The organism is Halobacteriovorax sp. CON-3, from assembly GCF_043196995.1.
GTDB lineage: Bacteria > Bdellovibrionota > Bacteriovoracia > Bacteriovoracales > Bacteriovoracaceae > Halobacteriovorax_A.
On sequence record NZ_JBEBNA010000001.1, the window covers coordinates 149,536 to 207,206 of the forward strand.

A 57,671-nucleotide genomic window follows, 5' to 3' on the forward strand; every position below is an offset into this window, starting at 1 on the left:
TGAGAAAGGTCTTTTACTCATTTTCACTTCGTGAAAATATCGTTTTTTTTTGCGACAACTTTCCCATTCGTCAGCGCTGAGACAACACATCGTGCGGCAAAAGTGCCCCAAAGGGCAGTTTTGAAGTACAGATGAATGTGATTCAAGAATCAAAGAGCGAAGCTCGCGTGATTCGGTTATATGAGAAAGGTCTTTTACTCATTTTCACTTCGTGAAAATATCGTTTTTTTTTGCGACAACTTTCCCATTCGTCAGCGCTTAAGCAACAAAGCCGGGCATGAACCCGGCTTGTTGAAGATATATTTCATTTCAGGCGACGTGCGCTATCGGCGCGTCCAATAGATTGCCTTTGGGCAATCAATGCCGCGCCTATTCATCAATAGCGTCCCAATCAAGATCTTTCGAGATTGTGACACCAGAGATTGTTTTTTGAACTTCTTTTTTAATGAAAGGGAAGTTGATTGCTTCAAAGTTGTATTCGCTTAATAGACCTTCTTCCATGACTTCATCAAAGGCAATTAAGATATTCTTTGGTGCAGCTTCAACAAGGTTAGTGAAATAGAAATCCTCTGGAAGCTCAGGGATATCAATCTTAGCATCTTCGTGACCTTCAAGAATTGCTTCATTCATAGCAGCTTCTGCTTGTAGGGCCATGATTTGCTTAACTGGAGACTCTTCACTTGTATCACGTACAATAAGAGAACCCTTGATATTGGCCGGGTTTAAATCTCTTGTGATATTCCAGCTGGCAATATTAAAGAAGTCTAAATAGAAAGTTGATTTTCCATATTTAATTTTTCTTGGAATTTGCAGTTGTGTAAGGAACTTACGCGTTGATTCATCTTTTGACTTACGAGCAAGCTTTTGAGCAAGTTTTGCGTCTTGGACTCGGATAATATAAGCACCGGCCTCTTTTGTTGATCTAAATAGCATATATTGGAACGCCACACTAAAGAGCGTATATAATTTATGTTGACCAAGGTGGATTCGTGACGCGTCGCTTTCGACAAGGGTTTTAACAGACTCGTATAGGTCTTGTTTACTAAGTTGAGAAGACATTCAGTTTATTCCTTTTAATTTTGTGCGAAAGATTTTTTAAGAATTAGGTCATTTTTTGTCAACACGTTTGTCAAAAATAAATACTTAAATATTCTTTATTTTAAGCTCAAAAAAGCCTTATAACTCGTTGACTTGAATGGCTTTTTTCACTAATATGCAACACTGATTATTATAACTTATGAACGATACTATATAAATTTGGTCACCCATTTTTATTTGGACTCAATTAAATATTAACAACCTCAAAACGGAGTTAAGAATGATTAACAACAAGCTGATGGCGAAAACGAGAAACATCGGTATTTCGGCGCACATCGACTCTGGTAAGACTACTCTTTCAGAGCGTATCCTTTTTTATTGTGACATGATCCACAAGATCGAAGATGTTCGTGGTGGTGGTGCTGGTGCAACTATGGACCACATGGAGCTAGAGAAGGAAAAAGGGATTACAATTACATCTGCTGCAACGACAGCACACTGGAAAGGTATTACAGGTAAAGGGACAACTTTTGCTGACGGTATTGAAAAAGATACTCGTGTAAACCTAATCGATACTCCGGGTCACGTTGACTTCACTGTTGAGGTTGAAAGATCACTACGTGTACTAGATGGTGCAATCCTAGTTCTTTGTTCAGTATCTGGTGTTCAGTCTCAGTCAATCACTGTAGACAGACAGATGAAAAGATATAACGTTCCAAGAATGGCTTTCTTAAACAAGATGGACCGTATGGGAGCAAACCCATTTAATGGACGTGACGCACTTAAAGAAAAACTAAACCACAATGCTGTTCTTATGCAAATCCCTATTGGTGCAGAAGATCAGTTCACAGGTGTTGTTGACTTAGTTACTAAGCAAGCAATGTACTTTGATGGTGATAACGGTGAAAACGTAAGAATCGAAGAATGTCCTGCTGATCTAGTAGAACAAATGGAAGAACTAAGAGCTGAAATGGTTGACGCTGTAGCTGAGTACGATGATGAAGTTATGGAAGCTTACCTAGAAGGTAATGAGCCAACTGAAGAACAACTTCACATGTGTATCAAGAAAGGTGTTCAATCTCTTCAACTTACTCCAGTTTACATGGGGTCTGCATTCAAGAACAAAGGTGTTCAAGCACTTCTTGAAGCTGTTGCAAGATACCTTCCTTCACCACTTACTTGTGCTCTACCAACTGCTGTTGATTCAGATACAGATGAAACTGTTACAATCAATCCAGATCCAGCAGAAGATCTACTTGCGATGGCATTCAAGATCACTGATGAGCAATTTGGTCAGCTGACTTATACAAGAATCTATAGAGGTACACTAAATAAAGGTGATACTGTTTATAATACAAGAACTGGTAAGAAAGTACGTATCGGACGTATGGTTCGTATGAACTCTAACGATAGAGAGAATATCGATACAGCTCACGCTGGTGATATCATTGCTATCGTAGGTATCGACTGTGCATCAGGGGATACATTCGTAGGTAACGACGATAACTTAAACCTTTCTCTTGAAGGTATCCACGTTCCAATCCCAGTTATCGAGCTTTCGATTTCTTGTAAGGATAAGAACGAGCAAGCGAAGATGTCTAAAGGTCTTGCTAAATTCATTAAAGAAGACCCGACATTCCACGTTTACACTGATGAAGAATCAGGTGAAACACGTATCGCTGGTATGGGTGAGCTACACCTTGAAATTTACGTAGAAAGACTAAAGCGTGAATTCGGTGCAGAAGTACAAGTTGGTGCTCCACAGGTTAACTACCGTGAAACAATCAGAACTGAAGCTACTTTTGACTACACTCACAAGAAGCAAACTGGTGGTTCTGGTCAATTTGGTCAGGTTGTTGGTCTACTTAAGCCTCTTGCTGAAGAAGATAAGGATAAAGAAGATCAAGTATTTAAATTCAATAACGAAATTAAAGGTGGTTCGATTCCTAACGAATTCATCGGTGCCTGTGAAAAAGGTTTCCAAGACGTTATGGATAAAGGTCCTCTTGCTGCATTCCCAGTTATTAACTGTGAAGTATTCTTAAGAGACGGTAAGTCACACGACGTTGACTCTTCAGATATGGCATTCCGTATTGCTGCAAGACAAGCGATGAGACAAGCTATCAACAAAGCACAACCAGTTCTTATGGAACCAGTTATGAAAGTTGAAGTTACAACTCCAGATGAATTCCAAGGTTCTGTAATTGGTGACCTTTCTTCAAGAAGAGGGATGATCCAAGGTTCAGAAACTGATCCAGGTGGAGAAGTTATCATCAATGCTGAAGTACCACTTTCAGAAATGTTTGGTTACTCAAATGACCTAAGATCTATGTCTCAAGGTAAAGCATCATACACGATGGAATTTGCAAGATACGTTGACTGTCCTTCAAATATTCAAGAGACAGTTATGAAAGAACGTAAAGAAAAACTTGCTAATGAAGATTAAAAATTAATATGCCCAAAGGCATATTAAATTTTTAATCTGCTCCCAGAGCTTGAAATTCAGATTTACAATAAAGACGGCCGGTTTATACCGGCCGTTCTTTGTTCTGGAGCAATGGGAAAGCTTCTGCAAAGAGCATGGCCCAAAGGCATATTGAATTATTTAAATATTAACGTGCGTGAATAACTTTTAGAACACTACTCGAAAGAGTTTTTGCATCAACCCAGATTTGCCCTTTTTCATCAACCTCCCAGGCCTGATCATATTTACGATAATCACCCCAGCTATTTCTAACTAGGTATTGGCATGAGTTGTCCTTGGCCTTTCTTTGGCCAATCACAAGGACAGAGTGGTTACTACAGCTACCGTTCATGGCAGGTAGTGAGCGCTTAAAGCTCTTTTCTTTTTCTGTTAAGACTTCGGCGCAGATATCGACGATAACCGGTAGGTTATTTCCTGATTCAAGACTTGCGCTTATATTTTGGATAATATGTGGGTTTACTGCATCAACTTGAAAACGTTGTTTGAACTCTTCATCTGTTTCATTATATCCAATATCACTAGGAGAGTAGTCATGGTACTCAAGTTCTGGAAGGTTGAGTTCAATTTTATTATTCTCGCAAACCTTCTCAAAAATGGCCTGCTCTCTTAAATAGAAGCCCTTTTTTGAAACTGCAATGGCCAAAACTTCATCGTCGACAATATTGAAAAAACCTTCTTTTACACCACGAAGTCTTAGTTCTTCTTTTAGCGTTTTTACTTTTTCTTCTAGTGACTTATTTGAATAGAACTCGTAAACGAATGGTTCCCAGAAAGTATTAGGGTCCTTAATTCCAATTGAAGTCAGAAAGTTTTGATCACAACTAAAGCCCTGCTTTAACTGCTTAAAGAGTATATTGATTTGACCTACTCCTAGTCCAGAGCGGCCAGCGCCCCTCGATATATTGGAGAGTAAGTTGACTTTACTGCCATTTGCTCGCGTCGGAGATAGCTTTGTTTGTAGGGCCGTTGTTATTGCAGATGTAATGTGTCCCTTTGCTTTTAAATCATTTTGAATCACAGCATCGATAAATTGTGAGCCTGCAAAGGCATAGCACATTTGAGAATCTTTTTTCTTTCCATACATTTGATCATGAATAGGCAAATTCTTAAATGGCGCATTCTCGCCCTGATCGAGTCGAATATCTTGGCAGTCATTCGCATATATTGTTGTGGATAGAAGTGTCAGTGTAGTGATGAATAGTTTTTGAAGTTTGATCATTTGATAAATATACAATGGATTAGTTCTATTTCTTTATTGGATGTAGAAAATTCTTTGGTGTGTATTTTTAAGACAGCTCTATCTAATTTTCAAAATTTTAAATTGAGCATTCAGTATTTGTTATTGTGAATAAAAAAACTAACGAGAATATTTATATGAAATTAGCATCAGCCCTTATACTTCTTACTTCATTAAACACATTTGCACTTAGTGGAGAAGTTAGGAATATCGAGGCCGTCAATCAATTTGATGACAATGCAAAGAGATCACTCGTTATTGAAGGAAGTCATGCAAATGCTAAGGTTTCTCAAGGAGTTAGTAACTTTGGCGTAAGAGATGATGAATCACTAAGTATACGCGTTATCGATATCACTGGTGTCGATGGGGCAATTCCTGATGATTTCTATGTTCGAGTGGCCGTTGATGCTTATAGTGCTGAACATATTGGGAATGAGAGTATTGTCTATATGTTACCTGACTTTATTACTGAGCGTGGTGAAGTGAGTGAAGAGCTTGTAACAGGTGATGAGATCACTTTAGAAGGACGTGAGCTTAATAATATCGAAATAGATAAGGGATATGGAAATCGTGTTATTCGTCTAGAGCTTGGTAAGGAGCGTTTCACGAAAGATTCTGTCTTTGGAACTTATGCTCTAAATCCAGCACAACTTGAAATGGTTGAGCGTGGAGAAACTCTTCGTCTGACTCTAGAAGATACGAGGAAACTTAAGAGAACGCTTACAACTGCTACGATTGAAATTTCTAAAAAGTAAGAGCATTCTTAATCGGCCGTTTTAAAAGTGACTAGAGTTTAAACTGATTTAATAAATTTGTTCACTTTTTAGACGGCCTAAGTCTTTGAACCCCCTTAAAAAGATTGGCACTATCATTGCATTATATATTCATGTGAAGAAACTTATAATCGCACTATTCTTGATGGCCACAAACGCTCAGGCAATAAACCTTACATATATCTATGGAGGGATTACACCGCATATTCAAAAGCCAACTGGCCCTAATGCAAGGCCACTTTGTAATGAGCTATCAGAGGGAAGCGGAGTTATTTATAATGAATTGCACTCAGTACGATTCAACTATGCTTACGACTGGTCCACTGGACTACTTGTAGGGGAGAATTCGTACTGTGAGCCTATTTGGGGTGTCACCCAAAGTTATAATTTTTATCGTAATAAGTATGTTGAGATTAATGGTACAGCAGGCTTCTATCATTTTGATGAGAATGGTTTTGACTTCAGTGAAGGGGCGTACTTTGCCAATATTGGTGACTTCTACTTTGTTCCAATTATTGGCGCTGAAGTAAATTTTAGCCTTTACAAAGATAAGGACTTTCAAATATCTTTCATGAATCTGCTTACTCCTGTTATTACAAACCATTCCTTTGGAGTAACGTTTTTCTTCTAATTTACAATTATTTGACAGAGTTGTTATTTACAAATGTTTACTTTTGGTATAAGGTATAACTTATACTTAAGATAAGGTTAAAATTATGTTAGAAACAAGCCAATTACAAACACTCGTGGCCGTGGCCCGTGCAGAAAGCTTCTCTCGTGCAGCTGAGGACCTAAATGTAACTCAATCTGCTATCTCTCAATCAGTTAAGAATTTAGAGACTAAAATAGGTGTTAAGGCCTTTAAGAGAACTGGTAAGAAGGTTGTTCTAACTCAAGAAGGTGAAAAGCTCTATGAGCTTGCAACGAACTTTCTTAACGATATGGATGAAACTCTTGTCCAAATTAAAGATAATAAAGATGAAATGAAGGGAAAGATACGCATCGGTACTCTTACTGGTGTTGGAAAGTCTTGGCTTGCTAACGAGCTTTTAACTTTTGCTGAGAATGAAAAAGACTTATCAATTCATATCTCTCTAGGCTTTCAAGAAGATTTAATTAAAAGCTTTGAAGAGAATAAAATCGACTTTCTAGTGCTTCCTGAAGGAGCGCTACCTAAGGCCGGTGAAAAGCTTCTTCTAAGTGAAGAGGCGGTAACTCTTGTTTATCCTAAGGGCAACCCTTTTAATATTACAGAACAAACTTCTTTAGATGAGCTAACTAAGATGCCTACTGTGCTTTTTGAGCAAGGTGATCGTCTTTACTACAACTGGTGTGTGGCAAAGTATGGTAAGAAACCTAAGAAAGTAAATGTTCGCTATTCAATAAACTCTCACGGAAATATGTTACAGGCCGTAAAGAGTGGACTTGGAATCGCAGTTGTTCCAAATCACGTTCTAAAGCGCTGGTACTATAGTGATGAGATCGAAACTCTAGGAAAAGCATTTGAGGTTTCTAATGACCGTTTCTACATTGTCTACCATAAGGAGTCGACAGAGCTAGTGCGTATTAGAAAGACAATTGAAATGCTTACTAAAGAGGCCAATCCATTTCTTTAACTCCCATGATGAAGAAATATGACCTTTCAAATATTCCAAACTCAATACAGCTATTCATTAGAAAGAGTTGGGAAGAAGGTTTTAGGCTTTGTCTTGTTGGAGGCAATGTTAGAGATTGGTATCTAGGAAAAAAATCAACAGACTTTGACTTTGAGATCAGACATCTTCAAGAAATTGAAGGCGAGGCGTGGATTGATTATCTTGCAGAGAATTTCCCCGAGGCCAAGTATATTGGGATGGGAGTGTTTCGTATTAATCTTGGAGAGGCCGAGATTGAGTTTTCTTCAGCACGTCTTGAAGAGTTTAATGATGATATTGGTCATAAGAATTTTACACCCAAATTTTCAAGTAGCCTATCTTACGAGCAATCATTCAAGCGAAGAGATATAAGAATTAATGCTATTGGTGCGCAGTTTAGTGTTGTCGATGATAAGATTAAAGTTGATATTATTGATCCTTTTGGCGGCCTAAAAGATATAGAAAATAAGAAAATTAATTATATTAATGCGGACTTCTTTAACGATCCTGTAAGACTTCTTAGAACGATTCGTTTTAGTATTAATACGGGCTTTGCAATAGTAGAAGACGAAAACTATGCAAAGTTTGATTTACGAAAAATCTCTCTTCATTACCTAAAGTATGAATCTTCAAAATGTAAGGACTGTCAGTTATTTGTAGAAACCCTTGTCTCGCTTATTAAACGCCATCATATTAAGTTACCTCAGGCCTTAAGCGAAATTATACTTCTCGATGAGTATTATCTTATTGGTGATATGAATTCGATTGAAGAAGTTGTTCTCTATAATAATGCTGGTTTCAGTGAAGAACTCTATTCATTTTTTGCAATTAAGAAAAATCAATATAAGAAAATTCTAAATTTTATAAATACTAGAAATGCTCTTCTAAAAAATGATTGTATCGATTTACGAATTGAATTAATCAATGCCATTGTCCGCTTAGAGGATGATAGTCGACTTAAAAACTATGACTTGTTCACAAAGATAAAAAATGAATTAGGTAAGCACCGTTCAAAAGACTCTAGAAATAAGGCGATAAAGGCCTTGGCAGAAAGTGAGCTAGGCAAAAAACTCCTAAATAAATAACGCACTAGATTTCTACCCAAATTCCATGCCATAATGTAAGAAGGAAAATCCTTCTTGGAGGAATTATGGTTGACATACATTCAATAATTGCAACTCATAAAAAGAGAGAAGTTGATTCAAGTAAGATCGATGCGAACTCTTTTCCTGCTCCTACGTTCTCAGATATCCCTGATATATTCTTTGATGAGATTCTTGTTAATTATCGCTTAACAAGAGTTGAGATTGTTATTCTAATGTACCTTTATCGTCGTGTTTGGTCGAAGGCCAATCCATATCGTGAACATGGTATCTCTCAATTAATGTCGATGTCTGAAATTGTTGAAAAGCTTCAAATTTCACTCGAAGAAATTCACCAATCAATTCTTAAACTTGAAAACTTTGGATTCATTTCTACTATCAGAGTTGGTCAATATTTTGTCAGAAGATTCTTTACCAAAGAAAATGACGAATATCATGGTCAATATTATGATGACTTTGATGTTTAGTTTTTGTGTCAAACTTAAAAGCCTTGTAAAACCAATATGTTGTGTATTCCTTTTTTAAATCATGATATTATGTAGATAAGATTAATTGAATGGAGACAAATTGTGTCAAAGAAGATTGCTTATCTCGGTAAGGACCTTGGTTATTGGGATGACCTACAAAAAGTGTATATCAAAACATATCCAGCTGAAGAAAAAAGTTTTCATCAGATTTCTTATCATGCAAATAATATCAATGAATGTATTTTTGACCTCTTTGAATTGGCCCCTTCGATTATCTATATCGACATTAAAGAAGATGAGGCTCATGGCCATAACTTAGGAATGATTTTAAAAAGAATACACTTCTTTAGAAATACTCCAATAGTTGCAATTGTAAATAACCTAGATGATGTAAAGAAACTTATCTCAATTCATTTCGACTTTGTTTTTGTTAAAGGTATTGAGATTCACGATGTCGTTTATCATCCCTATAAACAGCGCTTTCCTGCAGATGCTGTTTCCGCAGAGTTTGCTCTTGCAAAATTAGAGGCCGCTATTAAGCTTAAAGAAATTGCACGTGTAGGCTTCTACGGTTTGAGCACAATGCATATCGAGTGTAATAATAAGCTTGAAGAAGGTAGGCTTGTTGAAGTCGAGCATGCGCTTGATAAGAAGCAAATGGACACAAATTACTTTATCGCTCGTAAGCATGGCCTTGATAATATCTACTATGGCGCTAATGGTTGGTCAGAGTTAGAGTATCTCTTTGTTGATCCAGCAAAGCGCGAGGATGGAAGCTTTAGCCTAAATGTAGAAGACTTAAACGAGAATGAGTTAAATAGAAAGCTTAAGATTGGAAAGACCTTAAAGAGCTGGGTTAATGATAACTCTTCTTATGGATCACAAAAGCTCACTAAGCTATTTATGGTTGATCCTCAAATGCATTATTTTAAAACAAATGAAAAACTCATTGATTCATATGACTTTGTTTTTAGAATTAATGAAAGCTTTGAGGAAGATTACACATATATTTCACGCTTAAATCCAGACATTGTTGTTTACTGCTATCCTGAATTTATTAGTGAGGAAGGCGAGCTTGATGAGGCAAAAGAGAATCAAGATGTTGATCAGATGGCCAATATCGCAAAAAGTATTGAAGAGTTTCATCAGAAACAGGATGAAGTATTAAAGAATGCTATAAGAAATATCAAAAAGCTAGGGGATAATAGTCCCTATTTTATCGTTATTAATTGTGACAGATATACTTCTAAAGAGTTTCAGGAGAGGTTTAATTACCAATTCGCTCTTGTGAATCCGACAATGATAGGGATGAATGTACTTTCTCAAATGGTGCACCAATTACAAGAGAAACGTCTTACAAAAGAAGAACAAGAATTAAATACAAAAATTGCTGCTCTAAGAAAGAAAGATCCGATGAAGTATGCAAAGCTTAATAAGAGCTATTTTAACCCTCCAAAGTACTTTGTCTCTAAGAAGTCGCCACTAAGTCATGCTTTAATTATTAGGGGGGCCAAATTAGTTGAAATTTCTGAATCGACTTGTTTCTTCTCTTTAGATGAAGAACTTGTTTTAGGGAATTACTACTTAACTCATCCTTTTAATTTTGCAGTAAAGATTATTCCTCAAGAAGGCAATATCTATAAAAAAGAAGGCAATACTTATAAGTACCAGGGGCTTATTCATGCCATTGGTGAAAAAGAGAAAATGCGTCTTCGCCAATTTGTGAATGACATTTATACTCAACATAAGAAAGAGATTCGAGATAAAGAAGCCGCGGTAATGAAAGAGGCCAATGAAAGATTCTTAGAAGAGCAAAGAGTTGCTGCTTTATCTGAAGAGGAAGCCGCTGCTGAGGCCGAAGCACAAGCACAGGCCCTTAAAGAAGAAAAGCTTAAAAATACAGCGCCTGAGAATATGGACCTTTTAAATGATCTTGATGCTGCTATCACTAAGAAATCAGGACAGTAGTCTGAGTAGTTTGTTCAACTAAGTTGCTAAACATTCTCTTCTTTTCTTACATCTTGTGATTTATTTTCCAACTGCCATTAAAATAAAAGGATATTTTCATGGAGGAAGATAATGAGAAATCTAATGCTAGCATTGATGCTATTAGTGTCGAGCAATGTTCTTGCTGCAAACCCAGATAGAATAAATGAGAAATTTAATAACAGATTCTCTTTTGAAAGAGATGATTCTGGAAAACTTATTGCTGTAAGAGATCGTACAATCCGTACAAAATTCAAGTTCAAGGACTATGTTGAGTATATTAAAAACTCAATCTTAAATGAACAGGCCTTGATGTCACAAAGTGGACTTACTGGAAATTATGAAGCTGAAGTAGAAGGACTTTTTGAAACAGGTCATAACTTTCTAGGTAATGATTTTCAGACACAAAAGAATGTTAAAAGAGTTGTGACTTCGATGCGTGCATTTGAAGGTGTTGATTTTGACGCTATTTTTGCTGATAAAGAGTTTAATAACTTAATTGAAGAGTTTGGTTCAAAGATTAAGGATACTTTCTATTATATTGACCCAACGATTATTGCAAAGCCAGATAATGCAACATTTTTCTATCGTAAGAATGTTACTTATAAGGTCGTTAACTGGGCCTTAAATCAAGCTCGTAAGCGTCTATCAACAGTTCCTGCTTTAAATACAGCTTTCTATGTTATTACAGAAACAGAGAAGCTTTTTAGAACGAGACGTTTTTATCACCAAAACCTATTACTGCACTATCTTGAGTTTGCAAGTCCTGTCGAACTTGGTCTGACAAAAGAAGAAGTGGATCTTGTTTATTCTTCAATCTATGAGTCAAGAATTGATTGGATTGCATTCTGGGAATCAAATAGTGCTAAGCTAAACTGGCCGAGATACGGTACTGCTAACTTCTACTCAAAATTTAGAACGGCAACAAATCGTTTTAGATCATATAAGTCAAAGTATTCATCGGTTGGTGAGAGAATCAACTATGGTTTTCAAGAGGTAACTCTTGATGGTGAAAGAGTGATTGTTAACCTATTTGATGGAAATCACACTTTTGATAAGTCTCCTGCAATCGCTTACTCTTATGATCGTCCAAATCGCGTGAAAAGACTTAGAAGTGTTCTGACATTAGCAAGTCTAGGTCTAAGCTTTGTTCCACTTCCTGCAATTATTAAGGACAATGTTGATGGCTTTATTAAGTCTTACTACAAGCAACAACAAATTACTGAGGGAGCTCTAATTGGATTCTTTGAAATGAATGATGACGATTATATGCTTCGAGAAATACGATCGCAATATATCAATCCATTTATGTAATAAAAAAGGGCCTCTAAGAGGCCCTTTTTTTTATGCAGCTTTATGATTTGATTTTATAACTGTTAAGATTAGGAAGATCGTTTGAATCGCAAAGAATGTTCCTAGGAAGTATGCTCCACCTTGAGAGAATCCGTATGAGTGAAGTCCAGTTGCAAGGATGTAGTTAACTCCAAACCATGCCATCATAACACTCATAAAGGCCCCTGCTACAAGAACAGAGAAGCTTTTATTTGTGATCCAATTTGTGTACTTTCCGTGAAGGATCGCCATATAGATACATAGAACAATTAGTGACCATGTCTCTTTCGGGTCCCAACCCCAAAATCTTCCCCAAGAGTAATCGGCCCAAACACCACCAAGGATAATCCCTGCCGCAAGCATGATGATTCCGTATTTTAGAGTCGTGTAGATTAGGTCATTGTAGTATGTCTCATCTTCTACTTTGAAGTCTGTAAATGCTCTTTTGAAAAGAATTGTATTTGCTAGAATCCAACTTAGCGCCAGGGCACCGTAAGACATAATGATTGTTGTTACGTGAGTACTTAGCCAGAAGTTATCTCTTAGTACTGGAACAAGAGGACTAATTGATGGCGAAACCATATTAGTCGCAAATGTAATCATCATAAGCGTACATAGGTTGTATGCAAGTCCCATGTAGAGATATGTCTTTTCTTTCTTAAAGTGTCCAATAATCATTGAAAGTAGAAGAGCACCGTATCCTGAGAAGATAACTGTTTCATACATATTTGTAATTGGTGCACGTCCTGAAATATAGACTCTTAAAGTGATATATACTGTTTGAACGATAATCGTTAGCGCTGAAAGACCAAGTGCGATTCCAAACTTCTTAAAAAGAACTAGTGCTGCTAGGCCAATAAGAGTTAGGGCAAAAGCAATTTTAGTCAGCTGTAATTTATCGAATAAGAACTCTGTTAGGTATTTGTCACCACTTACTTCGATATAGTCTTTCTTGGCCTTAGCAAAAACATCCTTAAAAGGTGTTGATGAAACTTGTGCTAGTGCATCGACTTTTTCTTTTGTTAAAAAGTTTGTTACTGGCTCCCACGAGATTTCATTACCCATTCTTACTGGAAGCTGCCAGTTGCTTCCATTGATGATGTCTTGATAAAGAGCAATTTTATTAAGAAGCTTATTAAGCTCTTTCTTATAACCAGATTCAACCTTTTCTTTTTGATAGGCCATTCTAATTGTGACGTTCTCATCAATTAAGTCATCAAGTGCCATTGAGCTTTTTCCGCCAAGAAGAGCTTTCGTATTCTTGTGCTCAATTTTAGTTTCTAATTTAAAAGGTGCTTCTAGGCCAAATGCTTTTGAGCTTAGAAGACAAAAAGTACCTACTGATGAGTGACCTTTGGCCTTGTACTTTCCTGTCAGGTGATGAATAACTTCTTTTGAATGAACTGTAAGTGGCTTAATACGCCCATCTTGAAGAATAGGAAGTTTTCCTAACTCATCATTACAAAAGTTAACGTTAGCAAGTGTACTTGTTGCGATAAGTAGACTTAGTAGAATCTTAATCATTTCTTGTCTCCTAATTGGTCACCATCTGCTACTTCAAGACCTAAAAGGTCCTTCGTCTTTCTCTTAGGGCGATAATTTAGATAATAGTGCCATAGAGAACCTAAGACGAGTAGGAGTGAGCCTAGGTATTTAATCCAGCGTCCTTGATCTAGGTTTACTGATAGGGTTGAGCTATATTGTCCTGTTTCAGGATCTTGTGAGTATGAGGCCTGATAGAATGTGAAGCCATCATACTTTAAAGGGTTGTTCATATAGACATGATATGGAGTTGTGTCACCATCTGTGAATAGATTCACAAAACTCTCATAACTTGCAGGACGATTCGTTCCAGGGTCTTTATCCATTTTAAAACGTGTTAGTGTGAATTCAAATGGTAGAAGAAATGACCTCTTCGTTAAGTAGACATTTGTCTTAACACCATCAATCAGTACTGAGACTGGCTTATCATCTGTTAGCCAATATTCTTTATCTCTTACATGAATTTTTGCTGCTCTTGTTATACCCCTAACAAGTCCACCGTTTTGTTGAATTGGTAGAGTTGACTCAGGGACCATTGTTGGAACTAGGTTCTTTTCATTGCGAACTAATTTAAGTGTGAATCCCATCCAAGGAAGTGACATTAGACCTTGGTTATCAAAATTCTGGCTAACCCACTTGTCGGCATCTTTATCAAAGAAAGAAGCTGAGTCTCCAAAGAGAAATAGGTTTGGTTTTTCTTTAAAAAGATTCTTAGAAAATACTCTGATTGGAGCATTCATTGCAGGCTTTAGATTTTGGTCAAGGGCCCAAGGACTTAGGTCTGGTAGAAATGAGTAAACATTTTCTCCGTCTTTGATAACGAAGAATCGTTTATTCGTTGCTGTCTCTTCAACCTTGATATTCTTCTCTTCCGCAGTGTAACACTGTGACGTTCTCGAGTCCCAAAGGATTAGGCCACTGTCACTTGGTGTTGAAAAACATGGGGCAAGAGTTTTAGGTAGGTAAGTAATACTTAAAAGACCCATGCTTAGAGAAGCTTGAAAATCAAATGCTTCAGGATGGAGACTTAATGTGAAGTCTTGGGCCACGTTATCATTTGAAATGATATAGCTAGATGAGTGCATATTATCAGAATCATTAACACTATCTTTGGCCGGTAACCACTGCATGACCTTGTCTGCAAATGGAATATATTCTTTAATTTCAATTTCTTTGTAAGTAACGCCAATATTGCTATCAAATGCGCTATAAGGAAGAGGTAGAACAGCTCTTGTGTTTTCGTCTGGACGCGTGATCTCAATAACATCTTCGTTAAGGACAACTTGTCTTGTTGGAGTCATTGGCTGAAGGTGGATCGTTCCATCAATTCCTGCAATATATGTGACAAATGAACCAATACCAATAATGATAAGCCCTGCGTGAATTGTATAGAAACCGTAGAGTCTTTTCTTTAGTGGCAACCTTATAAGTGCTGCAAATAGAATACTTAATCCCATAAAGAATTGGATGGCCATGAACCACCACGTTTTATAGATAAGTCTTCCTACGAAGTCTGTTCCGTAATAACTTTCAACGAATGTTCCTACAATCATTGCAAGTGAGAATAGTGAAATAATAAAAACTGCGAATTTCATTGAGCCAATTGAACGCTCAAAGTACTTGTAATTGAACTTGTTACTTACCATTGCTTTTTAGCCTTTTTCCTTTGCTAAATTAAATAGCATAGTTGGTAAAGAGAGGCTATGGATTTCAAAAAGTTTTCAAAAACCTTACAAAAGTGGCGCACCTTTTATGATCTTGTACGCAATATAAACAATTGAGTAGAGAAATAGTTGGTGAGTGACATAGATAAGAAATGAATGCTTTCCTAGGAACTGCGTAAAGCGTATTAGACGCCACTGTGGGTAATCGATTTTATGCCAGCCTAGGTGAAAGAATGTTATTCCCAACATTGAAACAGCGGCCCATGGGAAGACTGCAATAAAGTCTAACGATGCGTGACTCATCTCTGGAAATGGGATGGCGTAAGGGGTCATTTCAAGTGCTAGAATGAGTATGGCCAACGCCGCACTAGGCCATGGTTTCTTTCTTAGGGGAGTAATTAGTAATGTTGTAAAGAAGATACAATGTAGTGTTCCAAAGTAGATCCAATTTTTTGGAAACATAAAATATGTTGAGACACTTATGATAATGGCCGCAATCCCAATTTTTGCCTGGCGAATGAGGTATGGGCGTGGGTGAATCTTTCCAGGGTGGGCCATGCATATTGAAACACCTACTGAGAACATAAAAAGAGTTACAATAAGGCGTGGGAGGTAGTACCAAAAACCAGGCCTAAAGAATTCAACATCCACAAATCCGAAGACATCAAGATCATATGTAAAGTGAAAGATAATCATTAAAATGACTGCTATGCCTCTTGTGAGGTCGATTAGATGATATCTCTTTTTTACTGTCTGCGAATCTTGTGTCATCTCTAAATGATAGCATAATCTCTTAATTTATGGTCAAAAGTATTCAAAGCTGTTAATTTGATTCCTATAAAAAGGTGGATGATGACAATATCAAATAAAGCACAAGAGCTTCTTCGTGATCTCGATACTGCACAATATTCTCAATATATTTCAGCAAGCTTCTTTGATGCAAGTTTTATGGCAAATGAAGAAGATGCGTTAAGAAAGAAGGCCCTTATTTATAGTGCCTTGACGATCGTTAAGAAAGTTGGGCCTAGCGCCTTATTTGTTATGACTTTCAGAGAAGCGGAAAGTTTCTTAAGAGATAGTGCTGCCCAACATAGTTGGCCAGGAGTTTTAGACTTAAAAAAGTGGTTTGAAACGATCTTACAAGAAATTCAGAAAGAGTTTTTTGAAAATGCCCTTATGAATAATAAAATAGAAGTTCTCAATTGGGAAAAATTGGACCTAAAAGAGCGTCTTTTGAAAATGGCCTCACTTATTGAAAATGTGAATGCGACTCTGGAGAGTTATAACTTAGGTCAAATTCAATTATTTAGCATAGAAGAAAATGAGGTCTGTGTTGATAATGGCCTAGTTTTTGGTGGGCTGCGTCAGCTACAGGCCGATAGTTTAAAAGAGATGATCTATGATTGTATTGCTAAGTATATGAACTTTAGCTTTCAATCTCAGCGTATAAAATTAGTTGCGCAGTGATGTATAAGCAGTTAATATTAGATAGCTATACGGTAAAGAAAATTAACAAAAAATAGATTTTATAAAAGAGGAACTAGAATGAAGTTAACGGCCCTTGCACTTATCACACTAGGTATTTTTTCAATGAATACTGCTCACGCTCAAAGCGCGGCCAAAGGTAAGACTCTATACTCACGTTGTATTTCATGTCACGGTGATAATGGAGAAGGAAAGAAGTCGATGAACGCTCCTCGTATTGCGGGACAATACGACTGGTATATTTACTCATCACTTGTTCAGTTTAAAACTGGTGAAAGAAAGAACCCAGATATGTTACCATTTATTAAAGGTCTGAACGATTCAGACTTTAAAGATCTTGCTGCTTATATCTCTACGCTATAATTGTAGAAAGATCTCAGTTTTTTACAATATTATTTACTAGGAAGGAATCATGGTAAAGGCCATTCAATTAGGCGAACTAAGTTTTGAGTCAGTTACATCTCAAAAGAAAGTAAAAGACGTTTACGATTACAACGTTGAGGCATTCTCTGATAGTCCAGATTTTAAGTGGACATTAGATGATATTAAGAAAGAATTGTCAGATGGTTGGCAACTCTATTCAGTAAAGCTATCTGAAGAAATTATCGCAGCGGCCTTCGTAAAGAAGGAAGGTGATAAGCTTCTTTGTAAGAATACATCAATCAAGATGCAACATAGTGGAAGTGGTTTTTCTCACAGAATCATGGACTTCTTTGAGCAAGCAGCTAAAGAGTTTGATGTGAAGGAAATTGTTCACTATTGTTCAATTGATAATTTCAGACAATACTCGCTAAATGAAAGCCATGGTTATGAAAAGACGGCACGTCGTCTTGGAAATAACGGTCACACGACAGAGTGGATCAAGCCGGTTAGTAAGTAGTCGCAGGATAATGTCTTGTACTTAGGGGAGACTCATAGCGAGTCTTTCCCCAGCTTTTTTCAATTCTTCCCGTTTTATTATCGATAATTGCTGTGAATGATTGCGGCATTCCATTCACGTCACGATTAACAATATAAATACTCTTATCAGTAATCTTAAGTCTTTTTACGATTTCAAATTCACTATTTGCTAGAATCGGTAGATTCTTTTTTACTTTTTTAATAACGGCAATATCTTCTTTGGTTAACTCCTTGGCAACATTGGCCATGGAATTATTTGTGCTTGTGTCATCTTTAGGAAGATCTGCTGTTGGTACAGAAGCAATCTTTCGAGAGTGGTGCTTGTGCCCGTGATGATGCTTTCGTGCTTTGTAGCGCTTTTCGTTCTTACCACTTGTGGAAGAGTATTCTTTAGAATTAGATTTTCCTTCATTCTGATATGAAGAAATAATAAAAAGTGCTGCTAAAGAGATACTACAAAATAGTAAAAACTTTTTCATCAAGGCCTTCTTTTGATTAAGATTATTGCTCAACCGTAAAGTTAATATTTAAAATGCTAAAAGGTTCTTCACCTGCAAATTCAAAGTCTTTAAAGTCATCATAATTAGTACTAGTTAGATCATGGTAACAATCTTCACAGTTTGCAAATGTCATACGTAGACGACATGATACTTCTGTTCCTAGTGGGATATTTTTATTAATTTCAAAGAACATAATATTCGAGTCTGTAAATAGAGGAGCTCCTTGCTCTGCTTGCATTGTCTCTTGCCAATTAGATTTCGGTGCCATGAAAGGAATGTTTTGAACATTCGTACTTGGGATAGCCTTTACAAAGCAGTTATTTAAATCGTCTTGTGTGCGATCTTCTCCTTGCCCTAAGCAGTCTTTTTCTAGCAGTCCAATATCAGACTTCATTCTCTTTAGGAACTCATGCTGATTAAGAAGTTTCGTGCTCGTACCGTCATTATATGTAAGCATACAAACAGGCATGATTCTTCCAGTGTCGTTATAATTTGTTTCAGTTAATGGATCACAAGTTTTTCCACCTTGTGATATCGAAGGGTAGCCATCACTTAAATTTGAACATGGTACACCGTCTTGCATATGCGCCCAGTCCGAAGCCAGGACTCTTGTTCCGGCCATGATAGAACTTGAGTTATTGTAGACGCTAACAAATAGACCAACGATCTCTCCTGGTGAAACCTTACCGTTTCCATTGTTATATCTTGCATCGACTGTTGTTACTTCACCTACATCCATTTGGTTTTGAATTGTTTGATATACTGACGAGCGGATATCAAAGACACTTAATGATGAGTATGAAGAGCGTGTGTCTTTAACAAGAAGATTTTTGTTAATTAACTCTGTCTTCTTACGATTAAGTGGATTAACTGTGATATTTGTCGTTGAAATAGAATTCAAGTTATTATTATAAGTTCTAAAAAGTAGTAATCCGTATGAGTCGAATAATTGCTCTAAGTTATCCTTAGAAAAGTTTTGGTATGTACATAGGTTGTACTGGCTATTTGTAATATTGTAGACATTTCTTGCTAGTGATTGAGAAAAGCGTCTGAAGTTAATTGGGTTTACTGATTTTAGCCACTCTTTTGCGAAATCCTGATCAAGGTTGATTTGTCCCGTCAGTCCATCTTTTGCTTGTGCTGATAAGTCTCCTAATTCTCCAAGTGACTCGACAAGAGCGTAGAAAACAAGTTTCTTAGCGCCGTCAATATTACCTGTACAGCGATTGCTAAGTTCTTTTGTTAGGGCAACTAGAAGGTGACTGATGATTTGTCCATCAACGTGGATATCGTCAACACGAGCTTCTGTACTATAAACATCATATCCTAGGTATTCTGGATAACTGAGTCTTGAGTCTTCATCAGTTGAGATTCCTGCAATATGCATTGAATCGTCTTCTGAGATAGGACGTGAAGCATTTGCGAATTTTCCTAATCCCCATTCTCCCATATGTTCTCTGTTGTTAGTGAAGTATGAGAAGTAATCTGCAATCCCTTCATTAATCGAGTATGCCTCATCGTGGCCAAAGTAACCAAGAGCTGACTCTTCAAGACAGACTGGGTTTTGTGTATTTAAACAAAATGCTGCATTAAAGGCCCTGTTTCTGTGGTTCATTAGGCGATCAACAATAGCATGACCAAATTCGTGATAAATAACAGAAGGGTCTTGGGCCATTTTGATATTTTGATAACCAGGAATATAACCTAATTTGATTAGGAAGTTACTTGGATCAAAGCTGGCATTCTTTCTAAGGCTTGCATCAGCATGAACGACGAGCTTTGCCTTATTGGAAGCATTCCAATAGGCCTTATGTAAATCCGTATTTGTTGGCACTGACGTGTCGTAAGAGACCTGATTAAGGCGATCAAAGACATATGTTGTAACATCACCTAGGTATGTATCGATGACTTTTGCTGTATGATAAAAAGCATTGATTTGTAGGAACTCTGTCGTTGTAACAGGAAATGCCCACTTTCTTGATTCATTTTGAAATGCCGAAACTCCGGCATCTTCCGTTACTTCTAAGCAGTCACCAATTAGCGAACAAGATTTTGTTAAGTACTCATTACTTGTAATATAAATAGGTGAGCGAGTGATGAGTGTTGAGAGGTCTGTATTCTCATCTGCTGCGTAATCGCTAAGAACGAGGGGATTGGCCGTTAAGACACGTCCGTAATTTGCTGATACTGTATCTTGAGTGTTACTTAAAGCTGATCCGCCAGAGCCTTCTCGTGATGAAGAGGCCTGATCGACCACACATGAAGTTGCAAGGATACTGATACACCCTAAAGTCCCTAGTGTATGAAGTAATTCTTTTTTATTTTTAACTATACGTACCGCAAATTTCAATTAGGCCTCCCATGCCCTTGAATCAATATATTCTATTCTATCGAGTTACTGAATCATTCCATCTGACGCTAAGTCACGATCGATCTTTTCAATAAGCCCTGGAATAAATCCTTTTTGGCCATATTGAGATCCATTAATGGCCGCACAAGCAGTTCCACTATATTTCTCACCAATACGGTTCCATTCACTTTGAAGTCCTGGAGAGCTAATTTGAGTAATGATTTTCGCCTCGTAAGCAACTCCTAAAGCAACTAGCTTATCTTTTTCAAAGTCTTTTCTTTCTCTAGTAATACACTCTTCTTTTGCTGTATCAGCTTTTCCATCACATAGTTTACCAACATACTGGTCACGTCCTGATGAGAGCATCTTACAAAGTCCTTTACCTTCATAATCTCCACTAATCTCAGAGGCCCTATTTTTTAGAGACTGAATTTGCTGAGCGATGATTAGGTTTTTGTCAGAGATTGCCTTAAGTGCATCATCTCCAATCTGAGTGTCATCGTTAATGAAGTTTTCAATGTCTTCTTTATACTTACTTTCTTCTTCTGAAAGATTGTCCGTAAGTTTCGTCGTTAGAGAAGTGATTAGCTGATCATCATTTTGCCCACTGTTTGAACAAGCGCTTTGTAGTTGAGCAAGAGATTTTCCACTATTTGTTGAATCTTTTGATTCACCATCTGATGGAATACTTCCTTCTGCCGATGCACTTGCACATAGTTTCTTATACTCAGAAATCTGTTCAAAGATTAGAGTACTTGAAGATCCACCATTCATTGCCATTTGAAGAGGTGATTGCCCTCCTGATTGTGCTTGAAGGATAGAAGCAATTTCTGTTGCATCTGAGTATAGGTCACTTGCATTATTGTCACCTGTACAACCAGGTCCTGGGCTTGAGTCTTGTAGACCTTTTAGCTTGTAGCAGAACTCAACTTGTTGTTGTGATGCTTCAGCTGCCTTTTCTGCACCTTCTTTCGCGGCCTTTTGTGCTGCTTGGTTTCTGTCATTAATAGCTGTCGCACAATTTGAAACGAATTCTTGCCATTTTCCTCTTTCTTCTTGAAGACTTTGGTTAATCTTTTCAACTTGTGAGGCTAGGTGAGTGTTCTGATTCTCAAACCACTTGTTAAGATCAGCTCTCATGCTTGCACTATTACCATTCATTCCTGCTAGTAGGTCGCGCATAAAGGCTTCAGGATCTTTCTCTAGTAGGATACCTTTTGTTTCTGCTTCATCCATTGGTTGATCAAGGTCTTGAAGTTTACCAAATGTAAGACCAGAAGAAGCAGGAATACCATATGCTCTTGCCATTTCTGGAGTTAGGTTAGGGAACATATTCTTGTAAGCATGATCCGAAACCTTTTGCATATGAGCTTGCATTTGTGCCATTAGGGCCTTTGCTTTGTCTTCATATTGTTGCATTTGAGCATTGTAAGTATCTGCTTTTTGCTTAAGTTCTGCTGTCTTTGCATTCACAAGTGTCTCTGTAAAAGTAGCACATGTGTTTACATTGTCAGAACAAGCTGCAGCTTGAGTTACACAAAATGATTTGCTTGATGTTTCATATACATCTGGCCCACACTTGCTAAGCTCAACTGCATTACCATTACAATTGTAAATAAGCTCATCAATTTCCGCCATGATACTTCCGTCGCCTTCTGAGGCAAGAGTTCTCTTTGTTAGAGACTGAAGTTTCTTAGCTTCTGCTTTTAGAGCTTTTGCTTCTGCACGGTATGTTTCTAGTTTTGCCACATCACCAGCTGGCTTAAGATCTCCATTGAAGATAGCAACACATTCATTCTTAATATCGCTATAGTATTCCTTAGCTGATTTTGTCACACTATTTCCACTGCTGTTAGAAACAGTAATTCTAATGTCATTATTGTTAAATGAGTTCGCAACACTATCTAGAGAAGAGAGAGATGTTGGATCAGAGAATGCATTAGATGCTGCTCTTTTAAATGATGAAAGCGTGTCACCTTGGTTTCCAAGCTTAACATTATCAAATGAGTTTACTGCCTGATTAATTGGAGTCGAGTAGGCAGCAGCATTCTTTCCAGTCATACAGTCAATAATAAATTTTTCTTTGTATGAATCTTCTGATTTTGAAGCGAGACGATCAACTTTAATTAAGAAACTTGGATCATCAAACTTTGGAAGGTCAGCATCACTAACACCTAGGCTTGAAAGCATTGTTTGTACTTTCTTAAGTTTAGCTGTTGTATTTTGAGCTGCAAAAGTTCTTGCTGATGAAAATAGGTTAGCAAATTGAGTTCCTTTAAAAAGGTCTTCTCTTAGAGCTTCATCGTAACCACCTGTCGCAAGTCTTTGAGCAACCTTTTTCTTATCAGATTCAATTTGATTTCTCATTGTGATAAGAGAGCTTCCTCTAAAACGTTTTGCCTTACGGTCATCACTACTCATTCTATCTTTTAGGCCAACAAGTCCACCTTGCTTCTTAATGATTTTATTTACATCATATGCTTCCACACATGAAGCTGGCATAATTTTATTAAAGTCAGTATTAATGAAGTCCTGACTTACATTATTTCCACCACCATTAAGTAGAGCGTGAACTTCTTTGATCTTAATTCTATTTTTCTTTTGAATTTCTGCTACTTTCTTAAGTTCTGCTTCGAATTGCTCAATCATGCGATCATACTGAGAAGTCATTGAAGCAAAGTTATCTTGAATACTCTTCATTCCATCCTCAATACATTGAGAACCAACATATGGAGGAGTATTTCTTGGTTTTAGAAAGCTTGTGTATTCATTTAAAATATTTTGTCCAAACTCTAGTGCTTGCTCAGGGATCTTAAGATTCCCACCAATACTACAGGCCCCATTTGGTGCCAGAATTGGCTCTGGTGCAAGAGGACAGTTAAAAGCAGGGTGCATTCTTCTTGACTGAAGTTTTTGTTGAGCATCGGCCTTTGATTTGTTGAAGGCCTGAAGTGCTTGGATCTCAGTGTTTGATAGGCGTCCTTGGTTGTACATTTGTTGAGAGATATCCCCAATCATATTTAGTCCACCAATAACAGTCTTCATTCCTGAACCAGATGTGAACTCTGACCAAGACTCACCATTTTTCTTAAAAGCGAATGCGCTCATCGGAATAGATGAGTGAATAAGTGTTAACGCCATTACGCTGACTTTAACTTTTTTGAAAGAGGAACCTGTTCCTTTCTTTCTTAAGTTATTTTGCTCTTTGGCCTTCGTTAATCTTTTCACTTTACTTCCCCTGTCAATTCAATGCTTTATACTTATCGACATTTTAGTAATTTTCTTTATTTTATTAATGAATTGATGCTTGACCTAATGAATTGGTTAAATAAATACTCAAGGGTGCAAATAAGTCGCTGATTTTATGTGATGGAACATGAGATTTCATGGTGTTAAAATACTTCTATAATTGAGAATATTTAAAATTTGAGTGCCAAAAATAGTGGCCGTTGGTTGAATTATCTATGACGTTTTATACAAATCGCTACCTAAGAATTACTGCTACCATTATCGATTTATGCCTTTGCTTATTTATAAGTTATGGGCTTTTGGGTAGTGAGTTTATTTTATCTATTACAAATGCAATCTTTAATATTAAAAACCTTGGTGCTTCAATCCAACATCTTTATGTCTACTTGATTACATACTTTCTCTATGTATTCTATTGCTCATTATTCTTTAGTATCACGCTCGGCCAATATGTTTGTGGTGTTAGACTTGCAGCGGGCTCGGCCATACAAAAAAGATTAGGTGCCATCATGCGCTTGATCTTATTACCAGTGCGACTCATTTTGGATATATTTGCAAGAGGGGTGGAGTCACCAATAAGTGTGAAACTTACGGCCTCGAGAATTACTTATAAATCAAAAGTATTATCTTACTTAGTTGCTACAATAATTTGTGTTGTCTCGATTGGGCTCACACCATTTAGTGCCCTCATGTATAAGCAGCAATTATTTAGTAGTCAATTTGTGGATTTTGGTCTAAAGACTTTTGTGGAAGGAGAGATTACTGATTTTGAATCGTTCACCGAAATTGGTTCCACAAGTCTAGGTTTTTCAAGTTTTACCAATTTAGATAATTCAAGATTTACCATAAGGCCTAGCTTTGAAATTAGAAAGGTCGATTCAAAAACGATCTATCGTCCATTAATATCAATTTGGGATACGAAACTTAAAAATAAGGGTATCTTTAAAATTTCATCACGCTTTGATCTTTATTCACTTGTAAAGATCGCCCGTGATAACTTATTTCTTTTTGATCTATATTATCCTGAGTTGAGTAAGGTGCTAGAATTGTCAAAAAGGGGAGATGATGATCTTTACTACCTAAGTGGTAGAGCAAGTCTTGAGCTTTTTGAACTGATCTCAAATGCATTTCTCGTCAATTATAAGAGTATTCCTAGGCTCATTTTAAAAGGGCATTTTCAATTTCTACCTTATCTACAGCTTAAAATTGAGCTAGAGAAATTACTTGAAATTACCAATGACAACTATATCGACTTTATCAAAAGCGGTGAAAATATTCTCATAAGGAAAAAAGACTATTCAGGTGAAAATATCATTTACCGCGAAACTTTCTTTAGCCTCTCCCTTTTAAAGCCTGTTGTTTACAAGAGCATTTGGGACCGAAACCTTGATAATGATAAGGCCCAAACAGCTTTCGCAAATACACTTTTCTTTAAAGCGAGATGGGGAGAAAAAGTAAATGAACGACTGCAAACTTGGGTAAAGGATGGGATCTTTAATCCACTTGCCGGCTTTGATCTTATTTCAAATAAAACAGATATTAAGTTTACTCGCGACTATACAAGAGGACTGGAAAACTTTCTTGTAGAATACTATAAGATGGATGCTAGGAGGGCATTAGAATCACAAAATGAAGACTATATCGCTAGTGTTCGTTCGGCCTTACAGCGCTTTAGTCTGGTTTTTCAATTGGCCATGGACAAAAATAAGAATTCTTATTCGAAGGCGACAATTAAAGGTTTTAATGACATCCTTCTTGCTCTAAAATTAAAAGATATTAATTTGCTTTCACAAGACAATGAAAAGAAGGCATTAAAGAAGTCTCCACGAAAGGGGACACGTTCTAAAAAGAGTAAGCGCAAACGCAAGCGTTAAAAGTAACAAAGGAAGTTGAGAGATGACATTATGGATGGCAGTCGTCTATGGAATAATTCAAGGGCTAACAGAGTTTTTACCGGTTTCTAGCTCAGGGCATCTCGCACTTCTACCTTTTATCTACGATTTTAAAGATCCAGGTATCTTCTTTGATCTTGCCATGCACGTTGGTACGGCGTTGGCCGTAGGGATTTATTTCTTTAATGATGTGAAAAGAATTGTAAAAAATGCTGTGCTATTTCTGATTCCCGGTAAGAGCTGCGATAACTTCACTAAGAACTTTCTCATTGCAACATTCTTTACAGGATTCTTTGCACTAATTTTAAAATCAACTGCTGAAAACTATGGGCGTAACGAAGTCTTTATTGCTTTTAACTTGGCCTTTTTTGGAATTCTTCTCTTTATTTCAGATCGAATTGGTAAAACAAATAAGAATATGGAAGGTTTTAGGGCCTCTTCTTCAATTGTGATTGGCCTTTCTCAAGTTCTTGCTATTTTTCCAGGAGTTTCACGCTCGGGGATTACGATTACTGCAGCGAGGTTCTTAGGACTATCAAAGGAAGACGCTTCTTCTTTTTCTTTCCTACTATCACTGCCTTTAATTTTTGCGGCCTTTTTACTTAAAACATACAACCTTATAGGCAACCCGCAAGGAGCACAATTTGATATGCTAAGTTGTGTTGTGGGCGTTATCGTTTCATTTGTCGTAGGACTTGCCACAATTCACTTCTTTATGAAGTTAATTAAGCGTATCCAATTTGGCTATTTCTTAATCTACCGACTTGTTCTCAGTGCTTTAGTTTTTTATCTTCTCAATTGATTCTTCAATTGAAATTTTAGGAGAGTAGCCAAAGTCTTTTAGAGCATTGTCGTGCTTAAAGTAATGTGAGGTTCCCATTTGTAAGGCCACAAATCTTGTCATGGCCGGCTGGCCCTCATACTTGCCAATTAACTTGTAAATGAACTCACAAATCGCTCCAATAAGATAAACTAACTTCAATGATACTTTCTTCGTTAATGGTGCAACACCTTTTGCCATTAAGATTTCATTGATAAAGTGCCATAGGTTTACCGGGCGTTCTTGGCCAATGAAATAGGCCTTCCCTTGATTCTTTGCTTCTTGAATTAGTTCTTTAAGGGCCATAACGTGTGCTAGTGAAGCATTTTCAACATAGTTGATGTCCACAAGATTATTACCTTCTCCTATAATTTTTAGACGGCCACTCTTAGCTCTCTCTACTAATGTAGGAATGATATTCTTGTCTCTTTCGCCGTAAATAAGGTGTGGACGAATTGCTGTGGTTAGTAGTTGTCTCGAGTTTGCTTCATTTGCTTCCAAGACAAGCCTTTCTGCCACTGACTTTGTTCTGGCATATTCGTTTAAATAGATCTCTGGGTAGGCAAGGGATTCGTCACCATTTTTTATCTCTTCTTTTCCAAAGACAACACTAGGTGTACTTGTGTAGACCAGGTACTTAACGCCAGCTTCCTTCATTGCTCTTAAAAGGTTTTTTGTCCCGTCGATATTGATTCTTTCAAAATCTTCTTTCTTTCCCCACATACCGACTTTTCCAGCAACGTGAAAAACAGCATCTATACCTGTAAGAGCATCTTTGATATCTTGAAAATTTGTTAAATCACCTTGATGTGTTCTGATTCCAAGTTCCTCGACCTCACTTGTGTGACGTCTTGAGAAATTGATGACCTCATGGCCTTCGCCTAGAAGGTCTTTCGCAATATGATGGCCAAGAAAGCCAGTTACACCAGTGACGAGAATTTTCATATTATTACCTAAGTTTTCCTTGCTGGGCCATTTGCGCTAGGGCCTTTCGATCAATTTTAATATTATGTCTAATATCGACTGGGAATTTAGAGCAAATAAAAATTTCATCGATATCTTTTGTGTGACTATATTTATTGGCCATAATTTTTAGCTCTTGCTTGAGCCTAGACTTGTTCATCACTCTACCTGTTGGCTCTATCGTTAGCGCTGGACGAACACGGTTATTTCTAAGGGTCCAAATAAGAGCAGATTTTTTAACTTGAGGATGCTTGTTAAAAATAGCCTCCGTTGAAATAGGGTAGTATGTCGTTGCATGGGCCTTTACTTGGTGGGCCTTTCGGCCAAAGAACCAAACACGCCCTTGAGCATCCATCTTTCCTAGATCACCCATACGATGCCAAAAAGTATCACCATCATAGATTTTAGCCTCACGAGTTTTGTCAGGAAGCTCATGATAGGCAGCAGTTGCTGTTTTGGTGCGAACGATGATTTCACCAACCATACCCTTTGCAAGTTGCTTTGTGTCTTTAATGTCTTTGATGACACCATCGACATCCTTTATAATTCTAATCTCTACACCTGGGCAAGGTTGACCAATACAAGTACCACCGCCTTGGGCCGTTTCAAATTGAGTGTTCGTTAAGACTTCACGTCCATTAAAGCAACTTACTGGTAAGCACTCTGTTGCCCCATATGGTGTATATGTGTCGGCATCTTCTCTTTCTAGGCGTGCTATTAATTTCTCATGGACTTCATTTCTAACTGGCGCACCAAACATGACAATATGCTTTACGCTTTTAAGAGTTTGATTTGTCTTTTCTAGATAGTCACCAACACGCTCCCAGATCGCTGGTGAGCCAGCAATAAATGTTGCGCCATTATCATTAATATTTTTAACAAGTGCTTCGGGGTTACACTTTGCAGGTTTACTAGGGTTCATGTCAGGGATAACACTAGTCATACCCATGGACATTGTAAAAAATGAAAAGAGTGGAAATCCTGGTACATCGACATCTTCTGGTGTTAAGTTAAATAACTCTTGTAAGACATCTGTTTGACGATTAAAGATTTCATGAGTGTATTCAACGCCCTTTGGTCGCCCAGTTCCTCCTGAAGTAAAGAGGATGGCAGCAAGGTCGCTACTTTCTACTTTTTGCGTCTCAAAACTAAGTTGGTCTCTTTCTTTTAACGATTTGATTGTTGTTAGGTGTGGAAAGATCTTGCCTTCTGTTGTGAAGAACTTCTTAATTGTCTTAAAGCTGTCCTTTTTAAACATTCTAAGAATATGAACAATATTAACAGCAATTAAATAGTCAGGTTTTGCGTCTTTAATCGCTTTAAATAGATTCTTTAGGCCCATCCCCGGATCAATTAAGATCGGTATTGCTCCAATTTTGAATAGGGCAAATGTCAGTGCCGGGAAATCAAATGAAGGCCTAACAAAGAGTAGAACTTTATCTCCTTTTTGAATACCTTCTAGACTTAAAGTAGCACTATAGTGTGAGCTTAGATCATTAAACTCTTTGAAGCTAAGTTCATCATAGTAGTAACCACTACCTGTTTTTCTTGGGAACTTAATACAAACCTTATCAGGTGTTTTCTGGGCCCAGTTCTCAATCCTATGCGCGATATTCATTTAAGAAACCTTTTATTTCCTTGAGGCAATTATCTTTTTCATCTTCAATAACGTAGTGGCCAGCATCTTGATAAACGACATACTTCGTTTCTGCACTTTCTGGTGGGTAGAAATCCTTCCAACGTTTTAGGAATTTCATATTGAAGCAAAAGTCTTGTGCTCCCCAAAGAAACATCTTAGGGCATGTTACATTTTTAAGATTATCCTCAATTTGAGAAAGTCTTGCATATGTAGGATGACTACTTGATAAAGGTATATCCTTAACAAAGCGAGCTGTTGCAATACGATTAGCATAATTATCATATGGGTGAAGGTAGCCTTCCTTAATATGCTTTGCTAATGGTTTTGTCGTTGTCATAAATGTAGCAGGCCATGCAAAGGCATTAAAGGCCCTTACCATTGGCTCTCCAATTACTGGAAGCTTGCAAAGTGCGATACGCTTTGGAATATCAAGAGATTTAAAGGCCGCAGTATTAAGAAGGATGACTCCTGTCACATCTTGTGGCCTTGAAGTCGCTACACCCATTCCAATCGCTCCTCCCCAGTCGTGAACAAGAAGCTTAAATTTCTTAATCTCTAGTTGGTCAATAAGCATTAGGACATTATTGATATGATTTTCTAATGTGTACTCATAGTCCTGAGGTTTGTCAGAAAGTCCACAACCAAAATGATCTGGAACAATACAGCGATAGTCCTCTTGTAATTCTTTTACAATATTACGGTAGTAGAATGACCACGTTGGATTACCATGAAGCATGATAATTACTTCACCTTCAGGATTTCCTTCGTCTAAGTAGTGGTACTTCTTTCCATCAATTTCAAGAAAGTTATTTCTAAAAGGGTATTCATGTTGCCATGTATTTACTGTCATATTCATTACCAAGTTACTCCTAGGACTGAGCATGAAAGCCCCGAGCCTATGCCCACGAGGGCGATTTTCTTACCTTTTTCAATCCCTTGAACATCACTCATTTTTGCCAGAGTGATTGGAAGGGCAGCGGAACCTGTGTTTCCAAGAGTGTCAAATGTATCAAAGGTTTCATGCTTATTAAGACCTAGCTTACCAAGGACAACTTCTTTGTGGGCCTTACCAACTTGGTGGCCAATAACGATATCAATTTCTTTTGGATTAAGTTTTGAATCATCAAAAGTTTTCTTTGCCAGTGCCTTACCATATTTTAATAATTCTTCAGAGTCTGTTTCCATGACAAGTGACTCTGGATTACCGTCACCTTGGCATAGCTTATTTGCTTTTGAATCACTGCGATTAGTGATTGAAGTGATTTGTGGTGCATTTGGTGCTTCGCTTTTGTGAGCAAGACAATAGGCGACTCCAGCAGAGCCGATCGTAAGGTTTGCGAAGAATTTCTTTACCGACTTTCTCGTAATGCTTTGATCTTCATTCAATGTCTTAATTGTGTTCTCTAAAAGAGGTGCACTATTTTCACCTGAAACAATAATGGCACGTTTGATGGCACCCGTTTCAATCATATTTGCCACAATTTCCCATGCACTAACCATTCCAAGACATGCATTAGAAATATCAAAGAGCATACACTCACTTGGCATCTCTAGATTTGCATGAATAACGGATGCCGTTGAAGGTTCTAAGAAATCACGGCATACGCTTGAGCTAATCAGAAGATTTACATCTGACTTTTTAATGCCTTTCTTAGAAAGCTTATCTAAGAGAATATTTCCAGCTTCGCTAGCAATGGAGCTAGGCCTAGTTGAGTTCGGCCAGAATCCGCGCGACTTTATTCCTGTCATAAGCTCAAGCCTTCCGTGAGGCAGTTTAAGTCTTGTATAAATCGGCTCAAGAAGTTCTTCTAATTTATCACTCGTTAGAACCTCTGGAGGCTCTATATAGGCATAGTCTTCGATTACGACATTATTATATTTCATTCGAATCTTTCCTTTTTATTCCATTAGTCCGTGAAGGTTTGCCATGGAGATCCCACTTAACATAGAACCAATAATTCCTAAGAAACCTTGATCTGTTCCGCAAAGATAAAGTCCTTGAACTGGAGTTCTTCCATCTCTTAACTTATCAGTTGAACCGTAAACGCAACCTCGAAGGTGACCGGTATAGCGCTCAATAGTATGAGGTGTGAAGACATCTTTAAATTTCACATTTTCATCCAAAGAAGCATTCGGATAAAGTGTTTTTAATGTTTGAAGCGATTGTTCATAGACTTCGTTCTTCATGGCCAGGTAAGCCTTACGATCAGTGCTTACCAATTCTTTCCACTTTTCATAATTTGCCATATAGGTAAGACGGATAATGCCTTCATCACTATCGTCATTGGCAAAATTATTTGGAAAGCAGATAACGGCACTTTTATTGTCGATAAAGTCACTAGGCCCGCGATACTGATAATCTTCTCTTTCGTTGTAAAAAAGAATTGTATCATTCATATCAAAGTCTTTTGGACGCTCATCAAGACAAAGAATTGTTTCACAAAAAGTCATTGGCCCAACAGCGACTTTCTGCGAAGTCTGTCCCTCTGTAATGGCCATGGTTTCAGGGTGGCCCATACTAGAGATGACCTTGTCACACTCAAGTACTTCTCCATTTTCTAATGTAACACTTGTTACTTTCTCATTATTTGTGTTGATTGAACAAACGCCTGCGCGAAAGCGAAGCTCTCCACCAAGCTTTTCATACTTATCAAGTAAGAGGTTAATGATCTTTCTAACTCCACCATCAGGTCTAGCAAAACCTTCCAGATAGATACTCTTAAACATGATAACAAATTGAGAAAAGTCCATGTCATCTTCCCATGCTGATCCGTAAATTAGAAGGGGAGCGAAGATCATGGAGATAAGCTTTTCATTCTTTATATATTTTCTGGCAACATCCTTTGCCATATAAGTTTCATTATTTAAGGCGACTTCATTGAAGTCTCTAATATAGGCAACAAATTGATTAAACTCATCAATTGATGCAGGAAATTTATCAGCAATTTCTTGTGTTAAAACTGCAAAGTCATTTGTAAAAGTGAGACTTGTTTCTGGAAAGATGATCTTTGATTGCTTCTGTTCAATTAGATCAAGTTCGGCCCACGGTAGTCTTAATTGCTTAAGAAGTTTCGTGAGAGGTTTTCCTCGCTCACCACGAGTTGCAAAATTTGTCAGGGCGTGAAGTCCTACGTCGAAATTTCTCTTTCCACGTCTGTAATAAGAATTAAGGCCACCAGAGATTGAGTGCTTCTCTAAACAGACAACTTTCTTGCCAAACATCGCAAGTCGGATACTTGCGGCAAGTCCACTCATTCCAGCGCCAATTACAATTACGTCATATTTTTGTGTCATATTATTTCTTTTGAAATAAGGCCACGTGACGTGGCCTTTATTAAACTTACTGGAATTTTGGTGTTAGGTAAGCAACACAAGAATTCATAGAAGCAAGCTCAGGGTAATCTTCTTGAGGTACTTCGATTGAGTGTTGTTTCTTAAGTTCCATAACGATATCAAGAAAGTCCATTGAATCTAGGTCTAGTTGATCTCTTAGTGGAGTTGCATCATCAATAGATGTAACATCATCATCAACTGCGATGTCTGCAATAATATCAACTACGATTTGTCTTACTTGTTCTGGTGTCATATTTTTCTCCTGTTTCTAATTTAAGCCTTAGCTTCGTATTTCTTTATGATTAATGTTGAATTAATACCTAACATCCCAAATGAGTTGTTAAGGATATATTTCACGTCTTTCTTTAATGGTGCTTCAAGTACAAGCTGATCCATGGCACACTCTGGATCGATCTCATCAATTTTGTGGCATGGGTGAACAAGGCCATCTTCAAAACTTGGAAGATTTCCTGCAAGTTCAAGTGCTCCGGCCGCTCCCATGGCATGACCGATTAAGCCTTTTGTACAATTGACAGCAACTTCTGGTGAATCTTTGAAAGCTTCTTTAATACCAGCAACTTCTTGGATATCTCCCATCTTTGTACCAGTTGCATGAAGGTTCACAATATCGATATCATTAATTGTAATTCCTGCTTTAGCGATGGCCTTATGGACACATTCCATTTGGCGCTCTGGGTTTGGAAGAACGAAGTCCGTTGCATCACTATTTGTATGGTAGCCAGCGATTTCACCGTAAATCTTTGCACCACGAGCAAGAGCGTCTTCAAGTCTTTCTAGTGTATAAACACATCCGCCTTCTGAGATAACAATTCCGTTTCTGTTATTATCTAGTGGGCGTGAAGCACGAGTTTGATCTTCAGGGTAGTCTGCTAGTGCCCCTTGTGCTTTAAATGAGACGTGGTTCCCAAATGAGTTTGATGATTCTGAAACACCACCGGCAAGAGCAAGATCGACTTCCCCAAGTTGAAGCATTTGAACAGCTTGGATAACCCCCATATTTCCTGCGGCACATGCAGCACCAATTGTATAATGCGGTCCTGTGATTCCAAGATTTAAAGAAACCTCTCCGGCAGGTGCGTTGGCAACTGTTCTAGGGTTATGATGGTGAGTCCAAAGCTCTGGCTTCTCATCATTATTCTTATAAAATTGGAATAACTCTTCTTCTGTTTCAACTGGGCCATGTTCAGTAATTCCTAGATAAATCCCAATACGAGACTTATCCATTGAATTAATATCTAATCCAGCATCTTCTAATGCTTCTTTTGAGCAGTAAACAGAGATACCACCAACACGAGTTCCGCGCTTTCTCATTTTACCTTTTTGATGCTTTCTTTCGTCAAAATCACATTTTCCTACAGGGATTTGCCCCATAAAACGTACTTCTTCATATGTGATTCCTGACTTTTGCTCTAAAAGAGCTGAGCGGAATTCTTTTAAGCTATTTCCATTTGGTGCAGTTAGGCCCACACCTGTGATAACGACTCGTGATAGGTTCATTCATTGACTCCATTATTATGTTTTTCATTTTCAATTTTTGATACGATATTTAAGAAAGAGTTCTTTAACCCTGAAGTAATCCCAGATTTGATTTGATTGATATCTGTGAGGGAGTTTTTTAAGACTTTCGTTACCATCGGAAATTTTTCAATGGCCATATAAGGGTTATCGAGTTCTTTGCTGATTGAAATGATAAATTCGCTAAGCGATCTAGCAAAGCGAGTAGTTGTTAAGATATTTGTTAAACGCTTCTTTCTTTTTTCATCATGGACGAGTTTTAGTGATTCAGCAGTGATATTCTCAAACTCTTCAATAATCTCAAGTTCACGCTTCTTTACAATATTTGAGACAATATTGATGGCATCATCATTGGCCTCGTGAATTTTCATGCGTTTAATTTCAGGATGATCATGAGAGATGACCATCTTATATGTTGCTAGAGTCTTTAAAGCACTAGAAACTGCCGGCTGTGAAAGCCCAAGAATTTTTTCGATTTCATCTGAAGCAAGTGGCCTTGAAGAATAGACGAGTACGCCAAAGACGGCACCTTCGATGCGTTTAAAACCAACTTTAGAAAAGAAGGCCTCATAATGAGGAAGATACTCAAGTAGTCTCTTTTCAACAATTTCAATGTCCATATCCATAGCTTCTTTCATCGTGAAATAACCTTTATATTTTAAAAATAAAATATAAGTAATATTGTCTAAGTGGTCAATCTTAAAAGGATCCTAAAACATTTTTGGAACGCGGAGCATTGATTTGTCACGGTGCAAGGTGCATCTTGAACCCAATTTTTCTAACAGTTTCTTATAGCACCAGTAAAAAATCCACTTTAGGGCCAATATGGTACTAAATGCATCAAGTTTGTGAGAAAAAAGTTGGCATGGATCTTGAACTAGTTTCATTATTCTAATTTTAAAATCACGAAGATTTTATTAATGACTGGCCTTGCTGAATAGCAAAGGTTTCAATTTTTTTGAGGGAGAGTATAAATGAAAAAATTATTAGCGGTTGCAGCACTTGGTACGTTACTTGTTTCTTGCGGTGGAAGCGGAGGCTCTGGATCATCGTCGACTTATGGAAGATACACTTCTCCATACGTAACAGCACAAGGATTTGTATCGGCATTAAATAGTGTTGATCCTTATTACTATGACCTAAACACTCTTGAGAAGGATCAGTATGATTCTCTTAGAGAGGACTTCTTTGTTTACTTCGATGCTAAGTATAATGAATTCGTAGCAGTTGATATTACATACCTTAGAACTCTTGCTTATTGGGACTATTACTCAAATAACCAAGGTCTTGCAGATGAATTCCGTGACGTTCAATCAGATGATGCATGGGACTTAGGAATTATTGGTGACGGTTGGGGTGACGATTATGAAATCGTTGACTACGTTGGATCAGATGTTTTTGGTGATCCAGTATTCCAAGGTTTTGACACTGGTTACTACTATGAAGATGAAGAAGAGACAATGGATACAGGTCTAATGGCCGCCAATGATGATGAGCTTCAAATGTTTAATAAAGCATCTCTTTATTCTCAGGCCTTCAAACTTCCAGCTGATAAGGCACTTTCTCTTGTGACAATGGAAAAAGAAATCAAGAAAATGCTTGAAAACGCAAAAGATGGTGAACTTCTTGAGCAAGATCAGCAGGCAATTGCAAATAATATCAAGCACTTTACTGGAAAATCGATTGAAGAGTTTATGGCAGCTAAGAACGATCTTAGTGCACGTGAGCAAGTTCTTGATGATGTCGCTGGACACCTTGGGACAACAACTCAAAATATCGAGGATGTTATCCTTCCAGAATTACTTTCAATTGAATTATAAGCTATTGAAATTATATCCAAATACCACACATTTAAGAGGGCCTGAATGGGCCCTTTTATTTTGAACTTGTACAGCGATTAAACAGCACTTGTAGATCTTTCAAAAGATCCAATTCTAGCGCCAAATATTGTTACTTTAGAGCGTAATGAAAATTTTAAATTTAAGTATATTGATTTTAGTGATTTCGATCTTAACGGCAAAGGTCTTTGCCGCCGATGGACTTGTTGCCATAAATGGTGAGGCCCTACCGGCATCGGATCTTTATAGTATAGAATATGGCCCAATTGATTCTGAACAGGCCTATGAGCTACAGGCCGAAGGCATTGATCTCTCAACTCTTTCTCCTGTTTTATCAAATCTATGGAATGGGGCCAATAATTTTTCTCGTTTTAAGGACGATGCTCTCTTACCAATTAGAGACGCTGACTCATTAAGCTTCTCTGGAGTTATCAGCTCTCCTGCTGGTGTCCTTAGATTTAATGCCCAAAATAGTGAAGGTAATTTTCAAGTACACCTTTCAAAAACACTTCATACAATTCTTCTTCGTAAGAATATGCTTAGAGGCTTAGGCTATGTTGTTCCAACTTCTAAATACCTTAAGAATATTAAAATCAATTTCAAAGACGAAAAACAAAAAGACTACTTTAAAGATGTAGAGCTCGTTATTAAGTTGGGAGCTTCATATAAGAATTGGCTTGTCGAAGAGGGAAGTGACTACCTTATCTTAAAGGATATTTTCGTAAGACATCCTAAAGAAGATGATTTTTATGACGTTGCCCTAACTTCAATTAATGATACTAAAGATCTTCGTACTCTTAGAAGCTTAATTGTTGTTTATTCACTTCTAAATTTAGAAGAATCAATTAATAAATTTTCATTTAATTTTTTAAAGATCAAAAATGATCATCTACTTTTTGAATATCCAAGCTCTACTGATTTCAGTGCTACCTATGATGATGTAAAATGGATTGCAAGATTGATAGGAAATTTAAATCGCAATGAAATCACACAAATCGTTAAACAGTCTCACTATCCAAAAGTTGTTGAAAGGCTTTTAATCGAAAAGATTATCGGTCGACGAAATAATCTTATCTCGACATTAAAGATAAATGCCCCTCTTATTGAATATAAGAAAGATATCGAAGATCCTCTTGTTGAAGATGGTTTTCTTATTCCACACAGCTTTGAAGGTTATGCTGGCCAATTTAGCTTTGGAGCTAGTAAGTCGCCAATGGATGATATTCCGGCCTTTCTTTTTTCAGAAGCACAAAGTAGTACTTTTAAATGGATTACTGGAAAAATTAGTGAAGGCCTAAGTGCTTTTGACTTATCAAAGGCCAAGGTGAAGTGGTTACAAGAAGACTTTCTGGCCAATAAGGACTTTGCTCTTGATTACTTCGCTGAGCACGGAGAGTTTCCACCTCTTCCTTTTTCTTCTTGGAAGTCACCTGTCGTTAGAGGAAATATTATCTTTGGCCGCGACGTTGTTGTAGGACAAAGTCTTGGAACAGATAACTTCGTTCAACTTGCTGACACAATTGGATTTACCACAAACCTAGGGCTTTTCATTGGGCTTGAAAGGTTTATTTCACAAACAACTGGTGGTTCAGTCTTTCCAAATATTGGAATCAATACAAGCTATACTCATGTAAGGCCCCTGCAAGATCTAAGGGAGGCGATTAAGACTCCTTATAAGAATATGTTAGTTGGTAAGACACTACGTAATATCGAAGAGAGATTAAAAGAATCAATCAATATTTCAGATCTTAATAATGAAACAAGAAGAGAAGATCTTCATGCAATTTATAATGAAATTTCTCAAAATTTTGGAATAGGAGAGTCGATTATTATCTCAACATCTGTTGTTCCAGATGTAACACTGTCTCTAAATGCCCCTCTTTTTGGTGTGGCCAATGGATATGGTTCGATTAGTACTAAGTACAAAGAACTTTCAAGAATTCATATTACTCGAAAATCAAAGTATAAATTTCAAGTTTACTATGATGAGGCCAATGTAAATGAAGTTAGAGCTCGTGGTGGAATTTCATATTTAATCCCAATTATTATGAGTGAAGCTGCATCAATTAAATCGAAGCTGGACTTAAAGTTCTATGAAATAAATATGGACCCAGAACAAGATGATTTAGTGTTTTCACAAAATGCGGCCAAGTTTCTATCAATACTCAGAGATCGCTCTAATGAGGCAATGGGGCCAGAAGATATTCAAGTTTATAACAATTCGAAAGATAAAACGTTTAACCTAAATCTCTTATTTTTCGTCTCTCGTACCTTTAAGTCGATTACTGAACTCTTTGTTAAAATTAAGGATCAAGTCAATATCAAATTGATTTCATCAACATTTGGAGAGATGGACGGGATTGCTGTTGGAAAATTCTTAAAGAATATTGCCTCTTATAATTTAAAGAAATTTATTAATAACTTAGATGTGAGCTTTGATAAGAGCTACATTCCTATGATTGAAGAAGCAAAGCACTATTATAAAAACCCTGGAAAGGACCTTTTTGGTGCCGCAACAACATATGAGACAAAGTTTGAATCTAAGCTAAGTGATGTTGATGCTAGGCCAACTCTCGATAATATGAATGAATTGTATATGCATTATCGAAAGACTCATGAAAAGGCCATCATGAAGGAAAAGACAATTAAGAAGTATCTTAAGAAAGAAAATGAGGCCTTCAATCTTAATTTCTATACACCTTCGGATGCCAATGATGCTGGAGATATGCACTTTGTGCGACTGGAGAGTAAGATTCATTTCTTTGATAAATCGGTAAAGAAGATTCTTTCAATTACTTCAAAAGATCTAGATAAAATCACACGTAAAATGAAGATTAGAAGATGTTTTAGACGTGGTGGGCGAGACAACGATAATACAGGCCGTACGATTTCTGAAAAGCTTCGCTGTGGTGATCTCGATCCCATTAGAAGTAAGCTTTATTGGTGTAATAAGTATTTAAATAAGAATAAAACGCAAAAGGGACTTAAGTGTTTGGCCCATGTTGGACACTACTTTGCTAAGTATGTTGATGCAAAGACACTACTCGACTTTTTTGGCGAAGATAATATCTATATTGAATCGCAATTATCAGGTTACCGTGTTGGAAGTGAGCTAATGATGAAGCCAATTGTCGGTAATTCTTATGGGAAAATTAATTCGAGAAATTTTGGTGGGCCAATTAATAAGCTTGTTAAGGTTCTTGGGATGATCAAGGCCGAAGTCTTAGGGCTATGGTATAGGGAGACTCTAAAATGATTTTTAATAAAGTCACAGCTCTTTCTATTCTTATGTGCTCTATTATTACTCAAAGTAGCTTTGGTATCGACTTATCTCAAAGACAATGGAATATCAAAAATACGGGCCAGTCATATATTAGAAAGACATCTGAGCTAGGATTTGAAAATATTGATGGTGTTAAGGGTGTTGACATTAATTATTTCACTAAGGCCCAGCTTGATCAATTTGGCAGCTCCAAGGTTATTGTTGCTATTATCGATACTGGCGTGGATGTGAATCACCCTGAAATCAAAGATAATATTTGGTTCTACCCAGGTTGTGTCGGTAAGACTGAAGAAGAGAAAAAGGCCCTACCTTGTCACGGTTATAATGTCCTTGATGGAAATGGGAATGTTTCTGATGAGATTGGTCACGGTACATTTGTTGCAGGACTTTTAGCTGCCAAAAAAGATCGTGTTGGTATTGATGGACTACTTCCTGAGAATATTGAAATTATGCCAGTTAAGGCCATCACAAACTTTAGAGGCTTTACTCATGATGGGAAAGTTGTCTCTAGCTACTTGGCCAAGGCCATCGCTTTTGCCGTAAATAATGGCGCACAAGTATTGAATCTATCTTTAGGGATCCCAAAAGTTATCGAGACTCCTCAGGTTGTTAGTGCAATTGATTATGCTCTAAAGAAGAATGTTATTGTTGTTGCCTCGGCCGGAAATAATAACAAACGAAGAAATATCTTTCCTTGTAATTATAACGGTGTTGTCTGTGTAGGTGGAATTGATATTCAAGGTCAAAAAGTATCTTCATCTAATTACGGCCAGACTGTTGATATCTATGCTCCAGGAGAAAAACTTGTTGGTACAATTCCATCAAGTATGGAATCAACGGTTCTACGTGTCGGTAATTATGATATTAAAACGGGGACATCTTTTTCTATTGCACATATTACGGCCCTTGCCGCTGCAGCTAAATTAAAAGACCTGGCCATTAATAGCTATGACTTTTTAGCAAAATTAAAATCTTATTCAAGAACTCTTTCTGAATCTGATCTCTTAATGGCCGACTATCAAAAGTTCATGGATTCATTTAGTACTGGTTTTAATAAGCCTCTGCCACCAGTCATTTTAACAAAAGGGGTGGATAGTATCACAATTGATAAAATAGTAGATGATAACTATGGCGCCAGTCTAAGTTTTGATATCTATTCTAAATATGTACTCGAAGATGCAAGAATCTGCCTCGGTTCGATGGTGATATACGATGAAAAGACATGCCGTCAAATATCACTAAAAGAAGGTTTAAACCGAGTTCAAATAAGTGTAAAAATACCAAGTCTTGATATTGATACTTGGCAAAGGCTTAAGTTGAGCCTCGTAAAAGATGATGCTCTTATTTCTGATAAATCTTTTGATGCTCAGTTCTTTGTGCCTCTTCCTATTTCTTATAAGAAACAGGTTTCAAAAATTGCAGCTGGTGCTCTTTTGAGAATTGCACCAAATATTAAAAGTTCTCAATTGCAAAAAGTTATTGAATTTGACGCCAAGAAAAGCTCGCAAGACTACTTTGTTTTAAATAACCGCTCGCTAAAGAGTATATTCTACTTGTCTGAAGAGAGACAAAGCTTTGAACCATTTCAGATTCAATTTTCTAAGGATATAAAAGTTATTAGCGTCATGAAAGTGGATATGAATATTGATGGTCAGCTTGATATTCTTGTCTATGGTACATCATCTAACAATCGTGAGTATATTCTTGAATCATTTGATTCGCGAGGAAGGCCACTCTTTGGAGAGCACTCTCGATGGAGCTTGAATGCAACTCAATTTGGTGGGCTGGATTTTAATCGAGGACGTCCATATTTCAATTTTATAAGAACGCAAACGAATAAGCTTGGGAGTGTCTTAGTTCCACTTGTCAGTAAGGTTTTTGAGTTACCTCAAGTTGATAATAATACAGACCCAATCGACTTTTTAAATAATATACAAAAAAAGAGGCCTTATTATCTATTGCCATCTCTTGAAGATGATAAGGTGAAGTTACAAATTAGAACCTTAGAGTCATATCAATTTGATACAAAGATTAGAGAAATGCTTGATCTACCTTTCTTTAAGAAATTACAATTTGTTTCATTTCTTGAACAAGATAAAGAGTCTCAAAATAGTGGCCAAGTTAGAATCGTCTATGCTCTTGGTGAAGTTAGCTTCAATGAATATTACGAGATTATCTTTGATGATACCCAAAATTTTAAAATTATTAAAAAGGGGAGATCTCTTCAAATTCATCAGTCGAATATTTCCACAGTTCGCTCGACTGCTGATGGTGATTTTATAAGTGAGTATTTGATTACACGCCAACAAGAGCTAAATAAGCTATCTTTCAAGCTTTCTAGAGGTGGACGAACATTAAGGTTTGAGAGTGATTGGAATGATCCACTTGCTTCAATTTTGGCCGTCTATAAAGAAGAGCAAAATTATTCGATTTATATCGAAGGACGCTATCATATTCACCTTGTTGTAACTGATGGCAAAAGAATTATCAGCACTTCAAAGACTGCGATTAATCGTGAGTCAAGTTTTCCTGGTGGAAACTTCTCTCAGATTTTTCAGATGGGACAGCTGAGTTCTTCTAAAGGCGCAATCTATACTGATATGCAGAGACTCTTTGGTGACAATATTCGCTTAATTACAAGTGACGAGGATAAGGTTAGCACAAAGCTAAAATATAATTATGCCATACCTTCCCAGTGTGCTCTAATCGGCCACACGCAGATTGAAAAGCAGATGCAAGTGAGGCTACATTGTATGGGCCCTGGAAAGTTATCAAGTATAATGATTTCTAATACAATGATTAAGCAGTAAATGGAAAGAAGAGTGTCGATAGGGTAAAGATCTGATGCTCTTCACTATTTCCGCTTTCACAGTCAAATTCCTCTGTGAATTCATCAATAAACTTCATAATCTTCTTCTTTGCTTCAGGTAGGTCTGATCTTTTTACATTAATGAGAAAGTGCTCTAAGACCCTTTGCTCTTTTGGAAGATAGTAACTATCGGCCGATAGATCACAAATCTCTTTATGAAGAGGGAGAAATTGTGACATATCAAGCTTGTACTGTGGAGTGTATTCTTTATTTAAGTATATTTTTGAATTCTCAATATTGATGATCTTTGCACTCTTCATTTGTTTTAAAATGTGTGAGTAGTCTTCTTGTCCCTTATAGATCATTTTCTTAGCACTTAGGTCTTTAGCAGTCTTGAAGTCGCTCCACTTAAGCATCTCTCTTAATAGTGCCATTTCCCATTTAAATTCAACTTGGCGATCGGCCCTTGTTACATCTGAAGTGCGTTTTTCAACAATGGCCTTAAAAGTTTCTTCATCACCCTTAGAGTTTTTCTTAGCATCAACTAAGGTCTGAAAAAATTCTGCTTCTTTCTTATTTAACTCAAGGTTCTTAATTAACATGGCCGTGATCTGAGGCCCAGGATGCCTTTGGCCTTTGATAATCATGGTAAGTCCTGAGACACTTGAGATCCCAAGTTCTTTGGCCCAACGGCCAAATGTATACTTTTTATCAACAGATTTACGGCCTAGATAGATATCTTCTAAGTACTGACGATAATCAATATAGCTAAATAGGTCTATACCCCTAATTTCCATAGTTTACATATCGACAGATAGAGAAAATTATTTAGTAAGTACCTAAATATATTACACACTTACTTGATGAAAATGCCTTGGTATAGGATAAATACCTCATCATACATGAGGGAAAGAAATGCTTAAATCAATTTTACTATCTATTATTATCTCATTTAATACATTCGCACTAATTTCTAGCGAGAAGCCATTTTCTTATAAAGAAAATCAAATCGATATTGATTTCAAGACTGGCTGGGGTGCAAAAACTGGCTGGGGAGCAGAGCAAATTGAAGAGATCGTAATGGATACCATCAAAAGAGACTATAAGAAGGTTTGTTTAGATGGACAAAAGGCCGCTTTCTCTGTTGATGCCGACGAATTAAAATTTAATATTTATTCTCTAAATCAAGTTGAGCTAGAGAGTCCAAATGATAATACAATTTACCTATCGGTATTTGTTTCGATGAAAAGTCGATACATGTTCTCTGGAGTATTTGATAATTATCTCGTTAAAGTAGAATACGATGAGAATCTTGATCAGATTTTTGTAAGCTACAAAAACGATGATGGTGACAATAACTCTATTAAATGCTTCTAGCTCTTTGAGCTAGAGGCGAAAGCTTATCCCTGCTCCAATTGACACACCTCCAATTGAAGAAACAGTTTCTGTAACCAAATTATCCATTGAGCTTGTGTAAAGGGCCGTTAGTCCTGCCTGGCCATAAAAGCCAACCCTTGAATATGGTGCAAATCGAATACGCCCACCAATATTATATCCATAGGCCATTCCAGTTGCCTTCTCGCCAAAGTTTTCTTGTTCAAAATCACCCGTTAGAATCAGGCCAGCAAAACCTTCTGCAACAAAGCTGTTGCGATTAATCAAACGATACTGATATTGAAGCTCTCCCAGAACACTGTTGATGCTACTGTATGTTGCAGAAGCAGTTAGGTAGCCAAGTGTTATTTTGAAGCCATGACGATGTTTAGGGTCACGATATTCGATCGCTAGATTAAAACGATTAAAGGCGGGAGAAGTTTCATTGGCGTATTTTGCCTGAAAGTCGTCCCATTCCGTACCGGCCTCAAATCTTGCGTAATCGAGAGAGATGAAACTATTTTCTTTTAGTCTTTGGGCATCATTTGTGAATATTGTCTTCACATCGTGATCTGTAACTTCAGGAACATGCTCGAGTTTTGTTCCCGAAACCGAGTAACTTATATCATTAGTCCTAACATATGCAATCTTTCCTGAGACAACTAGTGGTACAATCGTCCCTTGTTTTAGGTCATTGTCTCCGACTTTAATTTTTCTCCCACTGCGAATGTAGCCAATTGGGGCCGAAAGGTTAACGTCAGCGTAGACAATTGTTTGTCGTGATTTTGTCACGGCATAACGATAGGCGAGAGTACTTAATTGAGTAAGAGAAAAAATTAACACTAAAAGTTTTTTCATATATCTATTATAATCAAAATAGAATTTTTGACTACATTAGTTTAGGATTATTTATGAGATTTCCAGGTAAGAGAAGATCAAAGCATTACTTTCCAGTAAGCGCCAAGGGTCGACTTTCTTTTGAGACAGATTTTAACCGCAAAGAAAATGTTTATATTGTTGGCATCGATCAGCTTCTTGTTGATATTGAAATTGATGCTTCATTTGAACTATTAGAAGAATTTGGCCTTAAGGCAGGCGAGTCTTATGTACTATCTGATAAGGATGTTGAAGACCTTTATCAACGCTCGTATGAAGAAGGCCGAATACTTGGTCAGTACGCAGGAGGAGCGGTTGGTAATACTTTACACAATTACTCGGTATTGTCTGATGATCAGTCTTTTGCACTTGGAACAATTTGTGAAACGATAAAGGTAGGTGACTACGCCTTTAAATATATCTGCAGTACTTCTTCTAAAGTTGATTTTAGCTACCTCCAGCCATGTGCCGGCCAGATGGCTAGAGCAATGTGTTTGATTACTCCAGATAAAGAGAGAACCTTTGCTATTGGAAAGGGGATCATGAATCAACTAACAGAAGAGTTTATACCTGATGACCTCATAAAAAACTCAAGCGCCTTGCTAGTGACAGCATTCCTTTTAAGAGATCGTAATGCTCCTCTTTATAAAGCAACTCTTAAGGCCGTAAGTATTGCTAAAGAAAATGACATACCAGTTGTTTTTGCTCTTGGAACAAGCTCTCTTATAGAAAGTGATACGGAATTCTTCAAAAACTTCATTAGAGAAAATGTGAATGTCTTAGCGATGAATCGTGATGAGGCCCAGGCATTACTTGGTATGGATGATCCGCTACTTATTGGAGAGGAGATTTTAGACTATACCGATTTAGCACTTATTACAGATGGGGAAAGAGGACTCTATATTGCTTCTTGGGCATGTGAAACAAAGGCCCGTGAGACAAAGGATAAGCTTCATTCTAAGTCGATTGAAAATTATAATAGATTTGAATACTCTCGCTCTCAGTTAAAAGCTGATTGTAGTGGGCCAGTTAAGATTTATTCTCATATCAATCCATTTATGGGAGGACCTGAGAATATTGAAAATACAAATGGTGCCGGAGATGCAGCACTTTCTGCAATCTTGCATGATATTGCGGCAAATGTTTATCACCAAAAACTACTACCTCATTCAATTAAGCACGATGGCAAGTATCTAACGTATTCTTCAATTCACCAATTATGTAAGTATGCAAATCGCACGAGTTATGAAGTTCTAAAGCAGAAGTCTCCTAGACTCTCACATAACCTTCCGGTTAAGGAGCAAAGTCTAGAAGAAAGTTATTGGGAAATGTAATTACATATCATGTTAAGGAAAGAGGTTTTCTCGTAAAACCTCTGGATTCTTAGTAATAGGTCTTCCGACGACGAGAAAGTTTGCGCCTGCATCCATGGCCGCTTGAGGTGTCATGACTCTCACTTGATCGTCATGATCGCGACCTAACCTAATCCCTGGGCATACCTTGGTAAAATTCAGCGAAGCTTTTTCTTCAAATTCTTTTACAATCTCTAGGTCCGCACCAGAACATACAATTCCTCTTACGCTAGATGCTGCAACTTCATTTAGTAAGCTCGTTAGTGCTTCTTTATGAGTGCGGCCCCAAATTCCTTCAATGTCATCTTCGTTGTGGGATGTAAGAATTGTTACGGCCAAGATTTCACAATTAGCAACGGCCTTTGAAATACTCTCTTGGGCAAGTTCAAGCATTTTTGCTCCACCAGTTGCATGAACTGTAAGGAAGCGTATATTTAGGCCCTCTAGTGTTGCACATGCCTTAGCAACGGTTGTTGGAATATCATGAAGTTTAAGATCGAGAAAAATTTGAACTTGATACTTGTGTGATAATTCTTTAACAAAATCTCTACCGTAGCGAAGAAATAATTCTAGGCCAACTTTAACATTCTTGATTTGTGGATAATCTGACAAGAGGCCGAAAACCTCTTGTCTCGTCATACCGTCAAGGGCAACAAATGTTTTATCCATTTGTCATCTCCTGTAGGCTTACTGGTGTCGACTGCTTTGAATGGGCCGCAATGATGGCCTTACAAACGGCATTGATATTTTCAATTCTTGTAAAACAAGGAACCGCATATTGAATTGCCGTATTTCTGATAAATTCTCCATCTGATTGAGATCGCCCTTGGTTTAGAGGTGTGTTAAGTACCATGGCAAGATCGTCATTTTTAATGGCCTCAAGCATTCCAATATTATTTGCATCATCGGCCAACTTATCAACGAGTGTCGCCTTAATTGCACATTCCTGCTTGAGGAAATGATAGGTACCTTTTGTGGCAAAAAACTTAAAGCCTAAAGAGTTTAGCTCTTTAATATTTTGAATGAGTTGCTCATCATCTTTTCTTGCTAATGATAGGAGAACAGACTTCTTATTGAGAAGGTCTGGGTAGTTGCCAAGATATGACTTTATCATAGCAAGGTCTCGATTCTTATCGATACCAAGTGTTTCTCCAGTTGATCTCATTTTTGGGCCAAGGATAATTGAGTCTTGAACAAAACGATCAAATGGGAATGTTGATTGTTTAATGATTTTATATTCACTTTCAAAATTGTGATGATTTTCGATTTCTTTACCAAGTAAGGCCTTCGTAGCAATGGCAGCAAGATTGACATCATAGGCCTTTGATAGGAATGGAATTGTTCTCGAACCTCTTGGGTTGGCCTCGATACAGTAGATTTCGTCACTTTTAAGTGCAAATTGAAAATTAATAGGGCCTGTGATTTCCATTGTGTTGGCCATATCTGTTGCAAGCTTTCTCATTTTTTCTACAATCTCTGGGCGGGCCTTCACTGGAGGAGAGATCATTCCAGAATCCCCTGAGTGAACACCTGCATATTCAATATGCTCGCAGATGGTAAAGACAGTATTTCCAGCTTTGTCTCGAATAAGATCCACATCGTACTCAAGTGCATTTGAGATATAGTTTTCAACCTGAAATGCGATTGTATTTTCATGAAGTGACTTAAGAGTTTCTTGTGGAAGGTTTTCAATATCTGCAGGGCCTTCAAAGATAAACATACTCTCTCCACCAATGACATAACTAGGTCTTATGATAACTGGGTAGCCAATTTCAGTGATGGTATTAATAAGGTTCTTATACCCCCTAACTTCTTTTGAAGTTGTGTGGGCAAGATCAATTTCCTTCGTAAGAAGATCAAATCTTTTACGATCTTCAACAGTGTCTAATAGTTCAAGGCTTGGCCCTAAGAAGTTAAACTCTTGGTGCTTTGTTCTAAAAGGGGCCTCTAGGTGGGCGCGGATATTAATTCCAGTTTGGCCACTAAAAGATGTGATGACATGATTTGGATTCTCAAAAGCTAGAATCTCGTAAAGATCTTCTGAGAAAAGTGGTGTTAAGTACAGTCTGTCAGAGCTGTCATAATCTGTTGAAACAGTTTCTGGATTTGAGTTAAGAAGTATCGATTTAATCCCTTGCTCTTTTAATTCCATCGCGCTTTTTACACATGAGTAGTCAAATTCAATCCCTTGACCAATGCGGTTAGGGCCTGAGCCAAAGATTGCACAACTTTCTTCTTCGATTCTTTGGACATCATTAAATTGTGTATAAGTTGAGTAGAAGTATGGTGTTAGGGCATTAAACTCACCAGAGCATGTGTCTACTGCTTTAAAAACTGGCCTAATTCCGGCAGAGATTCTCTTATCTAAAATTTGTTCTTGGCTTTGACCTGATAAAAGGGCAAGGTACTTGTCTGAGAAGCCTTGCTTTTTTAATTCATAGAGTTCGTCGTTGTTTTCCAAGATTTGGGTATCTTGTCTTAGTTTTAATTCCTTATCGAGAAAACAAACCATTTGGTCGATGAACCAAGGTGTGATTGCACTTACTTCGTGAATTTTTTCTGGTGTAATACCAAATCTTAATGCTTCTAAAACAGTTAGAAGTGATAACTCTCTTTGGTTCTTTAATCTTTCAAGAAGATATTCTTCAGTAATAGGGTATGGTGTTGTCTTGAGCTGCTCTAAGCTTGGGATCTCAAGTCCTTGCTCTGTTGCTCTTAGTGCTTTCATGAAGGATTCGTTAAAGCTTCCTCCAAGGGCCAGAACTTCACCGACAGAGCGCATTTGTGGGCCTAAGATTTGAGAGCTTGAAGGGAATTTATTAAATGGAAAGATTGGAATCTTAATTGCCACATAATCGAGTGTCGGCTCAAATGCCACCGGTGAGATACGTGTGATATCATTTAGGATCTCAAAAAGAGTTAAGCCTACAGCAAGTCCTGCTGAGATTTTAGCAATAGGGTAGCCCGTGGCCTTCGAGGCAAGGGCCGAAGAGCGAGACACACGAGGGTTCATCTCAATGACAACAATATCATTTTCATCTTTCGGGTTAACGGCAAATTGAACGTTGGCCCCTCCGGCCACAACATTCATATGCTTGGCAATATTAAGAGACATTGTTCTTAGTTGTTGGTAGCAATGGTCTGAGATTGTTTGTGCTGGCGCAACTGTAATTGAGTCTCCTGTGTGGATCCCACAAGGATCAACGTTTTCGATCGAACAGATCACAACACCACAGCGATTCTTATCTACCATAACTTCGAGTTCTAGCTCTTTCCAACCTAGCAGGGACTTCTCCATTGTAATTGGAAATTTAATATCACTAGAAGAAAGGGTTTGGGCAAGCTCATCAAGGTTATGAACAAGGGCCGCACCTTTTCCACCGAGTGCAAAATCTCGTCTGATAATAAGTGGGAATTTAACTTGGTCATCAGCTAGTTCTAGTGCGTGATCAAAGCTTTTGGCACTAAATCTCTTTCCTGATTTATAACCTAGTTTATCGAGCTCTTTTGCAAACAATTCACGATCTTCTGTTTTCTCAATTGTGTCAATATTTGCACCTAAGAGTGCAACACCATTATCTTTTAGAAAGTTTTCCTTTTCTAGATCAATACACATATTGAGTGCTGTTTGCCCTCCCATTGTGGAAAGAACGGCGTCAACTTTTTCTTTTGCGATAATCTTTTTAATCGTCTCTTTTGTGATTGGTTCAATATAAGTACGGTGACTCATATCCTTATCTGTCATGATTGTGGCAGGGTTTGAGTTTAGAAGAACAACCTCAAAACCTAATTCTCTAAGAGACTTCAGGGCCTGGGTTCCACTGTAATCAAACTCTGAAGCTTGGCCAATTTTAATTGGGCCTGAACCAATTAGAAGGATCTTCTTATATGGAGAGTTTAGTTTTCCTTCATGATATTTTGGAAGCTCTTTTATTTCTTCAGTTGTTATCTTTTTAGCACCAGTTTTTAGAAAGTCTTTGATCTCGCTAAAAAAGATTGCTGCGTCTTTCGGCCCAGGGTTTGATTCCGGATGAAATTGAACACTTCTGATTCTTGAGTCATAACTTCTTAGTCCCTCAAGTGAACGATCAAATAGGGAAGTATATTCACAAAATAGTTTTAGTCCAAATTCGTTTTCTAGTCTCTTTTGATCAAATGAATCCTTTTCAATTGCATAACCATGATTTTGACTCGTGATAAGTAGATCTTGGTTATAGTGTGAATAGACTGGGTGATTTGCTCCTCGTTGGCCAAAAGGTAGCTTGATTGTTTCCATTTTACAGGCCAGGCCAATTAATTGGTGGCCAAGACAAATTCCTCGAATTGGAATATCAGTTTTTAAGAGCTCTTTTACCGTTTCTATTTCACTAGTGTAGAGCTTTGGGTCACCTGGCCCATTAGATAAAAAGACCATCCTTGGTCTATAATCCTCAACTTCATGTGCTGGCGTATGATGTGGGACAACCACAAGTGGGTATCCTAAATCTTTTAAGTAATTAACAATGGCCTTCTTGATACCGTAGTCGATGACAACAATCGGATTGTCTCCACTAGTGATAATCTTCTTCTCTTGAGATGACACTTTTGAAAGATCGTTACATTCAAGTTTATATATTGAAAAGTCGGGCGCTTGTTCAGATGTTGTGATGAGGCAACGGTGATCCTTGGATTTACAAGATAGATACTTAGTAAGAGCTCTTGTGTCCACATCACTTATTAGGGGCAGATCACAATTTTCTAGGAATTTATTATATGAGAAATTTCTTGCGATTAAACTAGCTGCGTAAGGTTTGTTTGAGTTTAAGCCTTGAGAGACTTCTTCGTTAAACTCATAATTTCCGACATGGGCCGTTGTGTAGATAATATGTTGACCAAGAAATGATGGGTCTGTGGCCGTTTCTTGATAACCAGTCATTCCTGTCGTAAAGGCCGCTTCTCCAAAAATACCATCTTGTAGACGATGATCGTTTTGCTGGAGATTTATATAGGCTTTGAAAATTGTTTGATCTGGAAAATGAAGGAAAATAGGAGTCGTTTTAAGAGATTTTTGAAAGAGTAATTCTTGAGATTGAGATAGGAGTGCATGCCTATCTAAATTTGCTTTCGTCATTTTCCGTCAGTCCTTTTAGTGCAGAGATTTTATTATAACGAGCACCGATTTTAGTGTCGCCATTAGTTATCATGGCCTCGATAATTGCCATGCGAATATAAATGGAATTTTCTACTTGTTTATGGGCCATCCATAAATCTGAATTAATAATTTCACTATCAACTTCAATCCCAATATTGGCAGGTCCAGGGTGGAAGATAGGTGGAACCTTTCCAGCTTCCTTACCAACTCTTATGAGGCGCTCAACATTGATTCCCCACTGTTGGTTATATGTCGACATATCAAAACTTTCTTCATGTCGTTCATTTTGAATTCTAAGCAGATAAATTGCATCTGAGTTTTTTAAGGTTCCTTCAAGATCATCACTTACTTTGATAAGGTCACTTGAAGGTAGGTGTGATGGCATAAATTCTTTAGGCCCACAAAGAGTTATCTGCATTCCAAATAATGGTAACAGGTCCATCAGGGAGTGAGTTACTCTTGAGTGTGTGCAGTCACCAACAATACAGATCTTCTTTGCGGCCAGCTCACCTTTGAAGTATTCTTTGAGAGTAAATAGGTCCAAGAGTGCCTGTGTCGGGTGTTGGTTTGTTCCATCACCACCATTAATGATTTTAATCGGTGGGTAGTCCTTAAATTGTTCCAGTAGTCTTGTTTCTGTCGTGCGTACAATACAAATATCAATTCCTTGATAGAAGAGAGTTAGTAGTGTCTGCTCCAGAGATTCACCTTTTTTTAGTGATGATTTCTCAGCGTCAAAATTGATATGAATTCCTTCAAGCTTTTTGATGGCCATTTCAAATGATAATTTTGTTCTAGTAGAATTCTCAAGAAAAGATGTTGCGACTGAAATTTTTCTTTTAAGGGGAAGTCTGGCCGGGGAACCTAATTTAAGTTCCTGGGCGCGGTGGAGGAGTTGCTCAACTTGCTCGCGGTTTAAATCTTCTATTCCTTCTAGAATAGATGGAAATCCAATCATGACATTCCAGTAGTGTTGAGATACATTTATTGAAGAAAGAATAATAAAGAGAAACTCACTTGGCCACAAAAAAAATGATATTTTTTTACGTGATATCGAGTTAAGGAAATTAAGTGTCGAAAAGCTCTGGCAAGAACCAATTCATTAATAATTTCAAAGAAATTCATAACCGTACCCAACTTGAAGCTTTGAAGAATGAGATCAAAGGTAACCTCTTTGAGTTTCTCGTTGCTAAAGAGATTTCTGTTTTAAATAAGATTGAAGCTAATTTTCTTAAGAATATTGATCATGAACTTTTAAAAATGATGCGTGAATATGAGAGTTGGTTGAGGCTTCATGCCCGTACTCTATTGGAAGAGTTACCAAAGCTTGCAAGAGAGATGGCCCGCTCGATTAATGAAAATATCAAGGGAAGTATCACGAATATTACAGTTGTCGGAAAATTGAGTGATCACCTTATTAAGTCCCAATTACATGAAGCAGATATTGTTGCCCAGGTTCTCTACAATGACGAAACTCGTATTATTCCTATTAGTTTAAAACTCGTTAAGAGTGGGGCCAATATTACAACAAAGTCGGCCGGGGCCAAGAGTATTTTTCAAAAGTACTTTAAGTCATATTCTGATATTGATTTTACTCAACACACTTTAAATGAATATATTGATCAAGAGTTTTCTCATTTTAATAAGAAGCTCTATGAACGTTATGATTTAGAATATTGTGGACGCTTTGATTCACAGTGGGAAATGACTCAACTTCCAGGAGAGTTGGAAGGTGCAGACCGTGAGGATTTATTTGAGCTTTATCGAAGCCTTATTAAACACTATCATAATATATTTACGGGACTGCTTGAAAAAGATAAGGATAAGTTTATTGCGTCCTTATTGCCTCTTATGGGCCTTGGTAATAAAGATGTTGTTCAAGGGATTTGTTTTTATAAGCACAACACATATAAGTTAGACTTTTGTCATGTTGTTAATTATGCCCAGGCCGCTAAGATTTCTATCTGTGAGCTTAATCCTGAGATATCATCTTTTAATATTGAAATTGAAAAGGATAAATTACAGATTCGTGTAAAGCCCATGAATAAATTTACGGCCCCATCGTATAAGATCAATTGTTCGATGAAATTTGATTACAAAAAGGATTAATATGTTTGATATCGTTCTATGCCAAAGAGACCTAGAAGAAATTAAAAAATGCTTTGGTGGCACTAGTAAATTTGAAATTCATGAGTTTCATGGAGATTCTCAATTGAGAGGATTCTTGAATGATGGAAAAACTGTTCTCTTAATTACGACCAAAAGTAGTGTTAAGCCTGACCTTTTTAATCTCTATCAGATGCCAAAGACTGGAAATTGTGAATACTACTATCTGTCTAAGTTAAATCTCAATAGTGATGAGCTTGAAGCATGTGAAAAATTCTTCCCTGAAGTGAGAGATATTTCTGTTTGTGCTGATTACTATAGTGCGGGAGGAGTTTTTTATATTGATCAAATCGATCCAGTTGGAATGCCTAATTTTACAAAAGAAGTCATGCCGGTTTTAAATCGCTACTTTAGCGAAGATGATTATAAAGAGGCCCTATTCTTGGATCGCGATGGTGTTTTAAATATCGATCATTCATATGTTCATAAGACGTCTGAGTTAGAACTCGTTGCGGGAGCCTATGAATTCCTCTTAGATGACTATAATAAGAAAAGACTTAAAATTGTTCTTACGAATCAGTCGGGTGTCTCAAAGGGGATGTTTGAGTATACTGATGTTGAAGTATTTAACGCTGCTTTAAATGAATCTCTTCACCATTTAATCGATGCTTTCTATATCGCTCCATTTGAGTTTACCAAGGGTGTTGGGCAGTATAAGTACCACTCTCTTTTAAGAAAACCTCATCCAGGTATGCTTCTTGAGGCGTGTTTTGATTTTGCTGTCGATCTTAAAAAATCGTATATGGTAGGGGATAAAGTTAGTGATCAACTAAATTTCCCACTTCTTGAAACGATTCATCTTAAGAATCGCTATCCTCTTGATGGAGTGAAGTATTTGGCAACCAATTTTGAAGAAGTGTTAAAATTTGCTAAGTCGTTGCCAAATAAGACAAATTGAGTCAAAATAGCTGCTATGTAAAAGGAATTACATATGAAAGCAATAGACTCGATGGGCCTAGTGAAATTAACTTCAATCTTTGCCCTTTTTATAACATTTTTTACTTCTAATACTTTTGCTCGTCCTCTAATGAGTTCTGAACTAGAGTTATCTCGTCAGTTAGATTCTCTTAAGGAGCAAAGTAAAGAATATATCTCTAATATAAGTTCTCGAACTAATGTGAAAGAGCTTCCTATATCAAAATACCTTTCTTTTGTTATCTTAAAAAATGGTTGTGCACCATTAGAGCAAACGATTGAAGAAATTGAACTTCAAGATGATTCCTTTCCTGATCAAAGCAAAGGACTACTTGAGAAGCTTAAGCTTTGTCGAAAATCAACGCGTGCACTTAAGGAATTTGATGTAAGTGAGCTTGACTCTAGCATTACTCAACGATTAAGTGAGGAATGATAAATTCAGCACATGAACTCTCATTCAATTAAATTCTATTATATTCACTCAACAAACCCTTATGTTAATTTGGCGTTTGAAGATTATCTCTTTCGCAAGCATCAATCAGAAAATAGTCAGGAGCAAATTCTCATTCTCTGGAAAAGCGCCCCAAGTATTGTCATGGGAAAGTTTCAAAACCCATGGCTAGAGTGTCAGGTTAAAAAGATCAGAGAGTTGGGAATTAATCTGGTTAGAAGGCAAAGTGGTGGTGGATGTGTCTATCACGATCTAGGAAATATGAATTACTCATTCATTAGTCCAAAGTCCTCTTATGATAAATCCATAAATGCATCCATTGTAGTTAGTGGGCTTAAGTCTTTAGGGATAAATGCTTTTGAGAATGAACGCCATGACCTTAGGCTCCTTCATAACGATGTGGATTATAAGATTTCAGGTTGTGCCTTTAAAGAAACAAAGCATAGTGCCCTTCACCATGGCACACTTCTTATTGACGCTAATTTGAATCAGTTAAATGATCTCCTGCGCTCTAAGCTCACGGCCGAAGCAGCTATGGGTGTCAAGTCTGTTCCTTCAAAGGTGATAAACTTAAAAGAAGTTAAAAGTGATATCAGCGAGTCTGAAATTGTTGACTCTATCATGAGCTCTTTTGAAGCGAATTACGATTCAAGATGTGACTCATTTGAATTAACTGAACAAGATATCTGCGTAACCGACTCTCTGATGGAGAAGATTCAGGCCAATATGAGTTGGGAGTGGGTATATGGGGCAACACCTAAATTCTCTTTCAAGTGCGGGGATTACTTGGTTACGGCAAAATACGCCAAAGTCATTGCTTGTGTGCCAGAAAATCCTTCTTTGATTGATCTAATTGTCGACAAGGATTATTATTTAACTAGAGTTGATCTTAAGTTAACTGAACAGCAGAGTGAATTTGTCGAGGAATGTCATCGTATTCTCTTTGTTTAAATACTCGGAGTTGAAATGAGAGAAACAATTCATATTATTCCTGGTGAGGCCATCATCAATGAAGGCGAAGAAAGTAATTGTATGTATCTGCTTAAAGAGGGAACTCTTGCGGTTTTTAAGAAAGTCGAGGGGAAAGATAAGCAAATTGGAACGATCTACAGTGGCGAATTCGTTGGTGAAGTAAGCTTTCTTGATAAGAGAGAGCGTTGTGCTACGGTGAAGGCCATTACGGATTGTGAACTTGAGATTTTTGATGCGCAGAAATTTAATGAGTTTATTGAATCAAGGCCTAAGTGGTTACAGAGTATGATGAAGACCCTGGCCGATAGGCTGCGATCAACTAACGAAAAAATAAAGGTGTAGGTTGAGGTTTTAACGATGAGCAGTCCAACAAATTTATTCATAAATGCTGACCAGTATCTAATTCGTGAAGGTGATGAGAGCACTGAAGTTTATATTCTTGAAGAAGGTACTCTAGGTGTCTTTAAGGTCAGAAACGATCAGGAAGTTAAGATTGGAACGATCTTTCCTGGAGAGTTAGTTGGTGAGATGAGCTTCTTTGATGGCGGACCTCGTTGTGCGACGATTAAGGCCCTGACAAACTCTAAGCTTATTGTTATTCCTTCGGTAAAGTTTGAAACCTACCTCAGTAAGCAGCCTAAGTGGTTTCGAAATCTTTTAGAAACTCTAATCGATCGTATTCGTAAGGCCTCAAGTCGAATAAGGCCAGAAGTTTAGCTATTTTTTAATTTCTTAAAATGATAGAGATTCTCATCTGTAATCTTATTGTGATCACATGACAGATGGTGGAGATTTTCTAAGTTTGCTAGGACTCTTGGGACTTCTTGAAATTGATTATTGTCGATATTAAGTCGCCTAAGCCCCGTAAGCCATTCAAATTCATTTGGAAGAGCTTCTAATTGATTATTTTGTAACTCAAGAGACTCAAGAGCTCTTTGTTCACAACACCAATTTGGAATTGTTTTAAGATTACAATTTGCTAGTTGAAGAATCTTTAAGCTTTGAAGATGACTTGCACTTAATTCATGGGAGTCACTAATGCCTTTAAGTTTTAGAACTTCAAGATCTTGAGCGTTTTTGAGAGTTAGCCGGCACTGCCCATGTGCTCCATCTGCATAGATATAGAGCTTCTTTAAAGCAGTAAGTTCACCGCAGTCGATGATAATATGGCATGTATGTTTAGCAGAGAATTCAAGTGTCTCTAGTGTCGAATATTGAGCAATATCCTTGCTGGCCTCGAAAGTATCCTGCTTCTTACTTAGCTTGATCAACATGCCACTATTGTAGCATAAGCTTTTAAAATTTAGAGATATTGAATAAACTTATTATTCTTATCGACTAAGATTTGTTTTGGTCTGATATCTTTTTGATCAGTCATTTGAAAGCCGATGATGATGACTTCGTGGCCTACATTAATAAGGTGGGCCGCTGCTCCATTTAAGCAGATTTCTCCCGAACCACGCTCGCCTTTGATGACATAAGTTTCAAGACGTGCTCCATTTGTATTAGAGACGATAAGAACTTTTTGTCCTGGCCATAAATCAACTAACTCAAGTAACTCTTCATCAATAGTGATTGAGCCAATATAGTTTAGGTCGGCCTGTGTAACCACGGCCTTGTGAATTTTTGATTGTAACATTTCACGCATAAGAGCTTTTTATCAAATTAGTCTTGGCCCGCCAATGAAAAATTAAGCTTTTGTTAACTTGTTCACCAAGAATTTACTTAATGACGACAATACTTATTGTTTTGACTCAGCTCCAGGGATACCTAAAAAGTATAGAATTGACGTCATTGGGCCATGGCTCATATGGTTTTGAGCATTTTTGCGCACGATGTCTTTGGCGTGGAAGGCTATTCCCAATCCGGCCTGTGCTAGCATAGGCAGATCATTAGCACCGTCTCCAATAGCAACAACCTGTTCAAGTGAGATATTTTCTTGCTGTGCAATTAGGTTCACAAGAACGGCCTTCTGGTCGGCATTGATGATTGTACCCTTTACACGTCCTGTAAGTTCTCCGCCTTCAATTTCTAATTCGTTGGCAAAGGCGTAGTCTAGGTCTAGTTTTTCTTTTAGGTGGTTAGCAAAGTAAGTGAAGCCACCCGAGATGACAGCAACTTTGTAACCATATTTCTTCACTGTTCGAATAAAGTCTTCAACACCATCAGTGAGGGGAAGATTAAGTGAGATGTCTTGGAGAGTTTTCTCACTTAGGCCTTTAAGGTGTGAGACTCTTTCTATTAGTGATTGATTAAAATCGATTTCACCGTTCATGGCCCTTTCAGTGATCTCTGAAACCTTGGCCCCTATTCCGTGAACCTTGGCAAGTTCATCAATAACTTCGGCCTGAATAAGAGTTGAGTCCATATCAAAGACGATGAGTCTCTTTGATCTTCTATAGACGTCATCACGGATAAAGGCAATATCCGTATGATGATCATTACTTATATTAAGTAGATCAGATTTTACTTTATTTAAGGCCACTTTCTCTGGAACATCTGTTAGGACTTCAAGAGAGTTAAAACCTTCTTTCGATACATTATCAATGCGATAAATATTGATCCCGTTGATGGCC

At 37.4% G+C, this 57,671-nt stretch carries 48 protein-coding genes (1 of these 48 running past the window's edge); 24 read left to right on the forward strand and 24 right to left on the reverse strand.

Annotated elements, in window-relative coordinates:
- Positions 1-369: 369 nt before the first annotated feature.
- Positions 370-1,059: a hypothetical protein gene (locus ABMA72_RS00750; protein WP_392860450.1), complete on the reverse strand. Its 690-nt coding sequence runs from the start codon at positions 1,057-1,059 to the stop codon at positions 370-372.
- 259 nt (positions 1,060-1,318) lie between these two features.
- Between ABMA72_RS00750 and fusA the strand changes: the two genes are divergently transcribed.
- Positions 1,319-3,484 carry an elongation factor G gene (gene fusA, locus ABMA72_RS00755; RefSeq protein ID WP_392860452.1) on the forward strand — a complete coding sequence of 722 codons (2,166 nt, stop codon included), beginning with the start codon at positions 1,319-1,321 and terminating at the stop codon, positions 3,482-3,484.
- Positions 3,485-3,650: 166 nt separating this feature from the next.
- Here the strand turns inward: fusA and ABMA72_RS00760 are convergent, their stop codons facing one another.
- Complete coding sequence (locus ABMA72_RS00760) at positions 3,651-4,742, reverse strand: hypothetical protein (RefSeq protein WP_393055475.1); 1,092 nt, start codon at positions 4,740-4,742, stop codon at positions 3,651-3,653.
- A gap of 155 nt (positions 4,743-4,897) precedes the next feature.
- Here ABMA72_RS00760 and ABMA72_RS00765 point away from each other — a divergent pair, with 155 nt between their 5' ends.
- The 7 genes from ABMA72_RS00765 to ABMA72_RS00795 all read left to right on the forward strand — a co-directional run bounded on the left by ABMA72_RS00765 (position 4,898) and on the right by ABMA72_RS00795 (position 12,037).
- The gene (locus tag ABMA72_RS00765) at positions 4,898-5,515 is read left to right on the forward strand and encodes a hypothetical protein (RefSeq protein WP_393055478.1); all 618 of its coding nucleotides are present in this window, start codon (positions 4,898-4,900) and stop codon (positions 5,513-5,515) included.
- A 133-nt stretch (positions 5,516-5,648) separates the two neighbouring features.
- A complete protein-coding gene (locus ABMA72_RS00770) occupies positions 5,649-6,164 on the forward strand; it encodes a hypothetical protein (protein ID WP_393055480.1) in 516 nt (171 codons plus the stop codon).
- An 85-nt stretch (positions 6,165-6,249) separates the two neighbouring features.
- Positions 6,250-7,149: a LysR family transcriptional regulator gene (locus ABMA72_RS00775; protein ID WP_392860459.1), complete on the forward strand. Its 900-nt coding sequence runs from the start codon at positions 6,250-6,252 to the stop codon at positions 7,147-7,149.
- Positions 7,150-7,157: 8 nt separating this feature from the next.
- Positions 7,158-8,252, forward strand: coding sequence for a hypothetical protein (locus ABMA72_RS00780; protein WP_392860461.1), 1,095 nt, complete (start codon positions 7,158-7,160; stop codon positions 8,250-8,252).
- Positions 8,253-8,317: 65 nt separating this feature from the next.
- A complete protein-coding gene (locus ABMA72_RS00785; RefSeq protein ID WP_392860463.1) occupies positions 8,318-8,737 on the forward strand; it encodes a hypothetical protein in 420 nt (139 codons plus the stop codon).
- A gap of 102 nt (positions 8,738-8,839) precedes the next feature.
- Positions 8,840-10,705 carry a hypothetical protein gene (locus ABMA72_RS00790; RefSeq protein WP_392860465.1) on the forward strand — a complete coding sequence of 622 codons (1,866 nt, stop codon included), beginning with the start codon at positions 8,840-8,842 and terminating at the stop codon, positions 10,703-10,705.
- Positions 10,706-10,816: 111 nt separating this feature from the next.
- The gene (locus tag ABMA72_RS00795) at positions 10,817-12,037 is read left to right on the forward strand and encodes a hypothetical protein (RefSeq protein WP_392860467.1); all 1,221 of its coding nucleotides are present in this window, start codon (positions 10,817-10,819) and stop codon (positions 12,035-12,037) included.
- Between the two features lie 30 nt (positions 12,038-12,067).
- On the opposite strand, the gene ABMA72_RS00800 is transcribed toward ABMA72_RS00795, so the two are convergent.
- The 3 genes from ABMA72_RS00800 to ABMA72_RS00810 form a co-directional block, all read right to left on the reverse strand.
- Positions 12,068-13,579: a cytochrome c biogenesis protein gene (locus ABMA72_RS00800; protein ID WP_393055483.1), complete on the reverse strand. Its 1,512-nt coding sequence runs from the start codon at positions 13,577-13,579 to the stop codon at positions 12,068-12,070.
- Positions 13,576-15,243 (reverse strand): cytochrome c biogenesis protein ResB, encoded by a 1,668-nt coding sequence (locus ABMA72_RS00805; RefSeq protein ID WP_392860470.1) that lies wholly within the window; start codon positions 15,241-15,243, stop codon positions 13,576-13,578. The genes ABMA72_RS00800 and ABMA72_RS00805 overlap by 4 nt, the downstream gene beginning before the upstream one ends.
- A gap of 84 nt (positions 15,244-15,327) precedes the next feature.
- Positions 15,328-16,032 (reverse strand): heparan-alpha-glucosaminide N-acetyltransferase, encoded by a 705-nt coding sequence (locus ABMA72_RS00810; protein ID WP_392860471.1) that lies wholly within the window; start codon positions 16,030-16,032, stop codon positions 15,328-15,330.
- A 78-nt stretch (positions 16,033-16,110) separates the two neighbouring features.
- Here ABMA72_RS00810 and ABMA72_RS00815 point away from each other — a divergent pair, with 78 nt between their 5' ends.
- From ABMA72_RS00815 to ABMA72_RS00825, 3 genes are all read left to right on the forward strand, one after another.
- Positions 16,111-16,728 carry a hypothetical protein gene (locus ABMA72_RS00815; RefSeq protein ID WP_393055486.1) on the forward strand — a complete coding sequence of 206 codons (618 nt, stop codon included), beginning with the start codon at positions 16,111-16,113 and terminating at the stop codon, positions 16,726-16,728.
- Positions 16,729-16,806: 78 nt separating this feature from the next.
- On the forward strand, positions 16,807-17,109 hold the full coding sequence (locus tag ABMA72_RS00820) for a cytochrome c (protein WP_021267353.1): 303 nt from the start codon (positions 16,807-16,809) through the stop codon (positions 17,107-17,109).
- Between the two features lie 49 nt (positions 17,110-17,158).
- Positions 17,159-17,626, forward strand: a complete 468-nt coding sequence (locus ABMA72_RS00825; protein WP_392860474.1) for a hypothetical protein — start codon at positions 17,159-17,161, stop codon at positions 17,624-17,626.
- Here the strand turns inward: ABMA72_RS00825 and ABMA72_RS00830 are convergent.
- The 3 genes from ABMA72_RS00830 to ABMA72_RS00840 are packed head-to-tail and all read right to left on the reverse strand — an operon-like array spanning position 17,616 to position 23,724.
- On the reverse strand, positions 17,616-18,125 hold the full coding sequence (locus ABMA72_RS00830; protein ID WP_392860476.1) for a hypothetical protein: 510 nt from the start codon (positions 18,123-18,125) through the stop codon (positions 17,616-17,618). The two genes, ABMA72_RS00825 and ABMA72_RS00830, sit on opposite strands and share 11 nt — an antisense overlap.
- Positions 18,126-18,147: 22 nt before the next feature.
- Positions 18,148-20,496 carry a hypothetical protein gene (locus tag ABMA72_RS00835; RefSeq protein WP_392860478.1) on the reverse strand — a complete coding sequence of 783 codons (2,349 nt, stop codon included), beginning with the start codon at positions 20,494-20,496 and terminating at the stop codon, positions 18,148-18,150.
- Positions 20,497-20,541: 45 nt separating this feature from the next.
- Positions 20,542-23,724, reverse strand: a complete 3,183-nt coding sequence (locus ABMA72_RS00840) for a hypothetical protein (protein ID WP_392860479.1) — start codon at positions 23,722-23,724, stop codon at positions 20,542-20,544.
- 236 nt (positions 23,725-23,960) lie between these two features.
- Here ABMA72_RS00840 and ABMA72_RS00845 point away from each other — a divergent pair, with 236 nt between their 5' ends.
- Positions 23,961-25,619 (forward strand): hypothetical protein, encoded by a 1,659-nt coding sequence (locus ABMA72_RS00845; RefSeq protein WP_392860480.1) that lies wholly within the window; start codon positions 23,961-23,963, stop codon positions 25,617-25,619.
- A 22-nt stretch (positions 25,620-25,641) separates the two neighbouring features.
- Positions 25,642-26,439 carry an undecaprenyl-diphosphate phosphatase gene (locus ABMA72_RS00850; protein ID WP_392860482.1) on the forward strand — a complete coding sequence of 266 codons (798 nt, stop codon included), beginning with the start codon at positions 25,642-25,644 and terminating at the stop codon, positions 26,437-26,439.
- Here the strand turns inward: ABMA72_RS00850 and ABMA72_RS00855 are convergent.
- The 8 genes from ABMA72_RS00855 to ABMA72_RS00890 are packed head-to-tail and all read right to left on the reverse strand — an operon-like array spanning position 26,416 to position 34,566.
- The gene (locus ABMA72_RS00855; protein ID WP_392860483.1) at positions 26,416-27,402 is read right to left on the reverse strand and encodes an NAD-dependent epimerase/dehydratase family protein; all 987 of its coding nucleotides are present in this window, start codon (positions 27,400-27,402) and stop codon (positions 26,416-26,418) included. The two genes, ABMA72_RS00850 and ABMA72_RS00855, sit on opposite strands and share 24 nt — an antisense overlap.
- A 4-nt stretch (positions 27,403-27,406) precedes the next feature.
- Complete coding sequence (locus ABMA72_RS00860) at positions 27,407-29,038, reverse strand: fatty acid CoA ligase family protein (protein ID WP_392860485.1); 1,632 nt, start codon at positions 29,036-29,038, stop codon at positions 27,407-27,409.
- The gene (locus ABMA72_RS00865; RefSeq protein ID WP_392860486.1) at positions 29,022-29,915 is read right to left on the reverse strand and encodes an alpha/beta fold hydrolase; all 894 of its coding nucleotides are present in this window, start codon (positions 29,913-29,915) and stop codon (positions 29,022-29,024) included. Before ABMA72_RS00865 ends, ABMA72_RS00860 begins: the two co-directional genes overlap by 17 nt.
- On the reverse strand, positions 29,915-30,943 hold the full coding sequence (locus tag ABMA72_RS00870) for a 3-oxoacyl-ACP synthase III (RefSeq protein ID WP_392860488.1): 1,029 nt from the start codon (positions 30,941-30,943) through the stop codon (positions 29,915-29,917). Before ABMA72_RS00870 ends, ABMA72_RS00865 begins: the two co-directional genes overlap by 1 nt.
- A gap of 15 nt (positions 30,944-30,958) precedes the next feature.
- Positions 30,959-32,353, reverse strand: a complete 1,395-nt coding sequence (locus ABMA72_RS00875; protein ID WP_392860490.1) for a phytoene desaturase family protein — start codon at positions 32,351-32,353, stop codon at positions 30,959-30,961.
- A gap of 46 nt (positions 32,354-32,399) precedes the next feature.
- On the reverse strand, positions 32,400-32,645 hold the full coding sequence (locus ABMA72_RS00880; protein ID WP_103217109.1) for an acyl carrier protein: 246 nt from the start codon (positions 32,643-32,645) through the stop codon (positions 32,400-32,402).
- A 20-nt stretch (positions 32,646-32,665) separates the two neighbouring features.
- On the reverse strand, positions 32,666-33,910 hold the full coding sequence (locus ABMA72_RS00885; protein WP_392860492.1) for a beta-ketoacyl-[acyl-carrier-protein] synthase family protein: 1,245 nt from the start codon (positions 33,908-33,910) through the stop codon (positions 32,666-32,668).
- Positions 33,907-34,566, reverse strand: coding sequence for a GbsR/MarR family transcriptional regulator (locus ABMA72_RS00890; protein WP_392860494.1), 660 nt, complete (start codon positions 34,564-34,566; stop codon positions 33,907-33,909). Before ABMA72_RS00890 ends, ABMA72_RS00885 begins: the two co-directional genes overlap by 4 nt.
- A gap of 336 nt (positions 34,567-34,902) precedes the next feature.
- On the opposite strand from ABMA72_RS00890, the gene ABMA72_RS00895 reads away from it, so the two are divergent.
- From ABMA72_RS00895 to ABMA72_RS00905, 3 genes are all read left to right on the forward strand, one after another.
- Complete coding sequence (locus ABMA72_RS00895) at positions 34,903-35,748, forward strand: hypothetical protein (protein WP_392860496.1); 846 nt, start codon at positions 34,903-34,905, stop codon at positions 35,746-35,748.
- 178 nt (positions 35,749-35,926) lie between these two features.
- The gene (locus tag ABMA72_RS00900; RefSeq protein ID WP_392860498.1) at positions 35,927-39,022 is read left to right on the forward strand and encodes a hypothetical protein; all 3,096 of its coding nucleotides are present in this window, start codon (positions 35,927-35,929) and stop codon (positions 39,020-39,022) included.
- Positions 39,019-41,859 (forward strand): S8 family serine peptidase, encoded by a 2,841-nt coding sequence (locus ABMA72_RS00905; protein WP_392860500.1) that lies wholly within the window; start codon positions 39,019-39,021, stop codon positions 41,857-41,859. Before ABMA72_RS00900 ends, ABMA72_RS00905 begins: the two co-directional genes overlap by 4 nt.
- Here the strand turns inward: ABMA72_RS00905 and ABMA72_RS00910 are convergent.
- Positions 41,849-42,655 carry a TIGR02147 family protein gene (locus tag ABMA72_RS00910; protein WP_392860502.1) on the reverse strand — a complete coding sequence of 269 codons (807 nt, stop codon included), beginning with the start codon at positions 42,653-42,655 and terminating at the stop codon, positions 41,849-41,851. The genes ABMA72_RS00905 and ABMA72_RS00910 overlap by 11 nt on opposite strands.
- A gap of 118 nt (positions 42,656-42,773) precedes the next feature.
- Between ABMA72_RS00910 and ABMA72_RS00915 the strand changes: the two genes are divergently transcribed.
- Complete coding sequence (locus tag ABMA72_RS00915) at positions 42,774-43,235, forward strand: hypothetical protein (protein ID WP_392860503.1); 462 nt, start codon at positions 42,774-42,776, stop codon at positions 43,233-43,235.
- A gap of 9 nt (positions 43,236-43,244) precedes the next feature.
- Here ABMA72_RS00915 and ABMA72_RS00920 read toward each other — a convergent pair whose 3' ends face one another.
- Complete coding sequence (locus ABMA72_RS00920; protein WP_392860504.1) at positions 43,245-44,090, reverse strand: hypothetical protein; 846 nt, start codon at positions 44,088-44,090, stop codon at positions 43,245-43,247.
- A 53-nt stretch (positions 44,091-44,143) separates the two neighbouring features.
- Between ABMA72_RS00920 and ABMA72_RS00925 the strand changes: the two genes are divergently transcribed.
- Entirely contained in the window at positions 44,144-45,442 is a 1,299-nt protein-coding gene (locus tag ABMA72_RS00925) for an inosine/guanosine kinase (RefSeq protein ID WP_393055489.1), read from the forward strand.
- Between the two features lie 12 nt (positions 45,443-45,454).
- Here the strand turns inward: ABMA72_RS00925 and pyrF are convergent, their stop codons facing one another.
- From pyrF to ABMA72_RS00940, 3 genes are read right to left on the reverse strand one after another with little or no spacing between them, the layout of a single operon-like run.
- Positions 45,455-46,129: an orotidine-5'-phosphate decarboxylase gene (pyrF, locus tag ABMA72_RS00930; protein WP_393055492.1), complete on the reverse strand. Its 675-nt coding sequence runs from the start codon at positions 46,127-46,129 to the stop codon at positions 45,455-45,457.
- On the reverse strand, positions 46,122-50,570 hold the full coding sequence (gene carB, locus ABMA72_RS00935; RefSeq protein WP_393055495.1) for a carbamoyl-phosphate synthase large subunit: 4,449 nt from the start codon (positions 50,568-50,570) through the stop codon (positions 46,122-46,124). The genes pyrF and carB overlap by 8 nt, the downstream gene beginning before the upstream one ends.
- Positions 50,548-51,549 (reverse strand): aspartate carbamoyltransferase catalytic subunit, encoded by a 1,002-nt coding sequence (locus tag ABMA72_RS00940; protein ID WP_392990111.1) that lies wholly within the window; start codon positions 51,547-51,549, stop codon positions 50,548-50,550. The genes carB and ABMA72_RS00940 overlap by 23 nt, the downstream gene beginning before the upstream one ends.
- Positions 51,550-51,662: 113 nt before the next feature.
- Between ABMA72_RS00940 and ABMA72_RS00945 the strand changes: the two genes are divergently transcribed.
- Genes ABMA72_RS00945 through ABMA72_RS00970 form a run of 6 tightly spaced genes read left to right on the forward strand, consistent with a single transcriptional unit; the run spans position 51,663 to position 55,812 of the window.
- Positions 51,663-52,700: a hypothetical protein gene (locus ABMA72_RS00945; RefSeq protein WP_392860512.1), complete on the forward strand. Its 1,038-nt coding sequence runs from the start codon at positions 51,663-51,665 to the stop codon at positions 52,698-52,700.
- 1 nt (position 52,701) lies between these two features.
- Entirely contained in the window at positions 52,702-53,655 is a 954-nt protein-coding gene (locus ABMA72_RS00950; protein ID WP_392860514.1) for an HAD-IIIA family hydrolase, read from the forward strand.
- A 33-nt stretch (positions 53,656-53,688) separates the two neighbouring features.
- Positions 53,689-54,105, forward strand: coding sequence for a hypothetical protein (locus tag ABMA72_RS00955; RefSeq protein WP_392860516.1), 417 nt, complete (start codon positions 53,689-53,691; stop codon positions 54,103-54,105).
- 12 nt (positions 54,106-54,117) lie between these two features.
- Positions 54,118-55,074 carry a lipoate--protein ligase gene (locus ABMA72_RS00960; protein ID WP_392860517.1) on the forward strand — a complete coding sequence of 319 codons (957 nt, stop codon included), beginning with the start codon at positions 54,118-54,120 and terminating at the stop codon, positions 55,072-55,074.
- Positions 55,075-55,089: 15 nt separating this feature from the next.
- Positions 55,090-55,437, forward strand: a complete 348-nt coding sequence (locus ABMA72_RS00965; protein WP_392860519.1) for a Crp/Fnr family transcriptional regulator — start codon at positions 55,090-55,092, stop codon at positions 55,435-55,437.
- 15 nt (positions 55,438-55,452) lie between these two features.
- Complete coding sequence (locus ABMA72_RS00970) at positions 55,453-55,812, forward strand: Crp/Fnr family transcriptional regulator (protein ID WP_392860521.1); 360 nt, start codon at positions 55,453-55,455, stop codon at positions 55,810-55,812.
- Here the strand turns inward: ABMA72_RS00970 and ABMA72_RS00975 are convergent.
- The 3 genes from ABMA72_RS00975 to serB all read right to left on the reverse strand — a co-directional run.
- The gene (locus ABMA72_RS00975) at positions 55,809-56,369 is read right to left on the reverse strand and encodes a leucine-rich repeat domain-containing protein (protein ID WP_393055498.1); all 561 of its coding nucleotides are present in this window, start codon (positions 56,367-56,369) and stop codon (positions 55,809-55,811) included. The two genes, ABMA72_RS00970 and ABMA72_RS00975, sit on opposite strands and share 4 nt — an antisense overlap.
- Before the next feature lie 29 nt (positions 56,370-56,398).
- A complete protein-coding gene (gene panD / locus ABMA72_RS00980) occupies positions 56,399-56,743 on the reverse strand; it encodes an aspartate 1-decarboxylase (protein ID WP_021267374.1) in 345 nt (114 codons plus the stop codon).
- A 93-nt stretch (positions 56,744-56,836) separates the two neighbouring features.
- Positions 56,837-57,671 carry the 3' portion of a phosphoserine phosphatase SerB gene (serB, locus tag ABMA72_RS00985; RefSeq protein ID WP_393055501.1) on the reverse strand. 359 nt of this gene lie beyond the right edge of the window, so 835 of the gene's 1,194 nt are visible here — the last part of the coding sequence; its start codon lies beyond the right edge, outside the window; its stop codon occupies positions 56,837-56,839.

Coding starts and splice junctions, on each gene's coding strand:
- ABMA72_RS00750 (WP_392860450.1), bottom strand. CDS start 1,059: ATGTCTTCTCAACTTAGTAAACAAGACCTATACGAGTCTGTTAAAACC.
- fusA (WP_392860452.1), top strand. CDS start 1,319: ATGATTAACAACAAGCTGATGGCGAAAACGAGAAACATCGGTATTTCG.
- ABMA72_RS00760 (WP_393055475.1), bottom strand. CDS start 4,742: ATGATCAAACTTCAAAAACTATTCATCACTACACTGACACTTCTATCC.
- ABMA72_RS00765 (WP_393055478.1), top strand. CDS start 4,898: ATGAAATTAGCATCAGCCCTTATACTTCTTACTTCATTAAACACATTT.
- ABMA72_RS00775 (WP_392860459.1), top strand. CDS start 6,250: ATGTTAGAAACAAGCCAATTACAAACACTCGTGGCCGTGGCCCGTGCA.
- ABMA72_RS00780 (WP_392860461.1), top strand. CDS start 7,158: ATGAAGAAATATGACCTTTCAAATATTCCAAACTCAATACAGCTATTC.
- ABMA72_RS00785 (WP_392860463.1), top strand. CDS start 8,318: ATGGTTGACATACATTCAATAATTGCAACTCATAAAAAGAGAGAAGTT.
- ABMA72_RS00795 (WP_392860467.1), top strand. CDS start 10,817: ATGAGAAATCTAATGCTAGCATTGATGCTATTAGTGTCGAGCAATGTT.
- ABMA72_RS00800 (WP_393055483.1), bottom strand. CDS start 13,579: ATGATTAAGATTCTACTAAGTCTACTTATCGCAACAAGTACACTTGCT.
- ABMA72_RS00805 (WP_392860470.1), bottom strand. CDS start 15,243: ATGGTAAGTAACAAGTTCAATTACAAGTACTTTGAGCGTTCAATTGGC.
- ABMA72_RS00810 (WP_392860471.1), bottom strand. CDS start 16,032: ATGACACAAGATTCGCAGACAGTAAAAAAGAGATATCATCTAATCGAC.
- ABMA72_RS00815 (WP_393055486.1), top strand. CDS start 16,111: ATGATGACAATATCAAATAAAGCACAAGAGCTTCTTCGTGATCTCGAT.
- ABMA72_RS00820 (WP_021267353.1), top strand. CDS start 16,807: ATGAAGTTAACGGCCCTTGCACTTATCACACTAGGTATTTTTTCAATG.
- ABMA72_RS00825 (WP_392860474.1), top strand. CDS start 17,159: ATGGTAAAGGCCATTCAATTAGGCGAACTAAGTTTTGAGTCAGTTACA.
- ABMA72_RS00830 (WP_392860476.1), bottom strand. CDS start 18,125: ATGAAAAAGTTTTTACTATTTTGTAGTATCTCTTTAGCAGCACTTTTT.
- ABMA72_RS00845 (WP_392860480.1), top strand. CDS start 23,961: ATGACGTTTTATACAAATCGCTACCTAAGAATTACTGCTACCATTATC.
- ABMA72_RS00850 (WP_392860482.1), top strand. CDS start 25,642: ATGACATTATGGATGGCAGTCGTCTATGGAATAATTCAAGGGCTAACA.
- ABMA72_RS00855 (WP_392860483.1), bottom strand. CDS start 27,402: ATGAAAATTCTCGTCACTGGTGTAACTGGCTTTCTTGGCCATCATATT.
- ABMA72_RS00860 (WP_392860485.1), bottom strand. CDS start 29,038: ATGAATATCGCGCATAGGATTGAGAACTGGGCCCAGAAAACACCTGAT.
- ABMA72_RS00865 (WP_392860486.1), bottom strand. CDS start 29,915: ATGAATATGACAGTAAATACATGGCAACATGAATACCCTTTTAGAAAT.
- ABMA72_RS00870 (WP_392860488.1), bottom strand. CDS start 30,943: ATGAAATATAATAATGTCGTAATCGAAGACTATGCCTATATAGAGCCT.
- ABMA72_RS00875 (WP_392860490.1), bottom strand. CDS start 32,353: ATGACACAAAAATATGACGTAATTGTAATTGGCGCTGGAATGAGTGGA.
- ABMA72_RS00880 (WP_103217109.1), bottom strand. CDS start 32,645: ATGACACCAGAACAAGTAAGACAAATCGTAGTTGATATTATTGCAGAC.
- ABMA72_RS00885 (WP_392860492.1), bottom strand. CDS start 33,910: ATGAACCTATCACGAGTCGTTATCACAGGTGTGGGCCTAACTGCACCA.
- ABMA72_RS00890 (WP_392860494.1), bottom strand. CDS start 34,566: ATGAAAGAAGCTATGGATATGGACATTGAAATTGTTGAAAAGAGACTA.
- ABMA72_RS00895 (WP_392860496.1), top strand. CDS start 34,903: ATGAAAAAATTATTAGCGGTTGCAGCACTTGGTACGTTACTTGTTTCT.
- ABMA72_RS00905 (WP_392860500.1), top strand. CDS start 39,019: ATGATTTTTAATAAAGTCACAGCTCTTTCTATTCTTATGTGCTCTATT.
- ABMA72_RS00910 (WP_392860502.1), bottom strand. CDS start 42,655: ATGGAAATTAGGGGTATAGACCTATTTAGCTATATTGATTATCGTCAG.
- ABMA72_RS00915 (WP_392860503.1), top strand. CDS start 42,774: ATGCTTAAATCAATTTTACTATCTATTATTATCTCATTTAATACATTC.
- ABMA72_RS00920 (WP_392860504.1), bottom strand. CDS start 44,090: ATGAAAAAACTTTTAGTGTTAATTTTTTCTCTTACTCAATTAAGTACT.
- ABMA72_RS00925 (WP_393055489.1), top strand. CDS start 44,144: ATGAGATTTCCAGGTAAGAGAAGATCAAAGCATTACTTTCCAGTAAGC.
- pyrF (WP_393055492.1), bottom strand. CDS start 46,129: ATGGATAAAACATTTGTTGCCCTTGACGGTATGACGAGACAAGAGGTT.
- carB (WP_393055495.1), bottom strand. CDS start 50,570: ATGACGAAAGCAAATTTAGATAGGCATGCACTCCTATCTCAATCTCAA.
- ABMA72_RS00940 (WP_392990111.1), bottom strand. CDS start 51,549: ATGATTGGATTTCCATCTATTCTAGAAGGAATAGAAGATTTAAACCGC.
- ABMA72_RS00950 (WP_392860514.1), top strand. CDS start 52,702: ATGTTTGATATCGTTCTATGCCAAAGAGACCTAGAAGAAATTAAAAAA.
- ABMA72_RS00955 (WP_392860516.1), top strand. CDS start 53,689: ATGAAAGCAATAGACTCGATGGGCCTAGTGAAATTAACTTCAATCTTT.
- ABMA72_RS00960 (WP_392860517.1), top strand. CDS start 54,118: ATGAACTCTCATTCAATTAAATTCTATTATATTCACTCAACAAACCCT.
- ABMA72_RS00965 (WP_392860519.1), top strand. CDS start 55,090: ATGAGAGAAACAATTCATATTATTCCTGGTGAGGCCATCATCAATGAA.
- ABMA72_RS00970 (WP_392860521.1), top strand. CDS start 55,453: ATGAGCAGTCCAACAAATTTATTCATAAATGCTGACCAGTATCTAATT.
- ABMA72_RS00975 (WP_393055498.1), bottom strand. CDS start 56,369: ATGTTGATCAAGCTAAGTAAGAAGCAGGATACTTTCGAGGCCAGCAAG.
- panD (WP_021267374.1), bottom strand. CDS start 56,743: ATGCGTGAAATGTTACAATCAAAAATTCACAAGGCCGTGGTTACACAG.